Genomic DNA, 57,671 nt, shown 5'->3' with positions numbered 1-57,671 from the left:
TCGAACAATTTATCACTACTTGCCTTCTTTGCATTAAGTTCTTTTTGTCTGTTGTACTCACTTTGAGACAATTGAAACTTTTCTTTAGCCGTTAGGTAATCTTGCTGTAGCTGTATGTATTGCATATCTTCTACCACTGCAAGCAATTGGCCTTTTTTAACGTTCATTCCGGCTATTAAATCAGTTTTTTTAATATATCCTCCTAGCGGAATACTTATGCTTACCACACTTTTGGGTGGCACTGTAACTGTTCCTTGAAGATTCAATATCCCTTTTACGTTTTTTTCTTGGGGATTCCCCACTATTAACCCCGCATTCTTTACTTGCTCGTTAGTTAACAGAATACTATTTTCTTGCTTATTAGCTTCAATATTATTTTGTGGTTCTTTTTTATCACTCTTGCAGGATACTATAAATAACATCCCTAAAACTGTGGCTATATATGTTTTCATTATATTATAAATTATTAAGGGTTTGAAGGTTAACTATTGCTTTATTATAACTGTTAACCGCATCGAGATATTCATTCTTTATTGTTATTGCTTGGTTCACTACCATAACCCATTGCAGGTAATCAATATCTCCATTTTCTAATTGGCTATTGGCTGCATCGATAATTATTGATGCATTTTTAAGTCCATCGCTTTCATAATAATGTAAACTCTCTTTGTATTTTTCGATCTCGCTTAAAGCATTTGTAATGGCTGTTTTTATTTCAATTTTTGTTGCTTCTGTTATTGTTTGATAATTTTCATATTCTATTTTAGCCGCTTTATTTCGTGCCGATTGACTGGAATAAAACAACGGAATAGACAATCCTAGATTTACATAACTAAACCTATTATTGCGGTCATAATAAACATCCTGCCCAGCATTATTGGTTTGCGTACCTATGATACTTAAATTATTATATCCCAATGTAATATCGGGTAACATCTTAGCCTGTTCGGTTTTCCATTTCCATTTTGCTGCAGCTGCAATATGATTCGAAAGCTTTACCTGTGGCAATTCTGACACATTAGATTTATCATCTAACGAAATAGTAAAATCATTCTTAATGTTTCCTGTTGCTGGAACATGTGTTATACTATCCTGAAGAATGGCATTAAAAGATCGAATTGTAATATCGATATCTCTGTTTACCATTGTAAGCTGATTGGTATAAAATTGTCTGGCAGATTGTGAAGCACTTTTTTCGAGTACATTTGTTTCTCCAGTTTTATAACGCAAATCCGACTTTTGTTCCATTAATCTATAAATAGAGTCTGCATAGGTCAGCAATTCTTTTTTACTATTTAACCAGATATAGGAGTAAAAAAGATTCCTTACATTCGATTTAATTTCCTGTGTTGTTAGCTGCGATTCTGCCTTAGCAACATTATAGTTTTCTGTTAGGTTTTTTTTCTGATTGCTATACACTGTCGGAAAAGCAAAAGTTTGACTAATACCAAAACGGCTATCATTCAGTCGGCTGTTAAACTGACCATAATCGGCATCTAACGAAGTTTTAGGAATATCAAAAGCTGATTTTTGGAGTTGCTCTTTTGATTTTTCATTTAGATGAGCCGATTTTACTCTCTTATTATTCTGAATTGCAATAGATAAAGATTGCTCTAATGATGTTGGTAATTGTTGCGCCTGAACTGTAGCGGTAATAAATAAACCAACAAGTAACAATACTAATTTATCAATTTTATTTTTTTTCATTTTTTTCTTAAACACTTTGGTATGATAAGTCATTAAATAAATAGATGGCAGCACAAACAACGTAAGAAGTGTTGCTGTGATAAGTCCACCAATAACTACTGTTGCCAGCGGGCGCTGTACCTCTGCTCCTGCACCATTACTTAATGCCATTGGCAGGAAACCTAAAGAAGCAACGGCAGCTGTCATCAATACGGGACGTAACCTATTTTTTGTTCCTGTAATGATAATTTGTACCGCATCGGTAATTTCGCCCAGCTTCTGTATTCGGTTAAACTCAGATATTAAAACAATTCCATTTAGTACCGCTACTCCAAAGAGCGCAATAAATCCAACACCTGCAGATATACTAAATGGCATATCACGCAAGGCAAGTCCAAATACTCCTCCAATAGCCGATAATGGAATTGCTGTAAAAATTATAATTCCTTCTTTTAAAGATCGGAATGCAAAATATAATAGTGCTAAAATCATTAATAATGCGGCTGGAACAGCAACACCCAGACGTGATTTTGCTTCTTGTAAGTTTTCGAATGTACCTCCATAAGTAATATAATAACCAGGATCAAATTTTATTTGATTATTTACCTTTTTCTGTAATTCTTCTACTATTGATTCTACATCACGACCTCTGACATTAAAGCCTACAATGATTCTTCTTTTTGCATCTTCTCGCTGTATCTGGTTTGGACCTTCTATTTCTTTTACGGATGCTACCTGATATAATGGAATTTGCATTCCTGTAGGAGTTGCTATCAATAAATTACGTACATCTGAGATATCTTTTCGACCACTATCTTCTACTCTAACAACCATGTCAAAGCGTTTCTCTCCTTCATAAATACTACCTGCTACTGCTCCTGCAAAAGCGGCATTTACTGTTTTGTTTATATCAGAAACATAAATCCCGTATTTAGCCATTTCTGCCCAATCATAATCAATAACAATCTGAGGCATTCCGGTAACTTTTTCCACATAAAGATCTGTGGCTCCATCTACTGTTTTAGCAATGGCTCCTAATTTCTCTGCATATTCGGCAAGCTTATCTAGGTCTTCTCCATAAATCTTGCAGACAACATCTTGTTTTGCTCCAGTCATTAATTCATTAAAACGCATTTGAACAGGAAATTGAAAACCTGTAGTAACTCCAGGGGCAACTTGTTTTACTGTTTCTGTCATTTTATCTGCCAACTCTGGAAATGAGGAAGCGCTTGTCCATTCTGATTTGTCTTTTAAAACAATAATCATATCTCCTCCTTCTATAGGCATTGGATCTGTGGGGATCTCGGCACTTCCGATTCTTGAAACTACCTTTTCTACTTCTGGATATTTGCTTTTAAGGGCTACTGATATTTTCTGAATTGTTTCTGTAGTTGTCGAAAGATTTGTTCCCAATAGCAAACGTGTTTCTACTGCAAAATCTCCTTCTTCTAGTTGCGGAATAAACTCTCCTCCCATTCTTGAGAAAACAAGCAATGCAATTCCAAATAAAACAAATGCCGAAATTACAATCCCCTTTCTTATGCGTAAAGCCTTAGACAACCATTTTTCATAATACAATTCAAGCTTAGCCATTATTCGATCTGAAAGATTTGGTTTATGGTTCATCTTCTTACTTATAAATAACGAACTAACCATTGGCACATAAGTAAGTGATAGTATAAATGCTCCTAAAATGGCAAAAGCAACTGTTTGTGCCATTGGTTTAAACATTTTACCTTCTATTCCTTCCAGCGACAGTATAGGAAGATATACTATAAGGATAATTATTTGTCCAAATACAGCCGCATTCATCATTCGCCCTGCCGATCCTGTGACTTCCTTATCCATATCTTCCTGCGAAAGCGTATCTATTCCTTTATACTTTTTGGTACTGTGCAAATGATGCAATATGGCTTCGACTATAATTACTGCTCCATCTACTATTAAACCAAAATCAAGTGCTCCAAGGCTCATAAGGTTACCACTTACCCCAAAAGTATTCATCATGATAATTGCAAACAGCATTGCTAAAGGAATAACCGACGCTACAATAAAGCCTGCTCTTAAATTTCCTAAAAACAATACCAATACCAGAACAACAATCAATGCTCCCTCAATAAGGTTTTTTTGAACTGTACCAATAGCATTATCTACCATTTTAGTTCGATCTAAAAAAGGCTCTATTTTTAATCCTTCTGGTAAAATTTTCTCTATTTCGGCAACGCGTTTCTTTACATCTACAATAACATTATTTGCGTTTTCTCCTTTAAGCATCATCACTATTCCACCTACAGATTCGCCAAGGTCGTCTGTTGTTAGTGCCCCGTATCGTATTGCCGAAGACATTTTTACATCTGCAATGTCCTTTATAAGAATTGGTGTTCCTGCCTGTGTATTCTTTACAATAATATTCTGAATGTCACTTATATTCTTGGTAAGTCCTACGCTTCGGATATAAAGTACTGTTGGTCCTTTCTCAATATAAGCTCCACCTGTATTTTCGTTATTGCTGCTTAGTGCTGTAAAAACCTCTTTTATTGTAAGGCTTTGGGCTTTTAATCGTGCTGGATTTACCGCAATTTCATATTGTTTTAATTTTCCACCAAAAGTGGCTACATCGGCAATTCCTGGCGTTCCTAAAAGTTGCCTTCTAATGGTCCAATCCTGAATTGTTCTTAAATCCTCTAGAGAATACTTGGCTTCATACCCCGGTTGTGGCTTTACAACATATTGGTATATCTCCCCCAGTCCTGTTGTAGCAGGCGCCATTTCGGGCGTACTGGCATTTTCGTCTATCTCTACTTTCTGTAAGCGCTCGGCAACTTGCTGGCGTGCCCAATACACATCAGTATCATCGTCAAAAACGATAGTCACCAACGATAGTCCAAAGCGGGAAATACTACGGCTTTCTTTTAGCTGCGGAATATTGCTTATTGCCTGTTCTATCGGAAAGGTTATAAGACGCTCAACGTCTTCTGCTCCCAGAGATGGAGCTGTTGTAATAATTTGTACTTGATTGTTTGTGATGTCTGGAACGGCATCAATAGGTAAACGAGTCACTTCGTACACGCCATAAATAATCCATAGCAATGTAAAAACGCCAATTACCAGTTTATTCTTAACTGAAAATTGTATTATCTTATTAAGCATAATTTGATTTAATTTTAGAAATAATAATGCTATGGCTAAAACATAGAATATGTCTTAACCACAATAAAAATTTGAAAATCAAATTATACTATAGGAGGTCTAAATACCGAAAATAAAGCGGGGTTAGAATGTAAATTGCATGTATATGGGATACTGTTAGTCTGTGTTAGACCAATAGTAAAAGGAAGATAAATTGCATGTTTGTCTGTTGGTATAAATACAAGCTGTAACGAGTAACCGCTTATATTTTTAAAAGGAAGCTGCATATCGCGATCACCATCATCATCGTCTAAGTCATCACCCCAATAATGCATGGCTAAAAAATCAATAAAACTTACTTTATTTATTTCTTTATGTTCTTTAAAATGCTGAAACAATACCGGCAATTTATAGAACTGCTGGAACATCCCAATATTAGAGGTTATTAAAAAATGAATATGTAAATAATAATCTTTTTCACTTCAACAAATTTACCTTTTATCCCTAAATGATTCTTCCCAAATAATAGTAACAGGTCAACTTTTATCATTCTATAAACATAAACAAACTAAAATTTTATTTTCAACATCATAATCACTAAAAAACAACACTATTGCTAATCTATTAACAAATTATGCGCTATTAATTTCATCACACACCTGTATGTTTCTTGTATTATTATAGAAACCATTTCACTTATTTAAAATTAAAATAGCCAATATGCCTAAGAAATTAATTAAAATTTTTTAGTTCTTTTTTATACATATAATCTATGTTTTCCCTCTTAGATGAAGCACCCTTAATAAATAGCAATTTCTTTGATAAAACCATTTTTATTTCATAATAAAAACATCTAAATAAAACAATAACAATATTTTTAATATTAAAAAACTAAAATAAACACATAAATAACGTTAATTTAATATCAATATTGATTAATTTACAACCACTTTCTTTTCATGACAAAACTAATTTTGTAGTGCTTCGATAAAACATACTCATTGTCGATTAACCTACAATTTTATGCAATGAAAAAATTACACATCCTATTCTTGTTTGCTTTTTTTCCATCTCACTTACTGCTCAAATACAAGTACCTCAAACCAGTAATACGCTAATGGGATGTAAACCAGCAATTATTCCTGCTCCCGTAGCTATTAAATCAAACCTGAGTAGCAAAATAAAAGCTGTAGCAGCTACTGGTGTCACAGGCAAAGTTGAAAGCATTCATAGCGCTTTTGTAAACTGGCAAACAGGAGGATTTACGAGTTTTTCTATCGGTACAGGCTCAGTTCCAAATGGTCCGAATTCGCAAAATATTCGCTGGAGTCAAGGTTTAAACTCTCTGGATAAGACTACCTACGGATATAGTTATGAAGAATTACGTTTAACAGCTCTGGCCTTAGGAACAACATTTGCACAAGGACAAAATTTTTACTTTCACTTATTTAATGGTAGTACAGACACCGTGATTGGTCCATTAAATTTCACATGGGAAAATCTGGGTACTGCTGGCAACATAGTAAATGTTTCTGTAGAGACGCAATTTGGAATCAATGGACTAGGCGGTTTTGCCAATTGGCAAGCAAGCAATATGATGGATTTTTACAGCAAAGTGATTCCGATTATAACACAAGTATATGGCCCATCATCTCATTCTTATACAGTAAATGTCATTAATGATGGTAATGCTTCTGGTAGCAACACTTTTTACAACGGTCCTAACTGGATTTCTACTCAATATACAGCCGATGCTTATGGCAAGATGACTCAGCCACGTTTAATGATTCACGAACTTTTACATGCCTGGCGTGATAATGTGTGTTTGTCTTCCAACAATCTTTGGCATTACGAAAATACTTTAAGCGGCTTCGAAGAAGGTATGGCAGAATGTGTAGCACAAATTGTTATGGATAAATTTGTTGCTGCTTATCCTAACTACTTTCCCGCTAGCAGTGCTTATTTAAACAAGCATTGGGGACATGAAGACGGATATGCTTTTGATTGGGATTATGATTTTCAGAATCATTCCCAACTCACTACTACCGACTTTTGGTCAAGTGACCAGGGAATCGGTGCACATTGGGAACGTTATGGTACAAGTGCTGCTGCTTTTTATAAGATGTATATTGAAGATGTTGATGTTTTCAAAAAATTCAATGCCGAATATTACAAAAGAATGAATGCTGCTCATGCCCTGCTAACTTCTCGCGCCTTACTTGTGGACATTTTTAAGACAACTCTCCCTAAGATTGAAGAGAAAGAAACGAGTTTATGGATAGACAAACAACGAATCTTAGACTGTAAAGTAGTACCTGGGAAAAAAGTGCATATGCTCAGTTTTCAAGGCGCTGCCGGCCCAAGAGATATGTCACATGACAATAGAATTCACTTGATTGAAACTCAAAATTTACCAGGAGCAAATGAATGGTCATGGGACAAACTAGATGCTTCTGGAAATATAACCCAACGCTGGTTTCATCAGCTTAATAATTTACCTGGAAAAATTAATATCGTAAATTATACCACTGGAACCGTTAGCAATACTCTAAATTTCAGAAACAATGATTCAGGATTTTATGGACCGAATCAAGGCCCGTGCTTACCTCCTTCTTTAACGGGTACCCCCTGTTTTCCAACAGGGATAGACGGTCATGGACTGTACACCTCTTCTGCGGATCCCGCCATCACAAATGGTGGAATAAATGATGGAAGCTGGTACAACGGATTGGGACTTAATGCAGACAGAATTATTTATAAAATACAAACAACCGGTTTATACATTTATAATATTGAATTTCAATCTGCAGGGGCTGTTAAAGGTAAATACTATCGGCTGCATGGTAACGGATTCATCAATAAAGACGGTTTGTATGCTGGTGTAAGAAATAATAGTGATTCTCCCGTTCTAGGTAAAATGTATGTAGAACAAAAAATAAAGTAACTCCATTAACAGGTGAAGAAGCCGCTATTACTATAAATAATGGTACTCTTATCGCTCCTCGTTTATGGACCTCTATTCCTGAAACTCAAACTCAGTTTAAAGCAGGAAGAACAGATACACGCTATTCTAAACCTGGAAAAGTACACGCTATTTATGTCAATAATGATTGTTCAAAGCCTCAAAAAATTGACTTTAGAAATATCACATATGGTAGTACTGTTTCTGGAGTACAAATGTTCTTGTTTAATCTAGATGATTTTGATGATATTCTTTATACCGAGTCCATGCCTGATGTATTGTGTGAAGGATACCCAGCCGATTTTACAATAAAAAATAATTTCCCGGATTATTTGGATACCGACTCCAGAATTACCTACAAATGGATAAATCCTTTAGGAACGGTAGTTTCTACTTCAAAAAAATATACTATCTCTGCTGTTACGCCTGCAGATGCGGGTCTTTATACTTTAGAAATCAGTTCTTTCGACTGCTTAATTACAAGAACCAAAAATCTGACAGTTACCCCAGCTGTTGTTCTTGATCCCGCTGTTATTACACCAGCTTCTTTTTGTGCAAATAAGACTATCAATCTAAGCGTAAATGGTACACTCCCATCTGGCACTACGTATTCATGGACAGGTCCAAATGGCTTTACTAGCGCAATTCAAAATCCAAACATTACAAACGCACAAGCCATAAACGCAGGCACTTATGAAGTGACCTGTACCAGTAAAGATTGTGATGGTGTTACAGATATAATCAAAAAAAAGCAGATAGAAGTTGTTGTAAATTCAATAATAAAGCCTAAAATTACCTGTGGCACTCAAACGCAAAGTACTATAACGTTTAATTGGGAAGCTGTTTCAGGTGCTACTGATTATTCTGTTTCTTATCAGGTGAATACGAACCCAGTACAAAACATTGGAACTATTGGTAACGTGTTAACCTATGATGTAACCTCATTACAGCCTTCAGATAATGTCTTGTTTTCTATAATTCCTATAGGAGCTTCTAATACTTGCTTTGAAGTCGAAAGCAAAACCTGTCAGACAAATACAGCGCCTATTTGTTCTATTCCAATAGCAAAAGCCATTAACACTGCAGTAATTACCTGTAGCAGCCCTTCTGTTACATTAGACGGTACTGGTTCGACAACCGGTGCAGGTATTGACTATAAATGGACTACTACCGATGGTACAATCGTTAGTGGAGCAACAACACTAAATCCAATTGTTAGCTCAGCAGGAACTTATAATTTAATGGTAACCAATACTGCTAATGGAGGTTGTAATTCGCTTCCTGCAATAGTTACAGTCACAGGAGCCTATTCATTACTAACAGTTCCAACTTTAACCAGTCTTAACTCCATTTGTGCAGGGTCAGATGCTATTTTTACAATAACAGGAACAACGGGAGATCTTGTAAGCTATACTGGAGCTATTTCTGGAACTGCTGTAATAGGAACTACGGGCTCAGTAACGGTAACGATTCCATCACCAACCTCAAATACAACTTTGAATTTAACAAATAGTACAGATGGTATCTGTAGTCAAATTATAACTGGAGTAACTAAAACCATTACCATACAAAAAGCTCCTAATACAGGAACTAACGGAGTTTTGAAATTGTGCTCAGGATCTGTCCCTACTCATGCGCAATTGTTTGCTCAACTTGGAGGAACACCCGATGCTGGTGGTACTTGGTCTGCTATTGGGAATATTTATACCTATACTGTAAATGCGACAGCTCCCTGTACTTTAACCGCTTCTGCCACTGTAACACTAAACACGCAAACTGCTCCTAATGCAGGAACTAACGGAGTTCTGACATTATGCTCAGGATCTGTCCCTACTCATGCGCAATTGTTTGCTCAACTTGGAGGAACACCCGATGCTGGTGGTACTTGGTCTGCTATTGGAACTATTTATACCTATACTGTAAATGCGACAGCTCCCTGTACCTTAACTGCCACAGCTACTGTAACGCTAAACACACAAACTGCTCCTAATGCAGGAACAAACGGAGTTCTGACATTGTGCTCAGGATCTGTCCCTACGCATGCGCAATTGTTTGCTCAACTTGGAGGAACACCCGATACTGGTGGTACTTGGTCTGCTATTGGAACTATTTATACCTATACTGTAAATGCGACAGCTCCGTGTACCTTAACCGCCACAGCCACAGTAACACTAAACACACAAACAGCTCCTAATGCAGGAACTAACGGAATTTTGACATTGTGTTCTGGTTCTGTCCCTACGCATGCCCAATTATTTGCTCAACTAGGAGGAACACCCGATGCTGGTGGTACTTGGTCAACTATTGGGAATATTTATACCTATACTGTAAATGCGACAGCTCCGTGTACCTTAACCGCCAAAGCTACTGTAACGCTAAACACACAAACTGCTCCTAATGCAGGAACAAACGGAGTTTTGACTTTGTGTTCTGATTCTGTTCCTACTCATGCGCAATTGTTTGCTCAACTTGGAGGAACACCCGATACTGGTGGTACTTGGTCTGCTATTGGGAATATTTATACCTATACTGTAAATGCAATAGCTCCCTGTACCTTAACCGCCACAGCCACAGTAACACTAAACACACAAACAGCTCCTAATGCAGGAACTAACGGGATTTTGACATTGTGTTCTGGTTCTGTCCCTACGCATGCCCAATTGTTTGCTCAACTTGGAGGAACACCCGATACTGGTGGTACTTGGTCTGCTATTGGGAATATTTATACCTATACTGTAAATGCGACAGCTCCCTGTACCTTAACCGCCACAGCAACTGTAACACTAAACACACAAACAGCTCCTAATGCAGGAACTAACGGAATTTTAACTTTGTGTTCTGATTCTGTCCCTACGCATGCGCAATTGTTTGCTCAACTTGGAGGAACACCCAATGCTGGTGGTACTTGGTCTGCTATTGGAACTATTTATACCTATACTGTAAATGCGACAGCTCCATGTACCTTAACCGCCACAGCCACTGTAACACTAAACACGCAAACTGCTCCTAATGCTAAAGCTGGCAGTCCAGGCATAATTAGCTGTACTCAACCAACAATAAAGTTAAATGGTACTGGCTCTGAGAGTACTAATGTTACTTATTTATGGACTGGCGGAACGATTGTCAGTGGAGCCAACACATTAACCCCTGTTGTAAGTTCCAGCGGAATTTATACTTTAACGGTTACAAACATTGCTTTGGGATGCTCTTCAAGCGATACTGTTTTAGTTACACAAGATATTGAAAATCCTGATTTTACCTTTTCAGAAACAGCAGTAAATCAATTTTTAATAACAGGTTATGGCGGTAAAGCTCCCTATCAATACAGCATTAACACCCCTAATAATTATATATCTGATCCAGTCTTTAAGATTGATCATTCTGGAAACTATACCATTTATGTAAAAGACATTAAAGGTTGCTTCTCTACTCAAACTGTCTATTTAGACTATGCCGGAATCGAATTTCCAAAATTTTTCTCTCCCGATGGAAACGGAAGTAATGACTATTGGTATCCAACAAGAATCGAAGATTATCCCGATTTAGAGGTTTTAATATTTGATAGGTACCAACGATTAATTACCAGTTTTAAAGGAAATACAACAATGGGATGGGATGGCACATATCAAGGAAAACCCTTGCCTATGGGGGATTATTGGTATGTTATTAAAACAAACAATGACAAAGACAGGAGAGAATTAATAGGTGGAATGACTTTATTTAGATAAAATAAGAAAGATGAAAAAAATAATATTGCTTTTTATAATAATTGGTCTTCCTGTTTATGGGCAAGAATTACAACTCCCGCCAACCAGTCAATATTTAGCAGATAATCCATATGTAATTGCCGGAGCCTATGCCGGAATTGGAGATTTTTATAAAATACGCTTCACTGGAGAAACACAGTGGTTAGGTGTAAAAGATGCTCCACAAACGCAGTCCCTGTCTTTTGATGTCAGGATAGGAGATCGCTCAGGACTTGGAGCTGTATTCTTTAATGATAAAAACAGAAACACTTCTCAAAAAGGAGGTCAAATAACTTATGCTCATCATATTACTTTATCGGAATATAATAATCAGTTTCTTTCATTCGGACTCTCTTATAAATTTACTAATTTCAATATTGATGCATCTGATATTATCACATCAGATCCAAGTGTTCAATCTTATAATGTGAATAATTCAAACTTTGATTTAAGCTTTTTGTATCGTTTAGAAAATTTTTTTATCAGTTTTAATGCTGCAAATATTTTAGATAAGTCAATAAAGCCAACGATTTTAAAAGAGCCTACAAATATTAGAAATTACTATTTATATACTGGTTTTCTTTTGAAAAATAAATTTACTTCTATAGAATACGAACCTTCTATTTTGTATCAATTGTACGAAAGTGATGGACGTTCCAGTCTTGATCTTAATCTTAAAATTCGAAAAATGACTGGCAATAATTATATTTGGGCAGGTATAAGCGCAAGACTATTAGCCGATCAGTCGTTTAAACCTAACTCTATTGCGCCCCTAGTGGGATTTAGACAAAATAGATTTTATGCCGCTTACTCATTTAATATTAGCCTGAATCAACTTCAAAATCATAATTCGGGTACCCATATGATAACTGTTGGATTTGATTTTAGTAACAGGGTAAGCAATTGTAAATGTGTAAATTAAACAAAAACAATAGCATAAAAAAGATATTAGTCCTTTTCAGCATTCTATTTGTATACACTCAATCAAATAATAGTCACAGGTCTATTTTTATGATTACACAAACACAAATCTCTTTTGTTTTATTTTTTGATATCTAAATTCATAAAAAAATAAATTATTCCAATTTAAAAAACGCTTTACTGAAATAATCCCAATCTAACTATATCTAATGCGTTCAAAAGCCATGAGAATACTAGTTTGGTAATTTTGCTTAAAATTGTTTCTATTTATATTTTCTATACATTTGCCGCAATCTGGTGCGCCATAAAAAGCACTTAATAGGGAATTCGGTGAGAATCCGAAACAGACCCGCTGCTGTATGCTCCACATAGAAGTTTTTGAAAAATATATCCACTGTTATTTAATGGGAAGGATTTCAAAAATGGAGTAAGTCAGAAGACCTGCCAGATAATATAATGTTTGACGCTTTCGTGGAATAAAGCTAAGGACAATGCTGGTTTTGTGTGCTTAAATGCGGGCAGTACCATCATTCCTCTGTATTTCCATAAGCGTTGTAATTATTTGCTTTTTTATTCAAATAAATCACAATTAAATATGGAAAAAAATCCTTCTAAAATTTTAAAATTGACTTTTCTATCGATTCTATTGCTAGGTTTTATAGCATGTGATTCTGATAAAGATGAAAATCAGGAAATTATAAATCCTACTGAAGTACTCACAGGATCATACACTGTGAACCGCTTTAATGTTCTTAACATTGTTCCGAATCTGCCTAGCCATTCAAAACTTACATGGAGTATTAATGATTCTATAATTTCTCAGAGTTCGCAGTTGGATTTCATTAGCCCTTATTTAAAGAACTATCCTTTGACTTTGAAAGTAGAAACCAATGGAGTTGTAAATACATATACTTCTGCAATCAATGTAACAAAAGAACCTGTGAATTATAGCAAATACATCTCAAATGTATTCGATTTCCGTCCTGCAGTTGGTCAGTTTACTAACGAGATTCCAGAATATTCACCCGGAAATACAGAAGCAAACCTGATTAATACAGCCAAAAAAGCCCTTGTTGGATCAAAAGCAAGCATGATTTCACTAGGTGGATTTGGAGGTTACGTCGTATTTGGTTTTGATCATACAATTCCGAATATGGATGGAAGAGATTTTAAAATTTTAGGGAATGCCTTTTGGGGAAGTGAAGCCAATGAAGCGCGCTCAGGATCTTGCGAACCTGGGATTATTCTAGTAGCTTATGATAAAAATAAAAATGGAAAACCTGATGCAGATGAATGGTATGAGATTGCAGGAAGTGAATATTTTAAAAATACTACAGTAAATAATTATACCATTACTTATTTTAAACCTGATGCTAACAAACCACCAGTTGCTGGAGATGAATTTTGGCAAACTAACATAGAATATATTAAATGGCAAGATAATCTTGGGAATTCTGGTTATAAAACACAAAGTGCATTTCATGCTCAAAGTTATTATCCACTATGGATCTCTGAGGGTTCATATAGTTTAACAGGCACAAAAATCGAGAACAATTTTTACGATCAGAGCGGTACTGGAAACTATTGGGTTGGTAAATCATTTGACTTTGGATATGCTGATAATGCACCAAATAATGATGAAGGATCTAATATTGATATCTCTTGGGCTGTTGATAAAGATGGAAAATATGTAAAACTTCCTGGGATAGATTTCGTTAAAGTATATACTGGAATAAATCAAGAAGCGGGTTGGTTGGGAGAAGTCTCTACAGAAGTTTCTGGTGCCTATGACCTGTACATAAAATAAAAAACAAACTATACAATTTTAAATTAATTAAATAAATGAAACAAAATTACTTTTTAAGAATTCTGTTGCTTTTTACATTTCTTGTCAATGCACAAGTAAAAGTACAGGGAGTAATTCGATATGATCTTAAGCAAAATTCAACTGCCAAAATTCAACAAAGTAAAAGTACAACCAGTACTATCGATTTTGATGCGATTAAGTACTGGGTAGGTACCGGCGCAAATAAAGCAGCCTTGGTTGTACAATGGAATGATGGTAAAAATTCGGATGCCTTAGTATGGGGTTTTAGATGGGATGGCACTGCAACTGGTGTAGATATGGTGAAAGCAATTGCAAAAGCTGATCATCGCTTTTTTGCGCTACAATATGATTCTGGTCCAACGCTTGGAACTGCAATCGGAGGATTGGGTTTTGACCTAAACGGAACAAATACAATAGGACTTTACAAAGATGGAAATACTACCTATCCCCATTATCCAGTAAATGGTCTTGTAAATACATCTGGGTATGATTTTGATAATTTTACAGCTATAGACGCTACAGATCACTGGCAATCAGGATGGGCTACCAACGGATATTGGTCGTATTGGGTAAAGAACCCCGCTGATTCTGATTTTAGCTATTCTACTACTGGAGCTAGCAGTCGTGTTTTAGAAAATGGTTCTTGGGATCTTTGGAGTTACAATCCATCGATGATAGAAGCTCCTATTGCTTCAACATTTAATCCCGTAACTCCTTTTGTGCTCGCAACAGATTTTACAAAAGGATTCTTTATGGTAAATGAAGATTGGTTTGGACACACTAATGGATCTGTAAACTTTATTGATGATAGTGGCAATGTTAGCTATCGCGTTTATAGTACTGTCAATAACAATCAAACATTTGGAGTAACTACACAGTATGGAACAATATATGGAGATAAATTTTATTTTGTTTCAAAGCAGGCAGCCGATGCTGGAAGATTGGTTGTTGCCAATGCAAAAACAATGCAAAAAATTGCAGCCTTTGAAACTATTGGTGGAGACGGACGTTCATTTTTAGGAGTCAATGAAAATAAAGGGTATATAGGAGCATCAAATGGAATTTATCTATTTGATATTGCTAACATGCAGGTAGGAAGTCTTATTTCGGGAACAGCAGGTGCTGGACAAATAGGAAACATGATTCGTACCTCACAATATGTATTTGCGATAACACAGAATAAAGGAATTTTGATAATTGATCCAACCACAAATACTGTAATTAATACTATTGTAGGTGGATTTCAGTCGGTTGTTCAAGCCAAAGATGGAAGCGTTTGGGCAATTCAAAATCAAAAATTAATCAATATTGATGCAACCTCTTTTGCTACTACAGACTACCCTATTCCAACTACTAAATATTTTACTACTTGGGCAGCATGGAATGCAGGAAGTTTCACGTATAGCAATCAACAAAATGCTTTATACTGGATTAATTCTATAAATTCTTTTAGTTCAGGATCGCAGATTGTACGATTTGATGTTGCCACTAAAACATTTAATGAAAATTTTGGGGCAATTCCGGGGCAAACACCATCTCCCAGACAAATTCCATATGGTGCAGCATTACGCATTGATCCTGTTTCTGATAAGTTAATTTTAAATACTACAGAAAGTGGATACGGACCACATTTTCAAAAAAACTGGGTTCATATTTATGATAACACTGGAGCGTTAACAAATACAATAGTTTTAAATGATTATTACTGGTTTCCTTCTGTAACTGTATTCCCGGATAATAGTGTGCCAGTTGTAAATACTACTTTACCATCTCAAGTTTCAATAAGTAATGCTACAGTAATTGATTTAAAAACCGTTGTTTCTGATACTGATAATTTATCAGCTGCTATTGTAAAATCGATTAAGTCAAATACTAATCCTGCTGTTGTATCTGTCACTATCAATACAAAAGATGAGTTGGTTTTAACACCTCAAAGTCCAGGAGAGGCAACGATAACAATTAGTTTTAATTCTAATGGTAAATTAGTCGAAAAATCAATTACAGTCAATGTAACAAATACGTTAGGAACTGATAAGTTTGACAGAATAGCATTTACGATCTACCCTAACCCTGTTTCTGATATTCTAAATATTAAAACTCAAGACGAAGTATTGAATGTAATGATTTACGATATTTCTGGAAGACAAATCAATACTAGAATTAATAATAACCAAATTGATGTGAGTGATTTAACAAAAGGATTTTACATCATTAATGTGGTAACAGATAGAGCTAGTTATCAGCAAAAATTCATTAAAAAATAATTAAATAGTACGCTCTATAAAAACAATAGCCCTTTACTACAACAGTAAGGGGCTTTTTGCTATATATTCTTAAAATAAAGAAGTTTTACTGTTTCTGTATTTCAGTAGATCTGACTTTTTCTACCGCTTCTGAAACAATATTGATAATTACGCCCGAAATAATAAGACATCCCCCAAGAATCAAACTCATTGTTAAATTTTCATTGAATAAAATCACACTCACTGCAACTGCTACTACAGGCTCTAATGCTCCCATAATTGAGGTAGCTGTTGAACCTATTGTTTTTATGGCATAAACCAAAGTTGACATAGAAAGTACTGTTGTTACAAGTGCAAATACAACAATTTCCAGAAAAAACATCACATCAGGGAGTGCCATTGACTCATTGAATAATAACACTTTACACAAATAATAAAGGGAGGAAAAAAGTAGTGAATAAAATGTAATTTTTATACTCGAAGCCTTTATTTTTGCTTTATTAACCACTATAATATATAAGGCATAAAACAAAGCACTTGTTAAGGTAACGACAAGACCTATAAAATTGATATTAAAAGCAGAACCTTTAGTGCTCAACGCAAAAACGCCACATATTGTTATAAATAAAGATATAATTGTAAGCTTATTGATACGCTCTTTAAAGAAAAAAAACATTGTTAAAGCTACAATTACAGGGTAAACAAAAAGTATAGTCGAAGCAATTCCGGGAGAAAGATAATCATAACCAAGGAAAAGGAATTCGGCAGAAAGAGCATAGAAAAGACCCAGTAATAGTAATATTAAGAGTTCTTTTGTATTCACTTTTAAAGATTCCTTTTTATATATCAAATACGCTAATAAGAACAGACTTGAGACAAAAAATCGGTAAAAAAGTACCGTATCCATCGGAAAATTAATCGCTTTTATTGGTAAAATAAATAATGGAATTAATCCATAGGAAACTGCCGAAATAATGGCGAATAAATAACCTTTAATTTTCATGTATTCTATAACTTATTAATTGGAATCTTTTTTATGCAGAATTTTTATTGACCTACATTACCCTCTTTTTATGCTCAGCAAAATTACCAAAAAATCCCTGATTTTGTACTGCGTATTTTGTCGCAGTTTTCAGTCGCAGTGTTATCCTAAGCGGAGTCTAAGAATATTTATTTTCCAGTTTCATCAATCATTTCCTTAGTGCTTTTGCTACTTTAAACCTTTGCTACTAAATTTAGCTCCGACTCACTCTGCCAAACCGAATTGCAATTTTATATATTGGCATCTTAGTACTAATTTCAAGCTATCCCTTTTTATTTTATCAGCTCTCCCCTTTATTTACAGAATAGTGACTTTTTTATCTCTATGAGACAATAATGTGCGTTATTGCCCATGCTGACTATATTTTAAATCTTTACAAAATAATCAAATAGAAAATACATGGATAGTTTAGAAAAACAGATCGAAAAGCTTAATAATGAATTGTCGCAACAAATACCGCAAGAAGTATTGAAAGTATTCGAAAAATCAATAAACGACTTAAAAACACAAAACATTGAAAATAAAAGTATCAAAATTGGAGATATCGTTAGCCCATTTTCTCTACTAAATGCAAAAAAAGAACTCATTCACTCCAAAGATATTCTTAAGAAGGGAAAAACGATTCTTGCTTTTTTTCGCGGTAGCTGGTGTCCATATTGCAATTTAGAGCTTAGAGAATTACAAAACAACATAGCAAAAATAGCTGGCAAAAACGCTACTCTTCTGGCTGTTTCGCCACAAAGCCAAGATCACAGTAGGGTACTTACCGAAAAAAATCAGTTGTCTTTTGAAGTTTTAACTGATGAAAACAATACGTTGGCCAAACAACTAGGAATTAGCTTTAAATTACAAGAATTTGCCATCCCTACTTATCAGGCAATAGGAATTAATTTAAACGAATTTAATCAGAATAATGAAAACACATTACCTGTTCCTGCAGTATTTGTTATAGAAACTGACGGATCTATAATTTATAAATTTGTAGATACTGATTATAGGAACAGACTTGATATCAACGAATTACTACTATCAATATAGTTAAAAACACACTTTAATCTATAACCAATAAAAGCTCAATTGATACCAATTGGGCTTTTGAGTTTATTTTTACTTTAGCGAATTAGAAACTTTATCGCTGTTTTTTCAACCACTCCAGATAGCTATCGGGATAAAAGGATTTAAAATTTAGTGCAGTGTCATCCTGAGGTCGCCTCAAATATTGATTTAATACGCAGTTTTAGGCACAGTTATCAGGGCATCTATACGGATTGCCAACGGTCCTTTTACGGATAGTAATTTGCTTCGCGAGAATGCTCTATTCTTAACATTTGTTCTGCTATTGTGAAATAAGACTACAAAATTATGTGTACTAACTAGATTATTTAAAAAGCTAAAACACTAAAAACAAGAACATTTACTATCCGTAACTTTTAAATAATATAATTTTAAAGAAAATTTAATAAACATTGAATTCTCAATTATTATATTTGGCGACTTATCCTCATAAAATTATTCATTTTATATACCAAAAAAGATTTTCTCTCTAATTTACCTATGAAACCTATTAAGTTTATCTATACCATTCTATTATCCCTGCTTGTTTTTCATGGCAGTGTAGAATATTATAAATATCCTTCTGATCTAAATAATTGTCAAATGCAAGACATTTTTTTAGCTTCAGATATACCTCAGCTTGAATCTTCTTCTTTATACATGACTGATTCGGAGATACATTTTATCATCAAAAAGAAGGTAAAAATCCGCACAGCAAATTCAGAAGCTAGTCTCTTAAAAAAATATTGCTATTCTAAGCTATTTGATTTTAAGGAATTAAAAGAAAATATTATTTATAGTATCGCTTCTATTTATAAAGATCAGCGACACAATCACCTGCACTTATACCAACTTTTCTAGATTTCTAGAACACCTTATTTTTATATACAATATTCATTTATAGTAATGTATTTCATTATTATTTATGGGAGCATATATCTATAGGCTTAGTTCTTAAAAACGGTATTCCATCCTTGGAATATACGACACCTTTCTATTTTTAATATTTACCCAATTACAACTCCTTGTATATCATTACTTTGGAGGAAACATATTTATATAATACTTTAAAAATTAATCATGATTATTAGTAAAAAACATTTCTTTTTATACGGTTTATCGTTCTTATTTCTAACCGCTTGCGCAGATAAAACAAAAAATGATACAGCCAATATAAAAACGGTACCTGTTTATAAAATCACATTAAAAGACACTGTCGTTTCTAATCGATTTGTTGCCGATGTACACGCTAAAAACAATGTAGAAATCCATGTACGTATACCTGGAATACTAGATAAAGTTTTTGTTAGCGAAGGACAAAAAGTAAACAAAGGGCAAGTTCTTTTCAAAATTAGCGATGCAGAGCTACAAATACAGCTTATCAAAGCAGATGCAGTATACAAAAGTATGTTAGCAGACCTTAGAATTGCTAGTGTTGAATTAAATCAGGCACAGACTCTTTTTACAAAAAAGGTAATTGCAAGTCAAGAATTAGAATTATCTAAGGCTAAACACGATGCTGCAACTGCTAAAGTGGCACATGCTGCCGCAGAAAAAAAATCTATCAATCAACAAATTAGCTTTACTACAATACGAGCTCCTTTTGATGGCACAATAGATCGTATTCCGTTTAAAGAAGGAAGCCTTGTTGAAAATGGTTCGCTACTTACAACATTATCTCAATTAGATGATGTATATGCTTATTTCTCAATCCCAGAAAATACTTATTTCCAAATGATGGCCGACAATAGCCTGAAAACTAAAGGAGATATACAATTGGTATTACCAAACGGAGTGGTATATAGTAAAAAAGGAGAGTTAAAAACTGCCGATGGAGAAATCGACAGACAAACAGGTTCTATCCAATATAAAGCTAAATTTCATAATCCAGAAGGCTTCATAAAACATGGAACATCTGGTAGTTTAATTATTTCGGAGCCAAGAACCAATGTGGTATTAATACCTCAAAAAGCAGTTTTCTCTATTCAAGACAAGCAATTTGTATTTGTTGTTAACAAGGAAGGAATCGTAAAAATGACCAACATTAGCATTGCAAATACTCTTGACGATGCATACATTTTAAACAAAGGACTGAAACAAAATGATCTTATTGTACAAGAAGGTACTCAATCACTTAGAGATGGTGACAAGATCAATATCAAACAAATGCAAAGTGCAAGCTTGTAATCAATTCCTTAATTAAAATTAAAAAGATACAAAATGATAGAGATGTTTATCAAAAGAAAAATATTATCATTAATCATTTCGGTGATGATAGTTCTTCTCGGAATACTAGCTTTATTCCAATTACCCATAACACAATTCCCTGATATTGTTCCTCCATCGGTAACAGTAACTGCTAAATATACTGGTGCTAATGCTGAAGTTTCTGCCAATGCCGTCGCACTGCCATTAGAACGAGCGATAAATGGTGTACCTGGAATGACTTATATGTCAACAGTTACATCAAACGACGGTTTAACCCTTATTCAAGTATTCTTTGAAGTGGGAACTGATCCCGATTTGGCTGCTGTAAACGTACAAAATAGGGTTACCACAATACTAGATGAACTTCCTGAAGAAGTTATACGAGCTGGAGTAACTACAGAAAAGGAAGTTAACAGTATGTTGATGTACCTTAACGTTACTAGTACAGATGAAATTCAGGACGAGCAGTTTATTTTTAACTTTACCGATATTAATATTCTTCAGGAACTAAAACGTATTGACGGTGTAGGACGTGCAGAAATAATGGGTCAGAAAGAATATTCTATGCGAGTATGGCTTGATCCACAAAAAATGCTTTCTTATAATATTTCGGCAAATGAAGTTATAAATTCATTGCAGAAACAAAACATTTCTGCCGCTCCTGGTAAGGTTGGTGAAGGATCAGGACAATTGGACAGCCAAGTTCAATATGTTATAAAATACGGTGGAAAATTCTTCGAACCTAAACAGTATGAAGAAGTACCATTAAGAGCAAATTCAGATGGTACTATCTTAAAATTAAAAGATGTTGCTAAAATCGAATTGGGATCGATGAGTTACGGAATGGTTTCTAAGACTGATGGAAAACCATCGGCTTCAATCATGCTAAAACAACGTCCGGGATCTAATGCATCAGAAGTAATTGCCAGCGTAAAAGCAAAAATGGCTGAGCTAAAAGGAACTTCATTCCCTCCTGGAATGAATTATAATATTGCCTATGACGTATCTCGCTTCCTTGATGCCTCTATTGATGAAGTTTTAGTAACGCTTATAGAAGCATTCCTTCTTGTGGCCTTTGTAGTTTTCATATTCCTGCAAGATTGGCGTTCTACACTTATCCCTGTATTAGCAGTACCTGTAGCATTGATTGGTTCATTTACTTTTATGTCGATGATGGGCTTTTCTATAAATCTACTTACTCTTTTTGCTTTAGTACTATCGATAGGTATTGTCGTCGATAACGCCATTGTCGTCGTCGAAGCCGTACACGTTAAAATTACGGAGGAACATATGGATCCGTTACCAGCAACCATTAGCGCCATGAAAGAAATTACTGGTGCCGTTATTGCAATTACTATTGTAATGGCTGCTGTATTTATTCCGGTTGCTTTCCTTAGCGGACCTGTTGGGGTTTTCTACAGGCAATTTTCGCTTACCATGGCAATTAGTATTGTAATATCTGGTATTAATGCACTTACATTAACACCTGCTTTATGTGCTATAATGCTAAGAGCACACGATCCTAACAAAGAAAAAACATCACTTTTAGATCGTTTCTTTGTCCGATTCAACAGATGGTTTGACAAAATCACTTCACGATACATTAGAGTACTTTCTAAATTTGCAGATCGCAGCTCTATAACTATAGGTCTTTTGGTTTTATTCTGTGTTCTTACTTGGGGTACATCAGTATTTTTACCTTCTGGATTTATCCCTGCTGAAGATCAAGGAATGGTATATGTAAATGTTACTACACCACAAGGAGCAACTGTAGAACGTACAGATAAAGTACTGGATGAAGTAACTCGTATTGCAAAAGAAATTGAAGGAGTTGATAACGTAACCACACTTGCGGGTTATAGCATTGTTACTGAAATCGCTGGTGCATCATACGGAATGGGAATGATCAACCTGAAAAGTTGGGATGATAGAGACATATCTGTAAATGAATTTATTGCAAAACTAAGCGAGAAAACAAAAGGAATAGCCGATGCACAAATTGAAATTTTTGCACCTCCTACCGTTCCTGGATTTGGTAATACCAGTGGTTTTGAAATGCGTTTGCTTGATAAATCTGGCGGCTCTATCAGCAACACAGATGAGGTTACAAAAAACTTTATCAAGGAATTAAATGCTTCGCCAGAAATTCAAAATTCATTCTCAAGCTTTGATGCTACTTTCCCTCAATATCTAATCCATATTGATTATGATATGGCAGCCAAAAAAGGAGTTTCTGTAGATAATGCTATGTCAACATTACAGACTATGTTGGGATCCTTTTATGCTACAAACTTTATTCGCTTTTCGCAAATGTATAAAGTAATGGTACAGGCAAGTCCTGAGTTTAGAAAAAATCCAGAAAGCATACTCGATATGTATCTTAAAAATGATGCAGGCGAAATGGTTCCGTTCTCTACTTTCATAAAATTAGAACGTGTTTACGGGCCAGAAGTACTTACTCGTTACAATATGTATATGTCAGCAATGATTAATGGAGAACCTGCTGAAGGCTTTAGCTCTGGAGAAGCTATCGCAGCTGTAGAGAAACTTGCTGCCGAAAAACTCCCGAGTAAATTTGAATTGGAATGGTCAGGTATGACTCGTGAAGAAATTTTATCTGGAAACCAAACAATATACATTTTTGCTTTGTGTTTACTGTTTGTTTACTTATTACTTGCTGCTCAATACGAAAGTTTACTACTGCCTTTCCCTGTGCTTTTATCGCTTCCGGTGGGTGTTTTTGGTTCGTATCTCGCACTTTTAGCCGTAGGATTAGACAATAACATTTATGCACAAGTAGCCTTAGTCATGCTTATAGGACTACTCGCCAAAAATGCCATTTTGATAGTCGAATTTGCCATGGCACAAAACAAGCTAGGGCAAGATATTACTGAAGCTGCGATAGAAGGAGCCAGACTTCGTTTTAGACCTATCTTAATGACTTCATTTGCTTTTATATCAGGTCTTATACCATTGTGTATTGCCTCAGGAGCTGGTGCAATTGGTAACCGCTCTATTGGTACTGCCGCTGCAGGAGGAATGTTAATAGGAACCATCTTTGGACTTATTATTATACCTGGACTTTATATCCTGTTTGCAAAAATGGAAAAAGCAATGAAAAAATAAACTTAAACAATGAAAAAATCACTCAATAACTCAAAATATATTTTAATATTAGTATTTGTTATGCTATTAACTGCTTGTTCTGCCCCTAGGGTGGCAGAACCGCAGAAAGCAAAAGCATTACCTGAAAATTTTGATGCTAAACGCAAAAAAGCTACTGCCAATCAAGAAGATTTTATTCCATTAAAAACGGCTAGCTACTTCAAGGATCCTGAATTAGAAAAATTATTGGATAAGGCTATCCTTCAAAACCCTGATTATCTAATCCTTCAGGAGAGAATATTAATCGCTAACTCTCATCTAAAAGTAGCAAAACTAGCTTTGTTGCCTTCATTTGATATTGTGGCTGATGCTTCGGGTACACATTATGGTAAATACACTATGGATGGTGTAGGTAACTTTGATACAAACCTATCTCAGAATATATCAGAGAGACAAAGAATTGCTACAGATTTAACCCCAAACCTATTCCTTGCAGGAAAAGTTTCTTGGGAAGCTGATATCTGGGGTAAACTTAGCAACCGAAAAAAGGCTGCACGCCAAAGGTATTTTGCATCAAAAGAAGGAATGAGATTGTTGCAAACAAGATTACTTAGTGATATTGCGACGCTTTACTACAAACTTGTAGCACTAGATAAACAAGCTGCTATTTATAAAAATAACCTAGCAACACAGCAACGAGCTCTTGATATTGTTTCTGCTCAAAGATCTGTTGGAAAAGCAACAGAGCTTGCAGTGCAACAGTTTAATGCTCAAAACAACAATATTCTTGCTGAGGCAGAACAATTAAACTTAAGTATTGATCAAACTGAAAAAGCGATATTAAACCTACTGGGAGAATACGGTGGAACTGTTAGCAGAAGTAGCGATTTCTTATCAGGACACCTTGAAGTATTGAATCAAAAAATAAGTGTTGATTCCATAATCCATAACAGACCAGATGTATCAGAAGCGTATTTTGAATTGTTGGCTACCAATGCAGATGCAAAAGCAGCACGTGCCTCTTTTTTCCCAACTGTAAATCTTGGGGCGTATGGAGGTCTTAACTCTTTTTCTTTCCCTACATTTTTTGATAGCCAATCATTTGCATGGCAATTACTTGGCGGCATAACAGCACCGATATTTAACAAAGGACAAATTAAACAAGACTTTTTTGTTGCCAACAAAAAACAACAAATTAGCTTCCTAAATTATCAAAACACCATAACGATAGCTTATAATGAGCTAAGTGCTTTATTACATCGAACTGAAGCTTTTCAGGATGTTTTAAGCTATAAATCAAAAGAAATAGAACATCTTGAAATAGCTGTAAATGTCTCAAATGATTTGTATTTAAGCGGATATGCTAATTACCTTGAAATAATTAGTGCTCAAAAAAACAAACTTCAGGCAGAATTAGATTTTGTAGATATACAATTAAAAAATGCTGACTCACAAGTTTTATTATACAAAGCTTTAGGAGGAGGAATCAATTAAAGTTAGGTTATTGGACTATTTTTAATTTCTAAAAAATGATACAGTAGCCCTATTTTTAATTCTATTTATACCAAGAGGCTGTCCCAAAATAGACTGCCCCCAAAAAGTTAGACACTATTTGGGGGCATTTTTATGGAAAGAAAAGTCAAGTATGATTACGCATTCAAACTTGAATGTGTAAGGTTAGTTATCGAGAAAGGATACTCCAGTGAAGCGGTATCTAATGAAAAGAGTATTAGTGAGTCAAATATTCGTAGATGGGTTAGCTTTTACAGAGCATATGGAACAATCGGATTGTTACCACGGAAGAATCGTGTCTATTCCATTGATTTTAAACAAAAAGTATTACTATCAATAGATAAGGATTTATTATCACTAAGGGAAGCTCGTTTAAAATTTAACATTCCCTCAGACTCAATTATTATCAGATGGAAAAGAGATTTTGCTAACTTTGGTTTAGAGGGATTATCATCTAAACCTAAAGGAAGACCCAGATCTATGAATTTTAAGAGAAAACAGAGAAAAACAGACAAACCCTTAACTAGGGAAGAAGAACTTTTAAAGGAACTGGAGTATTTACGAGCTGAGAACGAAATTTTAAAAAAGTTCAACGCCTTAGTTCAAGCCGAACAAGCCAATCAAAACAAAAGGCTCAAACCATAATGGAACTAAGGCATAAATATGATTTAGACCTCTTGCTAAATTGTACGAACATGGTTAGAAGTACTTATTATTACTATGAAAAAAGAAGTCAAGTAATTGATAAATACAAAGATGTTAAAGATTTGATTAAACAGATTTACAATCATCATAAGGGTAGATTAGGTTACAGGCGTATTACTTTATTAATCAAGCAAAAAGGAATTTTAATTAATCACAAGACAGTGTTGCGATTGATGAAAATTTTAGGATTAAAAAGTTTAATCAGAATCAAGAAGTACAGATCATATAAAGGAGAACAAGGAAAGATAGCTCCTAATATATTGCAGCGCAATTTTAAGGCTGATAAACCCAATCAAAAATGGGCTACCGATGTAACTGAGTTTAATATCTCAGGTAATAAATTGTACTTATCACCTATAATTGATCTTTTCAATGGGGAAATAATAAGTTATGATTTATCTGAAAGACCAAATTTTAATCAAATCACCAATATGCTTAAAAAGTCTTTTCGAAGAATATCAAATGATACTAATTTAATATTACACTCCGATCAAGGCTGGCAGTATCAAATGAAGCGATATCATCAGCTTTTGAAGGAGAAAGGATTAGTGCAGAGTATGTCAAGAAAAGGAAACTGCTTAGACAATGCAGTTATAGAAAATTTCTTTGGCATATTAAAATCAGAACTATTTTATATTATGAAATTTAAAGACATAAATCATCTAAAAAAGGAAATTATAGAATATATAAAATATTACAATAATGAAAGAATCAAACTGAATTTAAAAGGAATGAGCCCGATACAATATCGAGCTCATCATTATCAAAATTAATTATAAATTTGTCTAAACTTTTGGGTGCAGTCTAAAAAGACAGCCTCTTTTTATATATTCTTCCTAACTTAATTACATTGAATGCGAGTAGCTGTTAGTTAACTCAAAATATTTCTTATATTGCTCCAAAACATAAGAAATGAGCCGAAAACATGGATTTGGTAAAATCTTAGATCAAAAATATACTTCTGTAAAAGAATGACGATAATGATTAAACTTTTTATAAATCGAGATTAAAAAATGGTCTCTATAAAGTAATATAAAAGATGAATATTATAGACTTATATAGCGGATACGAAGGATACCCTGAACTAATTTTAAGAGAGAAACGAAATAATAATCAAATTTTTTTCGAAGTTCATTTACTTGACTTTCATTTTAATGAAATATTATCCTTAATTCCATTGGGACAATATCATGAAGAAAGTGTAATGTATAATTTTTTCAAGGCAGAAGGCTGGCATAATAGTGAATGGGAATGCAAAAGAATTCAAGAGCTATATAATCAACTCATTTTTATAGAGTCTACTATCCCAGAAAAATTGAAAGAAGTGTTTAATGCTATTAGCCAAATTTGTTACTCCTGCATACAAAATAATAGTAGATTATTTTTTGAATTAGAGTAAAATTTATTCTAGACCACTCATGTCTACCCTACAAACGCAATATCATTAAATTAAGCTTTTTTATAACTAAAAACTTTTATCTATAAGCACTAAATCACTAAGAAAACATGTGTAAACTTAGTGGCTTTATATCTCTTCGACAGAGATTTATTCGGTATCATTTCTTAACCCAATAACATTAAACGTGTGTAGCGTAGCTTGCGAGGGGCATAATATCTTAACTAAAATGCCTACACAATTTGAGAAATCATAAAAACTGCAATAAAAGAAACTACAGCAAACACTATAGAGTTTACAATTCTATCTTTTCTCTTTATCGATTTTTCTGACATATCAAGTTCAGTAATATATTTTTTCTTGTTTTATTTCGTTTCATATCTTTTATTTTAATTTACAACGTTTTACGTCTATGTTACTGTTATTATAATTTTCAAAATTTATTTTTTAAAAATAGTTGTATTGATTTGTATCTAATAAAATCAAATGGTATGCCAAGATAGCCAATAACAAATCAATAAACTAAATAACAAATAGTTACAAAAAAATCATTATTACTTAACTAATACATTCCTATCAAAATGATACGGTTAGCCATTCAAAATGAAAGGGTTTAAAAACTCTGATGATAAATATCGTTTTAAAACATAGGTGGAAACTCAGTAAATTCTGTAGTCATGCTTTAAGTCATATTTTATTTTTGTATAACAATTAAGGTACAACGGTTTACCGATTTACTCATAGAAAAACTTTCGTTGAGTAACTGTTTTTTTGCATGACAAAATTTATAATTTTATATTTACAATGTCTGTTTACAGCAGGTATAACAACCTGTTCACGACTTTAGACAATTTGAATTTTAAAAAAGTTAAACCATTTTACTTATGAAAAAACGATTACTACTTTCAATCTTTGCATCACTTAGTTTTATTTTAACATCGCAAGCACAAGAAAAAGGCAGTAGCGACCTTAGTGTTAATATTGGTTTTGCAACATCTACCGAGTTGTCAAATCTTTTTACAGATATCCTTGTTAGTGGTCTTACTGGTAACCAAATAAAAACTGGTGATATTAAGGCAGGTCCCACTTTGGGGATAACGTATCGCTATGCAATAGCCAATAGATGGATGGTACAAGCCGATGGATTTTATCAAAAAATGTCACAAGATATATATGTAAATAACACAAAAGAAGGCAAAGCTAATTACACTTACATTACTGTAGGTTTGGGTACAGATTATCGTTATATCTCTACTAATTTTTTCCAGATGTATTCTGGAGTTGCAGTTGGTTATACATCCGAAAACATAAAAAATTCAGGAGCCCAAAATTCTGCTAATGGAGATGGCTTTATAAACTACCAGGTAAATGCATTAGGCTTTCGTGTAGGGAAAAAATTTGCTGCTTTTGCTGAATTAGGATTCGGATATAAAGGTATTGTAAACACTGGTGTTTCGTACCAATTTTAGTAGTTACACTAAGAGCTGATTTAAAACGTTGACAAATTAAACATTGTTCTTTCTAAAAGATTGTAATAAAAAACGCTTCAAAAGATATATACTTGCCATAACCTTATTTACAAGAAATATTTTCACTACAAATAATATATATAACAAAAAGGATGAGCAATGCTCATCCTTTTTTCATTTACTTCCAATACTAATTCTTTTTCAACGCATTAGAGATATAATATCATATACCACTTATTCAAAAATATCCTCTAAATCGTGTAATTAAATTGAAAATAAAGTCAAAAAAACTCTTTGGATCTATCTTGGTATCTGTGGACGTTCCATTTTATATTGTCTTCCTGATAGCGTTTTAATAAAAGATACCAATGCTACAATTTCATCATCATCAAGATTTAGTGGTTGCAATAATACATCCGTTTGTGGAAATAATGGATCAGCAGCTTTCTCACTCTCCGTTGGATCAATCATATGCATGCCGCTGTTATAGATATTAACTATTCCTGTCATATTATCAAATAAACCATTATGCATCCATGGCCCTGTGTACATGACATCGCGAAGTGAAGGAGTTCTAAATTTCCCAACATCTTCAGCCTTTTTAGTAATATGATACAGTCCCAAATCTTCGTATTCTCTTTTATAATACGTAAGTCCTATGTTGTGGAATGATTCATCTGTAAAATATTTCCCAGAATGACAATTCATACAACGTGCTTTGGTACGAAAAAGATGCAATCCATGTATTTCCTCATCAGATAACTTAGAATAATCACCATCAATAAAAGCATCAAATCGACTTCTTTTACTGAGTATCGTTTTTTGGAAGTTCGCTAATGATTGCAAGATTTTCTCATAAGATATATCCGCACTACCATACGCATTTTGGAATAAAATAGCATAGCCTTTTACTTTACTTATCTTTTTAGCCAGACTTTTGGGATCCATATTCATTTCATGATGAGCCGTAATTGGACCTTGCGCCTGCTCTTCTAAAGTAGTAGCACGACCATCCCAAAAGAATGATTTTCGTGCGTGGATATTATACAAAGACGGCGTATTTCTCTTTCCTTGTAAATGATCATTTCCTAAAGATACTTCTCTACCATCGCCCCAAGCCAACTCTGGATCATGACAGCTGCTACAAGAAACTTGATTCGATCCTGAAAGTTTCGGATCAAAAAAAAGCATCTGACCCAATATTACTTTAGGATCATCTAATCTTTCATAATAACTCGTATCAACAGCCAAAGGTTCAAATTCTTCCCAAGAGACACCTTTGTCAATAGTAGGTTTTGGCCATTGATTTACTGGCTTACTATAAAGTTCACGCCAATTGGTATTTGCTATTTTTTCGCTTAGCGTAGCGCTAAAGCTCAATAGTGTATGCACAACTCCAATGGAGAGAATTAAAAAAAGGGTTTTAAATAAAATAGACTTCATTATAAAGCAATAGTAATTTTTTAATACATTCTAAAATGTCAAACCTAATGACATTTGAAAATAAGTATTGTTTTTGTTTTTAGAATAATTGTAGTAATCTAGATCTGTTTTCACGAAAAAATTAAGATCCGTATCATATTTATAATCCCATCGTGTTCCTAGATTTATTTTAGTATAAGCAGAAGATAAATAAGCAAAATTATGATCTAGCATCTCAAAAATTTGATTTGTTTTCATACGATCAGTAACTTTCATATTTGAATCCAAAGCCCAACTATGTTCAACCGAAGTCGAAACATTAATTAATAATTGTGATAGCAGTTTTGATATAGAAAAGTCCAATCGACCAATACCTTGCTGCATATCAATTACACGTAACGGATCTATATATTTAGTTTCTGTTTTTTTAAAATTAAAACTTGGCGCAATAGACCATGATAATTCAGGAGAAGGAATACAGTATAATCCTGAAAACACAACCGATGTAACCTTATTTGCATAATTAGTAACTTCAGCTATTTTAACGTAAGATGTTGAAGTTTGGTTATCGAATATGTTTTCGGTTCCAGCCCGATCAATATAAGAAAATCCAATTTTTGTACCCCATGCCTGTCCTTCTGATTTTTTTAAATAAGAAACCTCCCCTACATAGCCTTTTTCCAAAATAGCAGATGCAATAAGATTTTGAAATTCGGTCATAATTTTTTCATAATCAAAATGATTGTATCCAACATTTAAAGCAAAACCATTTTGATCTTTTGGGAATAATTGCACGCTTGCACCATACCCTTTTCCATCATAAAAAGAACTCAATTTATTTCCGGTAAGCAGATTATTATATACGCCAAGACCAGTCATATGATAAACAGCTGGAGCACCTAACTCACTAAAGAATTTTAAGTTATTCGACTGCGTGTATTTTTGCCAATTAATAGCAGATCCAATTGCATAGCGATTTCCGATGTTTCGGGAAAATCCAACTGCTAATTTAAGATCAGATACCGTATTTTTAGGTCTGGGATCAATGTCACGGTATTCTAGTAAAGCACGATATTCAGCAACAATTCCAAGAGTCATTTTTTGAAAAGCTTTTGAATAGCCTCCTTTAAAAGAATATTCCTCGAATGAAAGATCCCCACCAATAGAATCGGCAGTTACATAAGGATAGATCACCTGATAATCAGAGCTTTCGTTCCAACGTACATTTTTACGTTGTCCGTTTTTATAATACGCATTTCCCCAAACCGTATTTTTAGTATCAATCTTATAATGAGATTGTGCATTAATAAGAAACTGATTAATTCCATTCCCTAATTGTTGAATATTGGCTTGTTGCGAACTCGCATCATACCCAGCACTAAATTCTGATAAAGAATAGCGGCGGGCAAAATGTTGATTTGCAGGATTAGTATAAATGCTATTAGAAAAATTATTTGCAGGAGATAAATCTTCATGAATGCGGAGCAAAACCGAAGTACTATCCTGTGCATACAGCATACCAGAACTGAAAATAATAAATAATAAAAGGGAACGAAAGCTCATGATTAAATTTTATTATGGCATTAAAGATGGTTTAACCTCAGGGCTAAAATCTAATGTAGAGTTATTCGTATCCTTCAATGTTTTTATACCTTTAGCATTAGTTGAAAGTACTTTACGACGAACACTTTTTCCGTAACGGCTTTGATCTGCATCAACTTTTCCGCAGTATGTCCATCCCATATCCAATGAAGGAGCAGTAACAATCCATTGAAATTCAGAAGCAACACTTAAATTAACAGCATCTACAATCCATTCATTTGGAATAGAGTAAACACTCTCTCCCATTGGGTAACTCTCACCACCAATTACCATATTGTACTCATAATCATAAGTATAATCTGCCAAGAAAACATCTTTATGGATTGGCAAACGAGCAATAACAAAACTCTTAAATCCTCTGTTATGAATAACCATCGATGAGAATAAACTCTCCATATTAGGAACAGCAGGATTATCAACATCATCGGCATCTTCAGTATAAAATTCAAAATTAGCCGTTCTCAAATCAATTGAACCCGAATTGTATTCTTTATGGTTAATTGCGTCTTCAGCAATAATAAAATAGGCCCCTGGAGCAATTGGATAAGTAGTTCCATTACCTGGAACAATCGCAATAGCTGAAGCTGCAAATGATTTTTCCATGATGTTTGGCGTATAATTCTGTTTTTCAACAGTCATAAATTCTGATTGTGCAATCATTAATCCATCTGCATACAATACCTCATCCGTATTATTGTAGATTTTAAAGTATTTGTCACCTAAATATTGTTTCCCCTCAGCGGTCTTTGTTCCTGTAAAAAATACCTCCTCAATAATAAAATCTGATTGGCTTGTTTTTAGAAAAAGATTTAAAGAAACTACAGCGGTTTGACCAGTAATAACTACAGATTCTTTATAACCGCTTACTGAAGCGTCAACAGTACTCTCACCTGCTGAATAATTAATTTTCCCATTAATCGAAATTTCATAAGAACCTTCGTTTAATGCAATAGAAAGATCATTATTAGTAAATGAACTACTTTCTGTTATTTTACCAGTATTAAGTTCTTTAAAAGAAACGGTAAGATTAGAAAGTGTAACATTATTTAAATCCTCAGGATTAACCACTTTTAAAGTTAAAGCAGTTTGCCCGCTATAATTGTCATCATCTTTTGAACAAGATTGTAATAGTGCCATTACGACTATTGTTAGATAAATGGGTAGTAATTTAATTTTCATGATTAAGGTATTTATTTAATATTAAAAGTTATAAATTCAAGTTTAATTCCATTCCGAAGTAAGGAGAAGTAAGTCCTCTTCGTTCAATCTTCTGACCACTAATCTCATAATTTTGATAGTAACTAAAGAGTCCGTTAACGAACATTGATATTCTAAATTTTTTATAAAAATCCTTAGAGACTTTTAAATTCATATTCATCGACATCGGAACGGTTCTTTTTTCAAATAAAGCATCGTTATACTTTATATCCAGCCATTGCAAAATAGGATCTGATTTATTTTCTTCGAGATAAGGATGCTGCTGTCCAGAAGGATCAATATAGGAAATCGGAGTTCCGTTCATAGGTGTAGATTGTCCGCTTCTGAACCACATAAATTGAAATGAACTAGAGAACTCCAGACCAAGTAAAGGAATATAGGTATCAACAATTAGATTCGTATTTAATTGCTGCTTTTCAGAGCCATCATCCCATTGGTAAAGTCCTAAATAAGGAAGTCGTTTTCCGTTGATAATAATATCTTTTTGTCCACTTTTGTAAACAGGGCTGCTATTTGTATAAGTAGTTTTAAACCAGGCACCGTTTACTGTAAATCGAGTATTTATCGCTTTAAAACGCTTCGATGAGAATTGAAATTCGACCCCGCTTTTGAGTAATTTACTTCCGTTATTTGTAATGTTGTAAGTGGTTAATAAGGTATCCATCACAAAGCTCATTTCGGCTAGATCAGGCTGTGCGGTTAAGGTTAAAGGATCGATAGAACTACTATCGTATTTTTTATACGAAAGCGCATGATATCGTGAACCATTTCTAAATCCAGAATCCAGGCGTTCATTAAAATAGGTAATCGAGAATCGATTGTTATCATACGAAAAGTCGGTGCGAACTTCCCATTTTTTATTGATTGCAGGCTTTAAATCGTAATTAACTGCAGCCGTTTTATAAGTCATTAAATTGATTCTTCTGTATTCAGGAGTATTATGATAATAATTAAGCTGTACCAAATCATTATATACATAATCAGGATAAAGCTGTGCTAGTGTTGGAAACTTAGTATACTGCCCTGTACCAACTGTAAGTTCAGTTCTTAGGGCATGTTTTCCGATTTTTAAAGATGGGAGCGCCCATTGTGCATTAATTCGGGGATCAAAATAATATTTCCCATGAATAGCATAAGCTGGTGCTATATTTAATAATGACATGGCTCGGATACCTCCTGCAATGTTTAATTGATGGTTGCCTAAGGGAATTGAAATCGCATCTTCGGCAAAAAAAGCAATATCTGTACTGGCAGGAATATCTTTGTATGATCTGGGACGCGTTGTCATTTCTGGCGATGGCGGATGCGTTGTATCATAAACCTGACCTTTCCCATTATTTTTAGAATAGGTCCACTCCGAGCCTGCCTTTAGAGCATGTGTTATTCCCAAAAAACGAACTTCAAAATCCCCCATTGCTTTAAGAAAAGCATCAAATGGTTTTCCATCAACCAAAAGATTAGAAGTATATTGAGGAGTTAAAAAAATACCATCAGATTCGCCTTGTTCTGTATTATTAGGTATAACAGTAGCATTGGTTACCTGAACCCATTTCGTTTGTTCAATTTTATCATATTGCTGACTAATAGATGTTGCTATATGTATCGCCTTAAAAAAGGGAGCTGTTTTAAATTTTAAATCGAATGAATTTGCCAAGGAAAATCGGTTATAAGTAGCGCTAAAACGGTCTATTTTTGCATAACCAACATTAGGATCTGATTTTTCATTATCCATTGAACCACTGTAATCTAAACTAGAATCCCATTGAAGCAAATATGAATCGTTCTCCCATGTTTTTTGTGCACGTATCGATGCTGTGATTCTTTTGTAGTTTTCAAAACTATTTCGAGGATCCGGTTTTGCATTTAGATAATCAAGTCCAACATTTAATACAAATCGTTTTTCTTCAGATTCAAAACCTTTTCCGATATAATATAACTTACTGAATTCATCCGCTTTAAAACGAGATTCTAAATCAGTACGTCCTCTTTTTCGTTTAATTTTTATAAGTCCGCTGGTTAAATCACCATATTCTACAGAAGGGATACCTCTAATAATCTCTACTTTATCAATTTGATCTGTCGAAATAGAACGCATGTCTACTCCTTTAGATGTTGTATTTCGGCGTGTATTCGCATACCCAGAACCTGGAGTAATAGACATATTAGAGCCCGTAGTAAATTGTAAATTCGCATCCGTATTAATAGGGATTCCATCGACTACAAAGGCTGTTCCAAGAGATGAAATATCATAATTAGAATCGGCTATTCCAACTTCTCTTAATTTAATATGATTAGAAGCGTTGAATACAGGATCTTTAGAACGCCCCCCTGGCAGTAATTCTAATAAATCAGTAAAACTTGAAGGTTGTAAATGTTGCATTGCTTTTTTATCAATGACAGAAGTACTTGTCATTCCGCGAGATTCAGTAGCAGTAATAACCACTTCATTTAATTCAACACTTATAGGGGTTAATTCAAAAGACAATTGTCTATTAGTAGTTAAATCAAACTTCTTATCGATAGTTGTATAACCTAAATGCGATAATTTCACTTTGTAATTACCATTTGGAATGTCATTTAAAACTATGCTTCCAAAATCATTTGATTGCGATTCGTACTTCTGAAATAGCCCTTCCATAACTAACATTGCCCCTTTTATCGGAAGTTTACTCTCAGAATCTTTAACAGTAATCTGAATAGTTAACTTATTTATATTTTGAGTAAATCCAAGATTGGAAAACAAAATAATTAATAACAGAATAATTGATTTACTATTTTTAGTCGTTACTATGAGACTATTGCAATAAGACATGGTATTTAATTGTAATGGAAACTGTAATATATGTAACAGATATTCGGTTAAAAGTTGCAAATATAACTTAATTTAGACTCAATAAAAATAACTTACTCTAAAAAACTTTATTATTTAGCAATACCAGTAGTTGTAATAATAGCTTATAAACTCAGTAATAAGGATATACAGAAAGAATAAATTTTAAAATCTATGAGTCGAAAAGAGGAATTCAACTCTATCTTTTTTGATATTCATATGAAGCCTTTATTTGGAGTATCTAGCACATAAAAAACCTTGCCAATATTTTGACGAGGTTGGATTGTTTTATTCATTGTAGATTATCATTGTGGGCACGGAAAAACATTTCCGCGCTATCGTTGCACATATCTGAGCGGTCGGGTTAGTATATATGCTTTAATTAGCAACTTATTTCATGTTTTTTACAACATTATTATAATCTAAAATTTCTAATAATTTTCCTTCTCTATAGTGCTCTACTTTCAAACTTCTTCTCTTTTTATAAATAGAGTCATCTACCTTAAATTTGTTTTCCCATTTTGGAGGAACATAAAAATAATGACCAGATACCTTTAAGGTTAAGGTATTATGATTCATTTTTAATCTATATATAGAATCTATCTTACCACTATATTCAGTATCAATCTCATGATTGAGGTATACCTGTTTATGTATTTCTTTATCTGTTAATGATTCAAAAAAAAACCATCCCACTAGTAATAAAAGAGGGATAACTATAACTCCTATTAAAATATTATTCCCTTTAGTACTCATTCTTAAATTTGTGGTTTTTTTAACATTTTTGTTGTATCATCTGAGTAAATTCCTCCAACTTCCATTCCTGACTGATTAGCACTATAGCAAAATGCAAACTTTTAAAAACCAAAGCCATTCCGCTATGAAATGGCTTTGGTTGATTTTTAATCACAAATTAGACATATAGTTGCTTATAATCAGGGCGATATGGACTTTATCTATTTCCTATTTAAGTCTTCATAATTTAAAACTTCAACTAATCTATCATTCCTGTAATATTTTAAATACAACTCACCTTTTCTCTTAGATATTGAATCACCAATTTCAAACTTTTTTTCCCATTCTGGTTCAACTTCAAATATGCAATCTTTAGTTTTTAGTGCCAATACATTATGATTCATTTCTTGTCGATAAATACTATCCACAATACCTTCACACTTTTTATCAATCATCATATCTAGATAAACCTCTTTTCCAGTTCTTTTGTCTGTAATTGAATTAAAGAAAATCCATCCAAACAATAATAATAGAGGGATGCCCATTACTGATATTAAAATTACTTTTTCTTTAATACTTAATTTTAAATCTGTCATTTTTTTAAAGTTTTTGTTGTGCCATATGAATATATTCCACCAGCTCCCCATGCGCCACCTGGTCCCATTCCTGATTGATCGATACTGTAACCACGTGGAGTTCTTCCGAAATCAGATGGATTCATCTTATCCACAGCGTTTGCCTTATTATCTATAGTACCTCCTGCAGTCCAAGAAGCATCAAAAACGGGTGCACTTACACCAGCTGTATAACTACTAGAGTTACCTGCAAAGTCAGAAGTTGTAAATTGATTGTCCCCTGTTGGACTAACTGTACCTGCTGAAAGTCCCATAAATAATCCAAATCCTATATTTCCATTGAAATTAAGAAAAAGATCTGTATTACCAACAGCATCATTTACAATCCCAAGTTGAACACCAAAACCACCACCAAATGCACCATCAAATCCTACAGAAACAAAACTTCCTCCAGTTTGACGAGATTTGAATGAAGAGCCTGCTGCATTGGTAAATGATCCATCACTACCTGCTTGTATAGTAACGCCATCTTTGGTTACTGAACCATCAGAATTAAGACTAACAGAATCTAAAACGTTACCATTTTGTTTAGATGTTACTGTAGCAGCTTCTCCAATATATTTTGCACCACTACCGTGATATTCCTCAGCAGTTGCTTGATCAGTTACTCTGTCATCCCACATATATCCATCACCATCTTTAACCCAATCATCCCCACCGCCACCTCTATCCCCTTCTGCCGTACTCATAGCACCTGCTGATCGTGCACCTCTTGGCGCCATACCATCAGGATCAATAAAATACACCGGATTATCAAAACAATAATTGTAAGGACTATATCTTCTCATCTTTTCTGCTAGTGGGTCAATATTACTCCAACCAGCTCTTGCAGGGTCATAAAGTCTCGACCCATAGTCATACATCCCAAGCCCCAGCTCGTCTTGTAGCTCTTTTCCGTTGTACTTATATTTATAATCACTTGCGGGATTAACATTATACCCCTCATGTTTTAAACCAAAAGGATAGTAATTATTTTCTTCAAGAATTTCAAGAACATTTTGAGCATTCTTTTTGTAGCTCACACGAACATTTCCTAAATGATCCGTATAATTAAATACATAATTGTAACTGTTCGCCCCATTTACAGGTGTGTTGTTTACATAACCTTCTGCTGTTGGGAAATACTGCAATACATCGTTTTTATACTGAAATCCTCCCAAATACTTAGTTTGAGTTACAGCTCCATTATCAGTTACAATTTTCTCTAGTTTTTGCCCAGTTGCGTTGTAAATATATTCAATACAATTTACTTATTCTCCAACAATTCACCTTTACTGTTGTACAACAATAAGCTTTTTTTAGCTTTTGTATAACCTTTACTGGCTGATTTTTCTAAATATTTGATAGCTAAATTTCGAGTCTCTTTATCCAATAAATTTAAATCTTCAATTGTTTCTTCTTTATTACCACTTATATAACTGTTCGTTCGATATAAATCATTGTAAACATCATAATAGGCTTGTGCGTATTGGTATTTGTTTGCCATTATCAGCGAAACACGTAAATAATCAGACCTATGACCACTTAATGCATAAATCATAGATAATTCCTTATATGCTAATGTATCACCCCTAAATACTATTTTATCCATTAAACTATTTACCTTCTTTTTATCATTAAAATAATCTTGATAAACTCCTAAAGTTGATTTCGAATTTTCTTCAATCTTAGGCTTTACCTCTATATTATCTTTACAATTACAAAAGATAAAACTAACCATAACCAAAATTGTTAAATTTGTTGTTTTCATATTAAAATAATTTACCAGATGCTCTATACGTGCTATATAGCATCCTACTAATTTCTTTTCCATTTTGATAAACCACTCTGTAACCTTTATTATCATTATAATTGATATTTGTACTAGCACCATTAATTACAGAGTTCCCTCTTGCATCATTTCCATACATAACAAATCCATCAAATGCAACAACCGTTGCGTTTGGATGAGCTTTAGATATTTTTTTTGCCATAGACTTATTTCCAGAGCCTCCCTGGCATATAAAGAGATTTACTGTAAAAGCTCCAAATCCACCTTCTATTTGTTTTTTATATGCAGGGCTTACCTTTGACATTCTTGTATCAAAGTCTTCTGCATTATCAATCATCGGACCGCCAGTTTTATAATCAGCAAAAAAACCATCGCCTTCACCATCAACTCCTCCATGACCATAGACATCAAAAATTCCATCTCCGTTTTGATAGTTTTCTGGTTTATTTTTTTCATTAAATACTCCAGCAAAATTAGAATGGTCACGTGCGAAAAGACTGACTGGTGGTTCATTACTACTGTTACCATCACTATCTTCATTTTGGCTCTCACCCCTAATAGGATCTGTCCAATGTCCTCCGTTTTGATTTAAATAATCACTCTGAAACATAGTATCGTCCCCACCGTCACCTCTATCACCTTCTGCCGTACTCATAGCACCTGCTGATCGTGCCCCTCTTGGCGCCATACCATCAGGATCAATAAAATACACCGGATTATCAAAAGCATAATTATATGGACTGTGTCTTCGCATTTGCTCCGCTAGAGGATCAATATTCATCCAACGCCCAAGTGCAGGGTCATAGTTACGAGCTCCATAATCATACAAGTTCAGTGATAGCTCGTCTTGGAGCTCTTTTCCATTGTATTTATATTTATAATCACTTGCTGGATTAACATTATCCCCCTCGTGTTTTAAACCAAAAGGATAATAATTGTTTTCTTCAAGAATTTCAAGAACATTTTGAGCATTCTTTTTATAGCTCACACGTACATTCCCTAAATGGTCGGTATAATTAAATACATAATTATAGCTGTTTGCTCCATTTACAGGTGTGTTGTTAACATAACCTTCTGCTGTTGGAAAATACTGCAGTACATCGTTTTTATACTGAAACCCTCCCAAATACTTAGTTTGAGTTATAATTCCTTTATCAGTTACAATTTTCTCTAGTTTTTGCCCAGTTGCGTTGTAAATATAGACAATGTTATCTGCTCAATATTTTCCTCGCGCGCGTAACTACTTTTTTAAAGAACGTCCTTTTTCATTTTCTTACTTTGTAAAAATAGCAAAACATATAGTACATATACTCAATTCAAATTTAAAAAAAAGATAATTTTTCGTACATTTTTTTGTTTTTAAAAATTCAAGCAATTTTCACATACATTTCTTATTATTAACTATTTGCTTTGATATTGGGTTTATTTTTTTAAATGATTTTCAGAGCTTTTTGTTTTTTATTTCAAATGAAAATTAAAAAATCTTCCAAAAAAACAAGCTCAGGATTAATGCTTATCGGGGTGATTTAGGTTATTCTAGCGCATAAAAAAACCTCGCCAGTATTTTGACGAGGTTGGATTGGTTTATATGATTCGCTTTGTGGGCACGGAAAGAATTTCCGCGCTATCGTTGCACATATCTGAGCGGTCGGGGTATTTCTATTTGAATTTCATTACTATCAGTTTTCATTGTTGGTTCAGATTTTACTTCATCTCCTTCGTCTGGGTAACTAATTATTTAGGAACATATAGTCTTAGATAATAACAGTAAAAGCCACTCCTTTATGGAATGGCTCTTACTCTCTAAAATCATGGTAGTAAATGTTTTTATCAACATTACCTATTTGATATATTACTTTTTAAAATACAATGTTTCAACAATGATAAGAAGGAATAAAAGTAAAATATACCCCAAAAAAAATAAATTGTCTTTCCAAATTGGACGGTTTTGTGACTCGTAATAATCATCAATCTCATAAATTAATTTTGATTTAATAAAAACAAAATAATTGAATAGAATTCCTAATACAACAAAAATCCAACCGAAATATTTTATAAAATAGTTTGGGAATTCTACTTCATATCCAATAGCTTTAAATAATACTCCTATTATCAATAAATGAAATAATTCAAAAATACTAATAAACACTAAAAAGCCAATCTCAACAGATACTGTTTCTTCTTGCATTTTTGCAAAACGAAATAGTTTATAAAACAAAAAATTATATATTTTTTTCATAAAATCATTTTATTTATCAATGTAATTATAAAGTTGGTCTCCATAAGTTGCTTCTAAAGCACTTAATCCAAAACCAACAACTAGACCAAGTCCTGGAGTAACTGCATTTAGACCTACTTCAATTCCCATTATAGATGATTGAATACCTAAACGTGTTGCACTACCTAAAGTTGGCTTGTCATAAAATTGATATGCGGCATATCCTATTTGAGAAGCATTCCCTAGTAAAGAGACCGCTCCAGTAACTTTTAGTAATTTTGCATCTAAAGATGCAGTTTCCAGTGTGGTAGATAAAGCTCTTCTGCTAAATGCTTCGGTAGTTGATATTGTAGCACCAGGCAACTTTGCTCCTGTTTCAAATATTCCTGCCACTGCATTTAATGGAGTAACAACATTTTTATTTACACTATCCCATGTTGAAGAACCTCCAATAACAACTTCATTTAATTCTTCCGCTGGCAAATCAATACCATTCGGTAAACCATCTGAACCTGTATGTTGTGCGTTTCCTGTATCAGTTCCTTGTCCTTTTTTTGATGGATCAATAGAATTATTACCACCACTCTTGTATATATCTGTCCAATGTCCTCCGTTTTTATTTAAATAATCACTTTGAAACATCGTATCGCCTCCACCGCCACCTCTATCACCTTCTGCCGTACTCATAGCACCCGATGATCGTGCACCTTTTGGTGCCATACCATCAGGGTCTATAAAATACACCGGATTATCAAAAGCATAATTATATGGACTGTGTCTTCGCATTTGCTCCGCTAGAGGATCTATGTTCATCCAACGCCCAAGTGCAGGGTCATAATTACGTGCTCCATAATCGTAAAAGTTAAGCCCTAGCTCGTCTTGCAGTTCCTTACCATTGTACTTATATTTATAATCACTTGCTGGATTAACATTATACCCCTCGTGCTTTAAACCAAAAGGATAATAATTGTTTTCTTCAAGAATTTCAAGAACATTTTGAGCATTTTTTTTGTAGCTCACCCGAATATTTCCTAAATGGTAGGTATAATTAAACACATAACTATAATTGTTTGCTCCATTTACTGGTGTGTTGTTTACATAGCCTTCTGCTGTTGGAAAATACTGTAGTACATCGTTTTTATACTGGAATCCTCCCAAATACTTAGTTTGAGTTACAACCCCATTATCGGTTACAATTTTCTCTAGTTTCTGCCCCGTTGCGTTGTAAATATAGATAATGTTATCTGCTCAATATTTTCCTCGCGCGAGTAACTACTTTTTTAAAGAACGTCCTTTTTCATTTTCTTGCTTTGTAAAAATAGTAAAATATATAGATTATATACTCAATTAAAAGAAAAAATTGATAATTTTTCGTACATTTTGTTGTTTTAAAAAAACTACAAATCTTTACATACATTCTTAATGCTAAACGATTTACTTTGATATTGAGCCTGTTTTTTCAAATGATTTTTTAGAACGTTTTGATTTTGATTTCAAATGAAAATTAAAAAATATTCCAATAAAACAAGCTCAGGATTAAAGCCTATTTGGTATGATTTGGAGTATCTAGCGCATAAAAAAACCTCGCCAGTAATTGACGAGGTTGGATTGGTTTATGTGATTCGCTTTGTGGGCACGGAAAACATTTCGGCACTATCGTTGCACATATCTGAGCGGTCGGGTCAATAATTAACAACCAACACATCTGATACATCGTCTATTTTATCATTACCTTGATGCATTAACAAATGTTCCGATATCAATAGTTGAATTATCATTTACTTTATGTAATAAAAAATGAAGAGTATCTATTTTAGTGTTTTTGGGGTATCTTATCATAAACACTCCATTACCAGAACCTAAATTACCAAAATGCTTTTCCTCTATTTTCCATTCTAATAAGTATTCACTTTTCTTAAACTCTTTTCTTGTTTTTTTTAATTTCAAAACAATTTGATTATTTGGAGATAATGCAACTTTTCTTTTTTCTCCGTTTATAACTTTATAATGCCAAACTTTTTCAATCCATACAGAATCAATAATATCTAAATCTCCCGTTTGCAATTTATTTGCAGTCGAGAGGTAAAACCCATTTTCTTTTGAATTTGAAATTGTTGAAGATGCTTGAGGTGTTGCTGTATTGAATTCATTACAACTAATAAACATTATCGCTATAATGCATAGACTAATTAAAACTTTCTTTCTCATTTTCTTGACAATATTGTTCGTGGCACATTCTTATTTGCCTGTTTTACGGAATAGTACATCTCATTTGGAACTACTCCATTATATAAAGCTGCTCCTGCAGAATAACCTCCAAATCCTTTATATTTATCAGGGTCAACCGTTCTTATACCCAATTTATTTAAGGTTTCATTTACGGCTTGTCCGCAATTATTAAAAATAAGTGAATATTTACTCAATGCCTGTTTTGTCATTTCCTTTTCTCCTTTTTCAGCTGTGGATGATTGTATTTTAATTACTACACCTTCCTTATATTCCGAATAATCCTTATCAGCAAAAAAATCATTAATAGTATGAAATGTGTCTTTCCTAGCATACAAAGCAGGCCCACCAGTCACTGGATTATTGCCACTATTAGAATTTTCATCGTCGTCTCTACCCTCTTTTGAAATAAATACCCATCCCGTATCGTCATTACCTACTAATAAAGCATTATGTCCAAAACCGCCTGCTCCTTTTGGCGCATTTACTACAGCAACATAATCACCTTTCTTGTATTGCTCTTGTTTAGGTGTAGAAATACCTTGACTTGCCTTTGCTTCTTCAAACGATACTTCTTTATCTCTATCTTTATAAACTCCTTTTCTTCCTGAATTATGGGCATCCCAATCGTAAGTAGCTAGCATTCCATCTGGGTCAATAAAAAATACAGGATTGTTATAACAATACGTATATGGTGACCATCTTCTAGACATTTCAGCTAATGGGTCAATATTCATCCAACGTCCAAGAGCAGGGTCATAATTTCTAAAACCATAATCGTACATTCCAAGTCCCAGCTCATCTTGTAGTTCTTTCCCATTGTACTTGAATTTATAATCACTTGCTGGATTAACATTATACCCCTCGTGTTTTAAACCAAAGGGATAATAATTATTTTCTTCAAGAATTTCAAGAACATTTTGAGCATTCTTTTTGTAGCTCACACGAACATTTCCTAAATGATCGGTATAATTAAATACATAATTATAGCTGTTTGCTCCATTTACTGGTGTGTTGTTTACATAGCCTTCTGCTGTTGGGAAAAACTGCAGTACATCATTTTTATACTGAAATCCTCCCAAATACTTAGTTTGAGTTACAACTCCATTATCAGTTACAATTTTCTCTAGTTTTTGCCCACTTGCATTGTAAATATAAACAATGTTTCCCTTTGTGCCAAATGTTATTTTGGTTGGTAAATTAAAATGATTGTAACGAATTTCTGTGATGTTTTTGTTTTTATCACTGGTCATATTTCCGTTGGCATCATAATCATAGTCATCTCCGTTTTTATTACCATCAATAAAGCCTTTAGCATCGTTACCACCAGGGCTATCGGTTACCTTAGTGAGTTGGTTTGAATTCTCATTTTTATAGTCATAAGTTAAATCATCTATTTGAAAATTTATTGATGGTGTATCGCTGTCTCCAAACCTTTGAAGAAACATTATATTACCATTTTTATCATAACTTAAACTCTCATTATAAGCGCCTGGAACTGGGATATTTTCCTCTGGTTTTTGGTAAATTGCCTTTTTCAATCTATTAAGATCATCATATTGATATCCATAGGAACGTAAACCGAGATCAGAATTTACTCGCCAGAATGTTTCTGCAATATTACCGTTGTACAATGATTTTATATCAGTATTTCTTGTTGCACTGTTATAGTTTATATTAAAAGCAAATAAGTCTTTAGGATCACTATTCTGTTCTAAATTATCTATTTTATTTATTCCTGTTAGCCAGCCTCTTATATTGTAGCTATAATCAACTTTTTGCAGTGGATTCCCTGTATTGTTCCCTACTCTTTTGTATTTGAGTTGTCCTAATTCATCATAGTTATTTTCAGAAAGAAGCTGTATTCCGCCCCCATTTATCTCATGGGTATGCGTAAACAAACGATCTTGTGCCGTATAGGTAAATTCTTCTTTTATGATAAGCTCTGTTGCTGCTGATGCGCGCTTGTGTTTGGTAATTGTGTATAACGTTTTTCCTGTAAAATCAAGTTTATTATCCGTGATGGTATATCCACTTAAGTGGTTTTGTAAATAACTGCGTATTGGTCGGGCTTTATCATCATAAAAAATACTGCTAGTTTCTCCCGAAATGGAGGCAGCTGTTGTTAATACTCTTGTCCAACTGCCTGTTGCAAGTCCTTTTGTATTTTTCAAAACGGTTTGCCCTTCAACTGTTGTAGGAACACTAGCTGCGTTTGGGTAACTGTAATTATCATAATAATTTACGGTTAGGAGCGTGAAACTCGTTGGTTCAATAGTATTACTATAATTTACAGCAATTTTATCGATAGTACCAGAAGTTTGTTTGGTTTCATATAGCGTAGTTGCAGTATTCTGTGCATCTTGCATGGTTTTTCTACTTGATGCATTCGGGGTTGAATTTAACCAACCTGTATAAATTGGTCGGTTAAACGCATCGTATTTAGTTATTAACCAACCTACGGCTGTATCGTTATTAAAAGGAGAATTGGCTGGTCCTGTAGCCACAGGACGGTCTAGTTTGTCATATACTATAAACTCCCATTGCTTGCCTGGTACTTTCTTTTCGGCCAAACGGTTGCGATTATCGTATTTGTATTGGTAACATAGTCCGTTTAAGACTTCTTCGGTTATAGCTCCATCTGCCTTTGGCGGAATTACATAGGTTAGATTTCCGTATTTATCATAAACATAGTAGGTATCGTGCTTTATGGCTGATTCGTAGGTTCTTTTTAGAATAACCTGTCCTTCTTTGTTCTTAAACTCTTCTGTTCCTACTTTTGCACCTGGTGCAGTATTCTCATCGTAGGTAATAGTTTTATACAGCTCATTGGCTGCATAATTTCCGTTATCTGAAAAAGCTATTTCATACAATCCTAATCTCGCATTCCAATTTGCCGATGCTGTATAAAGTTTCACTTCATTAGCATCATTGGTTTTATAATCAAATTTAATTTCGTGACCACTATTCATCGCCCATGCATTTCCTGGAGCTGCTTGTTTTAACACTCGGCTTAACGGAGAAGATTCCAATTTCTTTTCTGAAAAAGGATTGGATGTGTTTTCGTATTTTCCGGTATTATAAAAAGTCATTGCAGCGTTTATTGCTGTTTGGGATTCTATTCTAGGATATTGATTATTAGAATTAGGGAGCGAAAAAGGCAAATATTCTTTTTCTTGTCTTCCAAAGGGATCATATTCTATTAGGGTTACAATATCTTCCCTATTACCACCTTGTCCTATGGCAATAGTTTGTACAGGACGTCCTAAACCATCATAATAGATGATGCTTTGATTTACTTCATCTTTGGTCAATGCTTTTAATTCTTCTTCTTTTGCTTCTTTTTTAGGTCTACTGGTATAAATCAAATTATCATCGCTAAATGTTTGAGCTATTATTTTTGCAACCGGCAACAATAGCAAAACTAAAATTAATATACTTTTTTTCATTTTGTTTGTTTTTGTGGTTAGTTTTCTTCCTCAAAAGGCATAATTGTAAATGAAATATTATCACAATCATAGTTGGTAATAGCCATACCATCCTCTTCTAGTAGCTCTTGACATTCTACCATTAGGCAACTATACTCATTTTGGCATTGGGATAAACCTTGTTGAGCTATTTCATCGGCATCTATTTGAGAAATAGTCGAAGTAAATTTTCCCGAAGGAACATGATAAGCTACTTTAAAAAGTCCAAAATCTTCCGAAAACAAACTAAAATTACCTCGTAATTCTTCATTTTGATAGGTACAATAACCATTGGCATTTACATATTCTTGACCAAAATTATTTAAATTGACTTGAGCCTGAGCATCGGCATCGGCTTGTGAGATTGTCGAATTATATCTGTCTTCAGCAATTGTATAATACATTGTAGCAGGTATGCCTGTTTCTCCACAATCATTCTTTGTAAAAAGCTTACTTATGCCTTTATTCCTGTAAGAACAAACGCCATTGTTATTAGCATATGCTTGTCCATTTTTGCTTATATCGGCTTGCGCTTGCGCATCAGCATCTGCCTGTGAGATACTCGAACTAAAAGTTCCTATGGCTACTTTGTACATAACACTGGCCGATGCTCCTGTACTACAATCATTTTTTGTATAAATTTTACTTATTGCAACATTTTTATAAATAGATGCCTCTGGTAGTAAATAATCAATAATTTGCCCTTTATAGTTGTAATAATAGGTTTGTACAATATTTAAATCCTGATCTTTTATATATTGTAATCGGTTAAACTTATCATAATGATAATAAGTACTGATTCTACTTGGGTCAGTTATACTTGTAACCCCTACAAGTGGGTTATAGGTATAAGTAGTTATAAAAGCATTTGGCAAAGTAGCTCTAAATGCATCCAGACCATTTCGCAGTAACTGTTCGGTACAATTAGCTGACATGCAATTATCATCATCGGCATTTGATAATGCCTGTAAACTTGTTATTGTTTCTAAGGGGATTGAAGCATAAGTAGCATTCTCTATTTTAGCAATAGGTTGTGTTTTATTATATCCCCAAATAATAGACACAGGAGTTCCTCCCTCTAAAGTATATTGCACAAGATTACCTTTATCATCATATTGATCAAAAGTGATTTTTTTATCAGTACTGTTATTAATATTGCCTACACCTTTATTTGCATAAATATATCTTGGTAATAATAAATTACTGGTTGCTAAACTTTTGTCATAAACAGTCTTTTGTTCTGATAATTTAGTTACTCCATTATAAGATAGTGTAGTAAGCGGAACTCCAACTATATTTTTATCTTTTAACTCATTTACAAATGGTTCACTAGCCACTATCGCGTCTTGTGGGTAGAGATACTTGGTTTCGAGTCTTTCATTATTACTGTTACTCGTCTGCATTCTGGTAACTTGATTATGCACTGGATTTTCAAAACTATAGGAAATTGTTTTTTTAGTAGTAATTTTTTCATTTTCATCATAATTAGTTTCCGTTGTACTCGTTATCACTTTTTTTCCTAATGAAACCTTGCCTGTAAAATAAAAAAATTGCGCACTGTAATAATCTATACTCTTTCCCTGAATATATGGCTCGGGTGTAAAATTTGGATCATAAGGACCATAAGGATCACTAAAAATATTAAAAACTAAATTATATGGTAATTCAAGTTGTTTTAAAATAGTATATTTATTCTCTACACTTTTAATTTTTTTTAAAGTATTAGAGGTATCTCTTTTATAAGTAATTGTATTGATTAACGAGCCATAATTCCAGGAATCATTTTTATAATAAGAAAAATCATATATGTTAAGTGTATACTTAAGCATTAAGGTCGAATAAGGATAATGTAATATAAAAAGAGGATGCCTGAATGTCGTAGGAGCATCTATAATGGTCCTTTCCGAAATTATATTTTGGTAATAATATTCTGTCTTACCATTTGTTACAGATGTATTAGGATTAATTTCAGTTTCTATTATTTTACCATAAGTAATGTTGGGACTACCACCAATATTATTGTTGTACAATGCCGAAGTTGAACAGACAGGTGTAGATTCTTGAATGCCTGGATTATCAGTTAATATGATATATCGTTTATAAGAACCTAATCCTTCTTTATTTAATATATTCTCTTCTTGATAATCAAATCGTTTTATGCTCACTGGAGTAATAGCTCCAATTTGATCAAAATTTTCTATCGACTTAATACGCACCCCACCTACAAGCTTTGTAGTGATAACTTCTTTAAATTCCGAATACTCCTCCCATGATGCTGTAATACTGCTTATTGGGCAACCATACGCACCAATATTTCCTGTTCTAAATTCGTTAGCAGATAAAGTATGGAACGAATCACTAAATTCTCGAGTATAAGTAAAATTACCTCCCAAAGTAAACGGTAATGGTCTAAAAAAAATTTCAGAATCAAATGTTACATTTGTACTTCCTCCATTTTCATCCGTTGCAGGCATAAAAGAAATAATTAATTTTCCACTGCCGGGAATATAGTTTTTAGGTGTAAAAGTAGTATTTGCAGTGTGAACTGTACAATTTTTACTATCATATCCATAAGCAACAACACTTGCGGTTCTCGGAACAATCGTAGGAATTGATTCTTTTAAATCATATTTATTGGCTTCATATTCAAAAATTGAATAACCTCCTTCTGGGTATGTTATTTTTTTAAAATTCCAGATTGCATTAAAGTTTCATTAGCCTTTCTATCTCCAGTACCAAAATTGATTATTCGCGTATTCCCCACTTGATTATTCAAATCCATCTTTGTAGGAGGCATTAATGACCCAGAATTATTATTTATATATCCCCAATAATCCTGTTTGTTAGTTCCTCTTAGAGGCAGTTGAATATTGTTATAATCAAAAACATATTTAGTATTGGTCTGACTATCTATTATTTCCTTTAATCGTAAAGATTTATTCCTGCTATTAAAATTTCTACTTCCCTCATAATCTGAATTGTGTTCAACTGATGTGACGTTCCCACCAGACCTTACATAATAATCGTAATTAAAATTCGATTTTTGAATTAGAAGACTTTTATTGTTAAGTACTGAATAAACTTCAATAGAATTTAATTTATAATCTAAAATTAAATCTTCTCTATCAAGCGCAGAAATAAAATCTATTCTTCCGTTTGAAAAAGTGATAGATTGCAAAAATTGCTTTTTGATCTTGGTACTTACAGGGTAATTTGTCCTTATCCAAGAAGAAACTGTAGCTGGATATAAATTCTCAGAGGCAACAACTGGGTAATCATAGCTATCAATTGACTTATAGTTAAATGAAATTATTTCTGTACCATTTACAGAGATAATTTCAGTTAGATACCAGGCAGAAATAAAGTCCGTTCCTAAAGACTGAATTGATTCCGTAGGATTTGATGTTACTTCTACTGATTCAACTCCTTTAAGAGTTTTACCAAATTTATAAATTGTACCATCGTCTTTAGTAATCTCAATTTCGTTATCTGAAATAATTTTAACCTTAGTATTTTGAAAATCCCTAAAGTATGCTTTATAAGAATCGTTTTGATCAAAATAAAAAGATCCAGACAATCCTGGTGCACTTACGATATATTCGTCTGGTGCGGTATCTTGTTCTCCTTTTTGCATTAAATATAAAGCTTTGTAATTTTCATGATTAAACACTAAACCAGTAGATAACATAGGAATAGGTGTCCAGTATTTTTGTATTCCAAGTGCTTTATCGGGTATGCCTTTAGTATTTCTTACAATCGCTCCACCTGCACCTAAGTTCCATCCTAATCCCACCCAAGAAGCAGTCTCATTGAGTTGTATGCCCGAAGTATTATAGCTAATAGAAATGGGTACTGTAATTTCTCTGGTTTTGATAGTGTATATAGGAACATTCACATTGAGTCTGCCTGTAGAATAATCCACAGGGTACAGCCCTTGTTTAGCAAATGATGCTGCATTGGGACTTACTGGAAAATAATTAGGTAAGTCTTTTGTTACTTGTCCATTCGAGTTATAACTAATAAAAATTAGAGTATAGAGGTATATGATTTTTTTTATTATATTTTTCATTTTCATTAAAATTTGATGTTATTAAATGATTTTTATCACCTAATTTTTCCCTCTTCTTATTACTTTAATACCATCTGTTTTTACATTGGTTTTTATATTAACGATATAAATACCTTCTGGATATTGTCCTAAATCAATAGGAACGGTTCTATCGGTAATAGGAAATTGCTGTAAGATGCGGCCAGCCATATCAACTACTGTAGCAGTCCCTTTTTCATATTCATAGCCTATGATGATATTAGTGAATGTTACTGCAGGATTTGGTATTGCTTCTATATCTATTTTAACTTTTTCTACCTTGGTCTTGTCTTTTAATTTAACTACCCAAAAATCATTTCCTCCTATACTACCATTTTTATCTTTGGATGCACTAGAGTTTGAGGTTCCTGCCATAAGATAGCCTCCATCTCGAGTCTCTATGAGTTTGCGTAAGATATCTTCGCCTGCACTCCCTACTGTTTTCTTCCAGAGCTCCTCTCCTTTCTCATCTATTTTTAAAGCGATATAATCGTTGATTCCTGTTTTCTCTTTATTTACCAATCCCATAGCTTTTCCTGCTAGTCCTTCTGTGGGATGTTTGTTTTCACTTTGGGCATACCCACCTATCAAATACGTGTTGTCTTTATTTTCTACAAGCGAAGTCAGGATATCTACTTTCCCAAAATTGTAGGTTTTACTCCAAACGACTTCTCCTTTTTCATCTAGTCTTACTACCCAATAATCGGTACCGTCTCCTACCATTCCACCCAATGTAGTAAGCGGTTGTGTGCTATTTGAGTTTCCTCCTGCAATATAACCTCCATCTTGGGTTTGATGAATGACATACAGTTGATCGTCTCCATTACTGCCATAGGTGTTTTGCCATTCTATGGCTCCAACAGCGTCAATTTTTATAACCCAATAATCTCCTATTCCTTTGTTGGGTTCTGTTTTATCTCCAGATTGTGGCGAATTAGAATAGCCTCCTAGGATATAGCCTCCATCTTTGGTTTGTTCCATGCTTCGAAGTAAATCAGCATATTGGCCTCCATAGGTTTTTTGCCACTCTACTTCTCCTGCCTTATTCAGTTTTACTATCCAATAATCCATGTTTCCACGGCTTTTTTCTGATTTGCTATAAGGATCTGGTTTAGCATCTAAGGCTTCCGGTACATGCAAGCTGTTAATAATTGGACTCGAACTTGAGGAACCTCCTAACATATAGCCCCCATCTTTGGTCTGAAATGCGCAAATAAGCTCATCTTGACCGCTTCCACCAAGGGTTCGTTGCCATAATTCTTCGCCTTTGGCATCCAGTTTTATGACCCAATAGTCAGTAAGGCCTTTAGAGGGAGCTGTCTTTTGAAAATCGTTAGGTGAACTTGAAGTTCCTGCGAGTATGAAACCACCGTCTCTTGTGTTTTTTATGCTTTGTAGTAAATCAAAGCCACTTCCTCCAAAGCTTTTTTGCCAATCGAGATCGCCCTTTTCATCCATTTTCCAAATCCAATAATCTAAATCACCATGATTAGTATCGGTTTTGTTTCCTGTTTTACCTGATAATGAACTACCTGCGAGTATAAAACCATAATCGGCTGTAGGTTGTGCATCAAAAAGGTAATCGGCATGTTTGCCTCCATAAGATTTCTCCCAAAGAATGTCTTGGGAATGCATCATTAAAGGATAAAATAAGAATAGTAGTAGGTAGTTTTTTTTCATATCGAGCAGGAATTAAGAATATAGACAATTACTTAATTGTAAGTAAAAACCTAAATTGTATTACAATAATAGGAATACTTTTCGGTAACAACAATAAAAATTATAAAAAATTATAATAATAAAACTACAAAATTTTAAATTACCAATAAAAAAAGTAAGAATAAAAGCTAATAATTAAGAAAAAACACCAGAATCAACTATTGAGCTAAGTAAAGACAAGAAAAGGGATCCCCTCCCTTTTTAGTTAGAATTATAAAGAAATGTTTATTATGTAAATGTTATTCTAAAAATTAATAATGCGATCAATTTATAAAGTCATGAAATTAGCTAGGCTAATACTTCTTTTTTAAATTAAAAAACCCCTTTACTGATTTTAGCAAAGGGGCTACTCAATTATGAGTAAGAAATATAAAATATTGGAGGACTAATGATAGTTGTAAATACAAAAGTTTTGTAACTGACGCTTATTCTAAAAAATTATTGAGAATCATATAGACAATAATTTACAAACTTCAGAAACAATTCATGGTTTACAAATGACAATAGCTAATCTTTCAGAAGAAGATAAAAAGAATTATAACTAATCCATTATTATGGTATAGATTCACAATAAATATACAAAGCTAATAATGTTGGCATTAGTATAACCGAAAATGAAGGTCCTTAAAAAATACAATAGTAAAAAAAGTACCAATAAATAACCGCAGTTCTATTAGGTTTATTTACAGTTTTTATTGAAAATCATTCTTTAGATAAAATAGTCAGTAAATCATCTAAATTTTTAAGTGTCATAGTAAACCCTTCTATAAATCCCATTTCAATCATCTTTTCTAAGCGATCAAGAGATTCATTATAGATACTAATATGTACAGTTGTTATTCCGTTTTGCTCATTAAAACTCAGATCCCATTCAGAACCAAGCGGTTCTATATTTTCATCTTTATCTGCAAAAGCACTGAACATTTTGAAATTAGTTTTGGGGGTAATAGAAGTATATTTCTGAATTGACCAATGCTCCTCTCCTTCTGGACTCACCATGGCATAAAATCGGTGTCCTCCCACTTCAAAATTCATAAACTTTGTTTTCGATGACCATGGTTTAGGTGCCCACCATTGATCAAGAATTTCTTGTCTGGTAAAAGCATCCCATACCATCAAAAGGTTACCTGCAAATGCTTTAGTTATGCTTGCCGTTTTTGTCGTTTTGTCAATGGTAAAATCAAATAGCAAATCGTTTTTCATTTTTTCTATTCTTTAATTGTTGATAATACTACATCTAATATTCTTATGGCTTTTTAAGGATCGACTCGGTCTATCTGCTCCTTTTAGTAAATAAAACTAGTGATTTATGTATGCAAATATACGAATAAAAGCACTTTTAGTAGTAACTACAATCAAATAGAGATAATCTGTTTAGAAAAAAATCTGACAAAACAAAGAATCAAATAATTACATACAAATCTAATTAACAACAACTTGAACTATATCAATAAATTTAATTAACATTTTTTTTTACAAAAAAACAGTTAAAATTTGAGAGCTAATATTTTTAATATACATTTGTCCTACCTAATTAGTAGAATTAAATACATTAAAAAATATAAAATTTAAGACTCCCAAAATACACTTCGCTTTGATAAAATACGAATCAATAGAAAATCTATTTGTCACCTAAATACAAGAATAAAAAAACTTCAATAAAAAAATTATAAAACTCATACAAGGCAAATCTTGTAAAAACCAATTCAAATAATAGTAATCAAAAAAAAGAAATATGAAGAAACGAATGCAATACAAATAAAAAAAACCATTTCTGTTGCAGCAGAAATGGTTGAGCTTAAAGAAATTGTACATCTCTAGAAGGAAAGCGTAAATGGAATAAATCTGTTTACAGCTCCCTTATTTATTAAACTAAAACAAAGTAATGAAAAAAATAATAAATAGACATATATGCTTATGTATTTTATTGGTTTCTATAGGAATTAAAGCCCAAGAAACCAAAGCATTAATCCAATCTAAACTCGAAGGAATAGTAGTCGATGCTACTACAAAACAACCAATTATTGGTGCATCAATAAACATTAAAGGAACTACACACGGAGCTGTAACAGATTTTGATGGGAAGTTTTATTTCCAAACAGGACAAAAACTACCTTACACATTATTAGTAAGCTATTTAGGATATAAAAAAGCTGAAGTTGTAGTTACTGGAAACCCAGTTACTATTACGCTTACTGAAGAACAAAATGCGTTATCAGAAGTAGTAGTTACCGCATTAGGAATTACAAAAGAAAAGAAATCTTTAGGATATACAACCCAAGCACTTAAAGGCAAAGAGTTGTCAGAAACAAAAGAAACTAATTTTTTAAATAGCCTTAGTGGTAAATTAGCGGGAGTTCGTATCACCAATTCGCAAGGAGATATGGGGTCTTCACGTATAATTATTCGTGGGGAAACCTCTATTTCTGGTAATAACCAACCATTATTTGTAGTCGATGGAGTTCCTGTAGATAACTCCCAATTAGGAAGTGTTGGTGGCGCTACTCGTGATTTCAGAAATGCAATTGCCGATTTAAATCCTCAGGATATTGAGACATTAACAGTACTAAAAGGTCCTAATGCTGCCGCATTGTATGGTTCTCGTGCTGCGCATGGTGTGGTTCTTATAACAACAAAATCAGGAAAAGGTCAAAAAGGACTGGGTATAAGCATTAATTCAGGCATAACAGTCTCTCAAGTTGCTACATTACCTAAGTTTCAAAATTCATTTGGACAAGGATCAAACGGGAAGTTTAGCTATGTAGATGGTAAAGGAGGCGGAATTAATGATGGTGTTGACGAAAGCTGGGGGCCAAAATTAGACGGGCGTCTTATTCCTCAGTTTAACTCAAAAGGAGTAGCAGTTCCTTTTGTAGCGCATCCTAACAATGTGAAGAACTTCTTTAATACTGGTCTTACTTATGACAATAGTATCTCTATAGCCAAATCAGATGAAAAATCAGATTTTCGTTTAGGAGTCAATAATCAAAAACAATTAGGAACAGTACCTAACAGCGAAATAAACAAAACTAACTTTACTGTTAACACAAACTACCAAATAGCTAAAAACGTAAAAATTGGAGTAACAGCCAACTATATTGTTACCACTGCTCCAACTTTGCCAGGTGGTCCATCAGGTAATCGTGCTGCAGGTGTTATGCTTCAGTTTCTTTGGTTCGGACGTCAGGTAGATACTGAGGAACTTAGAAATAATAGAGATGTTAACTGGAACAACAGCTACTATAGCAATCCATATTGGAATGCTTATTACAATACTACTAGCCAACAACGCAACCGTTTTATAGGAGATATCCATTTAGAAGCAAAAATAATAGATGGGCTTCTTTTTAAATTCCGAACTGGAGTTGACTATTACAATGATCGAAGAAAATACGAAATTAAATATGGTACAAACGGAACTCCTTTTGGCTCTTATGCAGAAGATGCTTATACTGTAGACGAAAGAAACACTGAAGGTATCTTTCAATATACTAAAAAGGTAAACGATGATTTTAGCGTAGATGCCCTTGCTGGATTCAACGTACGTAACCATAAAGATGCAAACAATTACCAAAAAGCACCACGTTTGGCTGTACCTGATTTATACACATTGACAAATTCAAGAGATCCGTTAACATCTTCAAACTTGTTTTCTGAATTAAAAGTATATAGTGTATATGCTTCGGCACAATTGGGTTATAAAAATTATGCGTTTTTAAACGTTACTGGGCGTAATGATTGGTCATCGACATTACCACGCAATAACCGTTCTTATTTCTATCCTTCTATTAGTGGTAGTTTGGTAGTATCTGATGCTTTGAATCTAAAAAGCAATACGCTTGATTTCTTAAAATTACGTGGTGGATGGTCTGAAGTAGGAAACGATGCAGATCCGTATCAATTGGCTACAGTTTACAATTTTCAAGCTGCATTTGACGGAAATCCAATTCAAACATCTTCTAAAAAGAAGCTTAATGAAAACTTGAAACCTGAAACAACTCGTTCTACCGAAGTAGGTTTGGAATCTTCTTTCTGGAAAAACAGATTGCATCTTGATGTTGCCTATTATAACACCAATAGTTTTGACCAAATTTTAGAAATAAAAACGACTACAGCTAGTGGTTATGATTCACAATTAATCAATGCAGGTAAAATAAACAACCACGGTATTGAAATTCAATTGGATGGAACTCCTATTCAAACTCCTAATTTTAAATGGAATGTAGGTCTGAATTATTCAAAGAATATAAGTAAAGTAGATATTCTTGACTATGAAAAACAGATTCAAAACTACACCATTGCTAGCTCTGGCGGCGTAGATGTATTAGCATCTGTAGGGCAAGCTTACGGTGCGCTTTACGGAACAGCTTACCAGCGTGACGCAAACGGAAATATAGTGGTAGGTGCAAACGGATTACCACAAGCAGATACGCAAAAGAAAGTATTAGGACATTATACTCCTGACTTTATGGGAGGTATTACAAATACATTTACATATAAAAATATAGAACTTTCATTTCTTGTTGATGCAAGAGTTGGTGGAGAGCTTTTTTCAGGAACCAACAGAACCGGTAATTATACAGGTGTATTGGCTCAAACCCTTCCTGGTCGTGATGCTGCAAATGGTGGTTTAAATTATTATGTAACAGGAACTACAAAAACTTTGCTCCCAAATGGAACTGCGGCTCCAGCTGGGTCGGCTGTATATGATGATGGAATGATCTTTAATGGAGTAT

The 57,671-nt window shown here is 33.7% G+C and carries 35 protein-coding genes, 1 pseudogene and 1 riboswitch (2 of these 37 cut by a window edge); of the genes and pseudogenes, 15 read left to right on the top strand and 21 right to left on the bottom strand.

Annotated elements, in window-relative coordinates; all coding sequences use genetic code 11:
* The 3 genes from EAG11_RS05975 to EAG11_RS05965 form a co-directional block, all read right to left on the bottom strand.
* Nucleotides 1-452 carry the 5' end (the start) of an efflux RND transporter periplasmic adaptor subunit gene (locus tag EAG11_RS05975; protein WP_129538358.1) on the bottom strand. Its footprint begins 679 nt before the window's first position, so 452 of the gene's 1,131 nt are visible here — the first part of the coding sequence; it begins with the start codon at nt 450-452; its stop codon lies beyond the left edge, outside the window.
* A 4-nt stretch (nt 453-456) separates the two neighbouring features.
* Nucleotides 457-4,836 carry a CusA/CzcA family heavy metal efflux RND transporter gene (locus tag EAG11_RS05970; RefSeq protein ID WP_129538357.1) on the bottom strand — a complete coding sequence of 1,460 codons (4,380 nt, stop codon included), beginning with the start codon at nt 4,834-4,836 and terminating at the stop codon, nt 457-459.
* 83 nt (nt 4,837-4,919) lie between these two features.
* Nucleotides 4,920-5,243 (bottom strand): hypothetical protein, encoded by a 324-nt coding sequence (locus EAG11_RS05965; protein WP_129538356.1) that lies wholly within the window; start codon nt 5,241-5,243, stop codon nt 4,920-4,922.
* Between the two features lie 689 nt (nt 5,244-5,932).
* Between EAG11_RS05965 and EAG11_RS05960 the strand changes: the two genes are divergently transcribed.
* The 5 genes from EAG11_RS05960 to EAG11_RS05940 all read left to right on the top strand — a co-directional run bounded on the left by EAG11_RS05960 (nt 5,933) and on the right by EAG11_RS05940 (nt 16,536).
* The gene (locus EAG11_RS05960) at nt 5,933-7,759 is read left to right on the top strand and encodes a hypothetical protein (RefSeq protein WP_129538355.1); all 1,827 of its coding nucleotides are present in this window, start codon (nt 5,933-5,935) and stop codon (nt 7,757-7,759) included.
* A 233-nt stretch (nt 7,760-7,992) separates the two neighbouring features.
* Nucleotides 7,993-11,505, top strand: a complete 3,513-nt coding sequence (locus tag EAG11_RS05955) for a T9SS type B sorting domain-containing protein (protein WP_129538354.1) — start codon at nt 7,993-7,995, stop codon at nt 11,503-11,505.
* Between the two features lie 10 nt (nt 11,506-11,515).
* On the top strand, nt 11,516-12,445 hold the full coding sequence (locus EAG11_RS05950; protein ID WP_129538353.1) for a type IX secretion system membrane protein PorP/SprF: 930 nt from the start codon (nt 11,516-11,518) through the stop codon (nt 12,443-12,445).
* A gap of 277 nt (nt 12,446-12,722) precedes the next feature.
* A riboswitch (cobalamin riboswitch) is annotated at nt 12,723-12,908 on the top strand.
* Nucleotides 12,909-13,039: 131 nt separating this feature from the next.
* On the top strand, nt 13,040-14,251 hold the full coding sequence (locus EAG11_RS05945; protein ID WP_129538352.1) for a cell surface protein: 1,212 nt from the start codon (nt 13,040-13,042) through the stop codon (nt 14,249-14,251).
* 35 nt (nt 14,252-14,286) lie between these two features.
* Nucleotides 14,287-16,536, top strand: coding sequence for a DUF5074 domain-containing protein (locus EAG11_RS05940; RefSeq protein ID WP_129538351.1), 2,250 nt, complete (start codon nt 14,287-14,289; stop codon nt 16,534-16,536).
* Between the two features lie 85 nt (nt 16,537-16,621).
* On the opposite strand, the gene EAG11_RS05935 is transcribed toward EAG11_RS05940, so the two are convergent.
* A complete protein-coding gene (locus tag EAG11_RS05935; RefSeq protein ID WP_129538350.1) occupies nt 16,622-17,518 on the bottom strand; it encodes a DMT family transporter in 897 nt (298 codons plus the stop codon).
* 438 nt (nt 17,519-17,956) lie between these two features.
* On the opposite strand from EAG11_RS05935, the gene EAG11_RS05930 reads away from it, so the two are divergent.
* From EAG11_RS05930 to EAG11_RS05890, 9 genes and pseudogenes are all read left to right on the top strand, one after another.
* Complete coding sequence (locus EAG11_RS05930) at nt 17,957-18,595, top strand: peroxiredoxin-like family protein (RefSeq protein WP_129538349.1); 639 nt, start codon at nt 17,957-17,959, stop codon at nt 18,593-18,595.
* A 618-nt stretch (nt 18,596-19,213) separates the two neighbouring features.
* On the top strand, nt 19,214-19,471 hold the full coding sequence (locus tag EAG11_RS05925; RefSeq protein ID WP_230729082.1) for a hypothetical protein: 258 nt from the start codon (nt 19,214-19,216) through the stop codon (nt 19,469-19,471).
* 219 nt (nt 19,472-19,690) lie between these two features.
* Entirely contained in the window at nt 19,691-20,797 is a 1,107-nt protein-coding gene (locus EAG11_RS05920; RefSeq protein ID WP_129538347.1) for an efflux RND transporter periplasmic adaptor subunit, read from the top strand.
* Nucleotides 20,798-20,830: 33 nt separating this feature from the next.
* Nucleotides 20,831-23,944 (top strand): efflux RND transporter permease subunit, encoded by a 3,114-nt coding sequence (locus EAG11_RS05915; protein WP_129538346.1) that lies wholly within the window; start codon nt 20,831-20,833, stop codon nt 23,942-23,944.
* A gap of 9 nt (nt 23,945-23,953) precedes the next feature.
* Entirely contained in the window at nt 23,954-25,417 is a 1,464-nt protein-coding gene (locus tag EAG11_RS05910) for a TolC family protein (RefSeq protein ID WP_129538345.1), read from the top strand.
* Nucleotides 25,418-25,549: 132 nt separating this feature from the next.
* Nucleotides 25,550-26,080, top strand: a complete 531-nt coding sequence (locus EAG11_RS05905; protein ID WP_129538344.1) for a helix-turn-helix domain-containing protein — start codon at nt 25,550-25,552, stop codon at nt 26,078-26,080.
* A pseudogene (locus EAG11_RS05900) lies at nt 26,074-26,913 on the top strand (IS3 family transposase); the annotation flags it as partial. The gene EAG11_RS05905 and the pseudogene EAG11_RS05900, both read left to right, overlap by 7 nt.
* 266 nt (nt 26,914-27,179) lie before the next feature.
* Nucleotides 27,180-27,539 (top strand): hypothetical protein, encoded by a 360-nt coding sequence (locus EAG11_RS05895; RefSeq protein ID WP_129538342.1) that lies wholly within the window; start codon nt 27,180-27,182, stop codon nt 27,537-27,539.
* An 881-nt stretch (nt 27,540-28,420) separates the two neighbouring features.
* On the top strand, nt 28,421-29,005 hold the full coding sequence (locus EAG11_RS05890; protein ID WP_129538341.1) for an outer membrane beta-barrel protein: 585 nt from the start codon (nt 28,421-28,423) through the stop codon (nt 29,003-29,005).
* Nucleotides 29,006-29,305: 300 nt separating this feature from the next.
* Here the strand turns inward: EAG11_RS05890 and EAG11_RS05885 are convergent, their stop codons facing one another.
* From EAG11_RS05885 to EAG11_RS05805, 17 genes are all read right to left on the bottom strand, one after another.
* Nucleotides 29,306-30,448 carry a cytochrome-c peroxidase gene (locus tag EAG11_RS05885; RefSeq protein ID WP_129538340.1) on the bottom strand — a complete coding sequence of 381 codons (1,143 nt, stop codon included), beginning with the start codon at nt 30,446-30,448 and terminating at the stop codon, nt 29,306-29,308.
* Nucleotides 30,449-30,478: 30 nt separating this feature from the next.
* The gene (locus EAG11_RS05880) at nt 30,479-31,990 is read right to left on the bottom strand and encodes a DUF6850 family outer membrane beta-barrel protein (RefSeq protein ID WP_129538339.1); all 1,512 of its coding nucleotides are present in this window, start codon (nt 31,988-31,990) and stop codon (nt 30,479-30,481) included.
* 12 nt (nt 31,991-32,002) lie between these two features.
* Nucleotides 32,003-33,208, bottom strand: coding sequence for a DUF4876 domain-containing protein (locus EAG11_RS05875; RefSeq protein WP_129538338.1), 1,206 nt, complete (start codon nt 33,206-33,208; stop codon nt 32,003-32,005).
* A gap of 28 nt (nt 33,209-33,236) precedes the next feature.
* Entirely contained in the window at nt 33,237-36,059 is a 2,823-nt protein-coding gene (locus EAG11_RS05870; RefSeq protein WP_129538337.1) for a TonB-dependent receptor, read from the bottom strand.
* Nucleotides 36,060-36,467: 408 nt separating this feature from the next.
* A complete protein-coding gene (locus tag EAG11_RS05865) occupies nt 36,468-36,833 on the bottom strand; it encodes a hypothetical protein (RefSeq protein ID WP_129538336.1) in 366 nt (121 codons plus the stop codon).
* 200 nt (nt 36,834-37,033) lie between these two features.
* Nucleotides 37,034-37,408, bottom strand: coding sequence for a hypothetical protein (locus EAG11_RS05860; RefSeq protein WP_129538335.1), 375 nt, complete (start codon nt 37,406-37,408; stop codon nt 37,034-37,036).
* Nucleotides 37,405-38,607, bottom strand: coding sequence for an RHS repeat protein (locus EAG11_RS05855; protein ID WP_242499274.1), 1,203 nt, complete (start codon nt 38,605-38,607; stop codon nt 37,405-37,407). The genes EAG11_RS05860 and EAG11_RS05855 overlap by 4 nt, the downstream gene beginning before the upstream one ends.
* Before the next feature lie 86 nt (nt 38,608-38,693).
* Nucleotides 38,694-39,197, bottom strand: a complete 504-nt coding sequence (locus EAG11_RS05850; protein WP_129538333.1) for a hypothetical protein — start codon at nt 39,195-39,197, stop codon at nt 38,694-38,696.
* 1 nt (nt 39,198) lies between these two features.
* Nucleotides 39,199-40,344 carry an RHS repeat domain-containing protein gene (locus EAG11_RS22760; RefSeq protein ID WP_371414628.1) on the bottom strand — a complete coding sequence of 382 codons (1,146 nt, stop codon included), beginning with the start codon at nt 40,342-40,344 and terminating at the stop codon, nt 39,199-39,201.
* A gap of 726 nt (nt 40,345-41,070) precedes the next feature.
* Nucleotides 41,071-41,457: a hypothetical protein gene (locus EAG11_RS05840; protein WP_129538331.1), complete on the bottom strand. Its 387-nt coding sequence runs from the start codon at nt 41,455-41,457 to the stop codon at nt 41,071-41,073.
* Between the two features lie 9 nt (nt 41,458-41,466).
* Nucleotides 41,467-42,594, bottom strand: coding sequence for an RHS repeat-associated core domain-containing protein (locus EAG11_RS22755; RefSeq protein WP_371414627.1), 1,128 nt, complete (start codon nt 42,592-42,594; stop codon nt 41,467-41,469).
* Nucleotides 42,595-43,164: 570 nt separating this feature from the next.
* Nucleotides 43,165-43,644, bottom strand: coding sequence for a hypothetical protein (locus EAG11_RS05830; RefSeq protein ID WP_129538329.1), 480 nt, complete (start codon nt 43,642-43,644; stop codon nt 43,165-43,167).
* Entirely contained in the window at nt 43,641-47,111 is a 3,471-nt protein-coding gene (locus EAG11_RS05825; protein ID WP_129538328.1) for a DUF6443 domain-containing protein, read from the bottom strand. The genes EAG11_RS05830 and EAG11_RS05825 overlap by 4 nt, the downstream gene beginning before the upstream one ends.
* Nucleotides 47,112-47,128: 17 nt before the next feature.
* Nucleotides 47,129-49,603, bottom strand: coding sequence for a DUF5977 domain-containing protein (locus tag EAG11_RS05820; RefSeq protein WP_129538327.1), 2,475 nt, complete (start codon nt 49,601-49,603; stop codon nt 47,129-47,131).
* Between the two features lie 203 nt (nt 49,604-49,806).
* Nucleotides 49,807-51,198, bottom strand: coding sequence for a hypothetical protein (locus EAG11_RS05815; RefSeq protein WP_129538326.1), 1,392 nt, complete (start codon nt 51,196-51,198; stop codon nt 49,807-49,809).
* A 39-nt stretch (nt 51,199-51,237) separates the two neighbouring features.
* On the bottom strand, nt 51,238-52,896 hold the full coding sequence (locus EAG11_RS05810; protein WP_129538325.1) for a T9SS type A sorting domain-containing protein: 1,659 nt from the start codon (nt 52,894-52,896) through the stop codon (nt 51,238-51,240).
* 741 nt (nt 52,897-53,637) lie between these two features.
* Nucleotides 53,638-54,138 (bottom strand): SRPBCC domain-containing protein, encoded by a 501-nt coding sequence (locus EAG11_RS05805; RefSeq protein WP_129538324.1) that lies wholly within the window; start codon nt 54,136-54,138, stop codon nt 53,638-53,640.
* 682 nt (nt 54,139-54,820) lie between these two features.
* Between EAG11_RS05805 and EAG11_RS05800 the strand changes: the two genes are divergently transcribed.
* Nucleotides 54,821-57,671: the 5' portion of a SusC/RagA family TonB-linked outer membrane protein gene (locus tag EAG11_RS05800; protein WP_129538323.1), read on the top strand. The gene runs 332 nt beyond the window's last position; only the first 2,851 of its 3,183 coding nucleotides appear in the window; the start codon lies at nt 54,821-54,823; the stop codon falls past the right edge of the window.

This window comes from Flavobacterium sp. 140616W15 (assembly GCF_003668995.1).
Classification (GTDB): Bacteria; Bacteroidota; Bacteroidia; order Flavobacteriales; family Flavobacteriaceae; genus Flavobacterium.
This window is presented reverse-complemented; position numbering and strand designations above follow the sequence as displayed.

Excerpts from the sequence above, each read along its gene's own strand:
- EAG11_RS05970 (WP_129538357.1), bottom strand. The coding sequence starts at position 4,836 with ATGCTTAATAAGATAATACAATTTTCAGTTAAGAATAAACTGGTAATT.
- EAG11_RS05965 (WP_129538356.1), bottom strand. The coding sequence starts at position 5,243 with ATGTTCCAGCAGTTCTATAAATTGCCGGTATTGTTTCAGCATTTTAAA.
- EAG11_RS05960 (WP_129538355.1), top strand. The coding sequence starts at position 5,933 with ATGGGATGTAAACCAGCAATTATTCCTGCTCCCGTAGCTATTAAATCA.
- EAG11_RS05955 (WP_129538354.1), top strand. The coding sequence starts at position 7,993 with ATGTTCTTGTTTAATCTAGATGATTTTGATGATATTCTTTATACCGAG.
- EAG11_RS05950 (WP_129538353.1), top strand. The coding sequence starts at position 11,516 with ATGAAAAAAATAATATTGCTTTTTATAATAATTGGTCTTCCTGTTTAT.
- EAG11_RS05945 (WP_129538352.1), top strand. The coding sequence starts at position 13,040 with ATGGAAAAAAATCCTTCTAAAATTTTAAAATTGACTTTTCTATCGATT.
- EAG11_RS05940 (WP_129538351.1), top strand. The coding sequence starts at position 14,287 with ATGAAACAAAATTACTTTTTAAGAATTCTGTTGCTTTTTACATTTCTT.
- EAG11_RS05935 (WP_129538350.1), bottom strand. The coding sequence starts at position 17,518 with ATGAAAATTAAAGGTTATTTATTCGCCATTATTTCGGCAGTTTCCTAT.
- EAG11_RS05930 (WP_129538349.1), top strand. The coding sequence starts at position 17,957 with ATGGATAGTTTAGAAAAACAGATCGAAAAGCTTAATAATGAATTGTCG.
- EAG11_RS05925 (WP_230729082.1), top strand. The coding sequence starts at position 19,214 with ATGCAAGACATTTTTTTAGCTTCAGATATACCTCAGCTTGAATCTTCT.
- EAG11_RS05920 (WP_129538347.1), top strand. The coding sequence starts at position 19,691 with ATGATTATTAGTAAAAAACATTTCTTTTTATACGGTTTATCGTTCTTA.
- EAG11_RS05915 (WP_129538346.1), top strand. The coding sequence starts at position 20,831 with ATGATAGAGATGTTTATCAAAAGAAAAATATTATCATTAATCATTTCG.
- EAG11_RS05910 (WP_129538345.1), top strand. The coding sequence starts at position 23,954 with ATGAAAAAATCACTCAATAACTCAAAATATATTTTAATATTAGTATTT.
- EAG11_RS05905 (WP_129538344.1), top strand. The coding sequence starts at position 25,550 with ATGGAAAGAAAAGTCAAGTATGATTACGCATTCAAACTTGAATGTGTA.
- EAG11_RS05895 (WP_129538342.1), top strand. The coding sequence starts at position 27,180 with ATGAATATTATAGACTTATATAGCGGATACGAAGGATACCCTGAACTA.
- EAG11_RS05890 (WP_129538341.1), top strand. The coding sequence starts at position 28,421 with ATGAAAAAACGATTACTACTTTCAATCTTTGCATCACTTAGTTTTATT.
- EAG11_RS05885 (WP_129538340.1), bottom strand. The coding sequence starts at position 30,448 with ATGAAGTCTATTTTATTTAAAACCCTTTTTTTAATTCTCTCCATTGGA.
- EAG11_RS05880 (WP_129538339.1), bottom strand. The coding sequence starts at position 31,990 with ATGAGCTTTCGTTCCCTTTTATTATTTATTATTTTCAGTTCTGGTATG.
- EAG11_RS05875 (WP_129538338.1), bottom strand. The coding sequence starts at position 33,208 with ATGAAAATTAAATTACTACCCATTTATCTAACAATAGTCGTAATGGCA.
- EAG11_RS05870 (WP_129538337.1), bottom strand. The coding sequence starts at position 36,059 with ATGTCTTATTGCAATAGTCTCATAGTAACGACTAAAAATAGTAAATCA.
- EAG11_RS05865 (WP_129538336.1), bottom strand. The coding sequence starts at position 36,833 with ATGAGTACTAAAGGGAATAATATTTTAATAGGAGTTATAGTTATCCCT.
- EAG11_RS05860 (WP_129538335.1), bottom strand. The coding sequence starts at position 37,408 with ATGACAGATTTAAAATTAAGTATTAAAGAAAAAGTAATTTTAATATCA.
- EAG11_RS05850 (WP_129538333.1), bottom strand. The coding sequence starts at position 39,197 with ATGAAAACAACAAATTTAACAATTTTGGTTATGGTTAGTTTTATCTTT.
- EAG11_RS05840 (WP_129538331.1), bottom strand. The coding sequence starts at position 41,457 with ATGAAAAAAATATATAATTTTTTGTTTTATAAACTATTTCGTTTTGCA.
- EAG11_RS05830 (WP_129538329.1), bottom strand. The coding sequence starts at position 43,644 with ATGAGAAAGAAAGTTTTAATTAGTCTATGCATTATAGCGATAATGTTT.
- EAG11_RS05825 (WP_129538328.1), bottom strand. The coding sequence starts at position 47,111 with ATGAAAAAAAGTATATTAATTTTAGTTTTGCTATTGTTGCCGGTTGCA.
- EAG11_RS05820 (WP_129538327.1), bottom strand. The coding sequence starts at position 49,603 with ATGCCTGCAACGGATGAAAATGGAGGAAGTACAAATGTAACATTTGAT.
- EAG11_RS05815 (WP_129538326.1), bottom strand. The coding sequence starts at position 51,198 with ATGAAAAATATAATAAAAAAAATCATATACCTCTATACTCTAATTTTT.
- EAG11_RS05810 (WP_129538325.1), bottom strand. The coding sequence starts at position 52,896 with ATGAAAAAAAACTACCTACTACTATTCTTATTTTATCCTTTAATGATG.
- EAG11_RS05805 (WP_129538324.1), bottom strand. The coding sequence starts at position 54,138 with ATGAAAAACGATTTGCTATTTGATTTTACCATTGACAAAACGACAAAA.